The sequence below is a fragment of the Gammaproteobacteria bacterium genome (assembly GCA_029880545.1).
Classification (GTDB): domain Bacteria; phylum Pseudomonadota; class Gammaproteobacteria; order Acidiferrobacterales; family SZUA-150; genus JAOUOD01.
Map to the genome: position 1 here is coordinate 57,672 of JAOUOD010000009.1, position 53,375 is coordinate 111,046.

Annotated in this window: 58 protein-coding genes and 1 pseudogene (1 of these 59 only partly in view); 26 read left to right on the forward strand and 33 right to left on the reverse strand. The window is 54.7% G+C overall.

From position 1 onward, the window contains the following. The 10 genes from OEZ10_11160 to OEZ10_11205 form a co-directional block, all read right to left on the reverse strand. A protein-coding gene (locus OEZ10_11160) for a GNAT family N-acetyltransferase (protein ID MDH5633539.1) crosses the window boundary here: on the reverse strand, positions 1-303 show its 5' portion. 270 nt of this gene lie to the left of the window's left edge; 303 of the gene's 573 nt are visible here — the first part of the coding sequence; its start codon is at positions 301-303; the stop codon falls past the left edge of the window. Positions 304-340: 37 nt separating this feature from the next. After that, positions 341-1,102, reverse strand: a complete 762-nt coding sequence (locus OEZ10_11165; GenBank protein MDH5633540.1) for an ABC transporter permease — start codon at positions 1,100-1,102, stop codon at positions 341-343. After that, positions 1,099-2,025, reverse strand: a complete 927-nt coding sequence (locus tag OEZ10_11170; protein MDH5633541.1) for an ABC transporter ATP-binding protein — start codon at positions 2,023-2,025, stop codon at positions 1,099-1,101. The genes OEZ10_11165 and OEZ10_11170 overlap by 4 nt, the downstream gene beginning before the upstream one ends. 227 nt (positions 2,026-2,252) lie before the next feature. Continuing rightward, on the reverse strand, positions 2,253-2,729 hold the full coding sequence (locus OEZ10_11175) for a C-GCAxxG-C-C family protein (protein MDH5633542.1): 477 nt from the start codon (positions 2,727-2,729) through the stop codon (positions 2,253-2,255). Positions 2,730-2,873: 144 nt separating this feature from the next. Further along, positions 2,874-3,077: a 4-oxalocrotonate tautomerase family protein gene (locus OEZ10_11180; GenBank protein MDH5633543.1), complete on the reverse strand. Its 204-nt coding sequence runs from the start codon at positions 3,075-3,077 to the stop codon at positions 2,874-2,876. 37 nt (positions 3,078-3,114) lie between these two features. Next, a complete protein-coding gene (locus OEZ10_11185) occupies positions 3,115-4,110 on the reverse strand; it encodes an NAD(P)-dependent alcohol dehydrogenase (GenBank protein ID MDH5633544.1) in 996 nt (331 codons plus the stop codon). A 13-nt stretch (positions 4,111-4,123) separates the two neighbouring features. After that, positions 4,124-5,695: an AAA family ATPase gene (locus OEZ10_11190; GenBank protein ID MDH5633545.1), complete on the reverse strand. Its 1,572-nt coding sequence runs from the start codon at positions 5,693-5,695 to the stop codon at positions 4,124-4,126. Positions 5,696-5,824: 129 nt separating this feature from the next. Next, the gene (locus OEZ10_11195) at positions 5,825-9,199 is read right to left on the reverse strand and encodes a UvrD-helicase domain-containing protein (GenBank protein MDH5633546.1); all 3,375 of its coding nucleotides are present in this window, start codon (positions 9,197-9,199) and stop codon (positions 5,825-5,827) included. Next, the gene (locus OEZ10_11200) at positions 9,196-11,943 is read right to left on the reverse strand and encodes a PD-(D/E)XK nuclease family protein (protein ID MDH5633547.1); all 2,748 of its coding nucleotides are present in this window, start codon (positions 11,941-11,943) and stop codon (positions 9,196-9,198) included. The genes OEZ10_11195 and OEZ10_11200 overlap by 4 nt, the downstream gene beginning before the upstream one ends. Positions 11,944-12,042: 99 nt before the next feature. Next, complete coding sequence (locus OEZ10_11205; protein MDH5633548.1) at positions 12,043-12,723, reverse strand: hypothetical protein; 681 nt, start codon at positions 12,721-12,723, stop codon at positions 12,043-12,045. 479 nt (positions 12,724-13,202) lie between these two features. On the opposite strand from OEZ10_11205, the gene OEZ10_11210 reads away from it, so the two are divergent. The 4 genes from OEZ10_11210 (at position 13,203) to folE2 (ending at position 17,230) form a co-directional block, all read left to right on the forward strand. Continuing rightward, entirely contained in the window at positions 13,203-13,442 is a 240-nt protein-coding gene (locus OEZ10_11210) for an exodeoxyribonuclease VII small subunit (GenBank protein MDH5633549.1), read from the forward strand. Between the two features lie 2 nt (positions 13,443-13,444). Then, positions 13,445-14,368 (forward strand): (2E,6E)-farnesyl diphosphate synthase, encoded by a 924-nt coding sequence (gene ispA, locus OEZ10_11215; protein MDH5633550.1) that lies wholly within the window; start codon positions 13,445-13,447, stop codon positions 14,366-14,368. Positions 14,369-14,428: 60 nt separating this feature from the next. Beyond that, positions 14,429-16,318: a 1-deoxy-D-xylulose-5-phosphate synthase gene (dxs, locus tag OEZ10_11220; protein MDH5633551.1), complete on the forward strand. Its 1,890-nt coding sequence runs from the start codon at positions 14,429-14,431 to the stop codon at positions 16,316-16,318. Positions 16,319-16,414: 96 nt separating this feature from the next. Beyond that, positions 16,415-17,230 (forward strand): GTP cyclohydrolase FolE2, encoded by an 816-nt coding sequence (gene folE2 / locus OEZ10_11225; GenBank protein ID MDH5633552.1) that lies wholly within the window; start codon positions 16,415-16,417, stop codon positions 17,228-17,230. 59 nt (positions 17,231-17,289) lie between these two features. On the opposite strand, the gene OEZ10_11230 is transcribed toward folE2, so the two are convergent. Next, on the reverse strand, positions 17,290-17,997 hold the full coding sequence (locus OEZ10_11230; protein ID MDH5633553.1) for a TIGR02281 family clan AA aspartic protease: 708 nt from the start codon (positions 17,995-17,997) through the stop codon (positions 17,290-17,292). Between OEZ10_11230 and OEZ10_11235 the strand changes: the two genes are divergently transcribed. Both OEZ10_11235 and OEZ10_11240 read left to right on the forward strand, forming a co-directional pair. After that, the gene (locus OEZ10_11235) at positions 17,996-18,697 is read left to right on the forward strand and encodes a type 1 glutamine amidotransferase (GenBank protein ID MDH5633554.1); all 702 of its coding nucleotides are present in this window, start codon (positions 17,996-17,998) and stop codon (positions 18,695-18,697) included. The two genes, OEZ10_11230 and OEZ10_11235, sit on opposite strands and share 2 nt — an antisense overlap. Then, complete coding sequence (locus tag OEZ10_11240; protein MDH5633555.1) at positions 18,694-19,599, forward strand: ROK family protein; 906 nt, start codon at positions 18,694-18,696, stop codon at positions 19,597-19,599. The genes OEZ10_11235 and OEZ10_11240 overlap by 4 nt, the downstream gene beginning before the upstream one ends. Here OEZ10_11240 and OEZ10_11245 read toward each other — a convergent pair. Both OEZ10_11245 and OEZ10_11250 read right to left on the reverse strand, forming a co-directional pair. After that, complete coding sequence (locus OEZ10_11245; protein ID MDH5633556.1) at positions 19,596-20,210, reverse strand: hypothetical protein; 615 nt, start codon at positions 20,208-20,210, stop codon at positions 19,596-19,598. The genes OEZ10_11240 and OEZ10_11245 overlap by 4 nt on opposite strands. A gap of 18 nt (positions 20,211-20,228) precedes the next feature. Further along, positions 20,229-20,840, reverse strand: coding sequence for an ankyrin repeat domain-containing protein (locus OEZ10_11250; protein ID MDH5633557.1), 612 nt, complete (start codon positions 20,838-20,840; stop codon positions 20,229-20,231). 198 nt (positions 20,841-21,038) lie between these two features. On the opposite strand from OEZ10_11250, the gene OEZ10_11255 reads away from it, so the two are divergent. From OEZ10_11255 to OEZ10_11265, 3 genes are read left to right on the forward strand one after another with little or no spacing between them, the layout of a single operon-like run. Further along, complete coding sequence (locus OEZ10_11255) at positions 21,039-21,530, forward strand: DUF302 domain-containing protein (protein MDH5633558.1); 492 nt, start codon at positions 21,039-21,041, stop codon at positions 21,528-21,530. A gap of 48 nt (positions 21,531-21,578) precedes the next feature. Then, complete coding sequence (locus tag OEZ10_11260) at positions 21,579-23,306, forward strand: proline--tRNA ligase (GenBank protein ID MDH5633559.1); 1,728 nt, start codon at positions 21,579-21,581, stop codon at positions 23,304-23,306. 20 nt (positions 23,307-23,326) lie between these two features. Next, positions 23,327-23,917 (forward strand): lytic transglycosylase domain-containing protein, encoded by a 591-nt coding sequence (locus OEZ10_11265; GenBank protein ID MDH5633560.1) that lies wholly within the window; start codon positions 23,327-23,329, stop codon positions 23,915-23,917. A 6-nt stretch (positions 23,918-23,923) separates the two neighbouring features. On the opposite strand, the gene OEZ10_11270 is transcribed toward OEZ10_11265, so the two are convergent. The 5 genes from OEZ10_11270 to OEZ10_11290 form a co-directional block, all read right to left on the reverse strand. Continuing rightward, positions 23,924-24,193, reverse strand: a complete 270-nt coding sequence (locus OEZ10_11270) for an acylphosphatase (protein MDH5633561.1) — start codon at positions 24,191-24,193, stop codon at positions 23,924-23,926. After that, positions 24,190-24,939: an efflux RND transporter periplasmic adaptor subunit gene (locus tag OEZ10_11275; GenBank protein ID MDH5633562.1), complete on the reverse strand. Its 750-nt coding sequence runs from the start codon at positions 24,937-24,939 to the stop codon at positions 24,190-24,192. Before OEZ10_11275 ends, OEZ10_11270 begins: the two co-directional genes overlap by 4 nt. Further along, positions 24,936-26,222 carry a TolC family protein gene (locus OEZ10_11280; protein ID MDH5633563.1) on the reverse strand — a complete coding sequence of 429 codons (1,287 nt, stop codon included), beginning with the start codon at positions 26,220-26,222 and terminating at the stop codon, positions 24,936-24,938. The genes OEZ10_11275 and OEZ10_11280 overlap by 4 nt, the downstream gene beginning before the upstream one ends. Before the next feature lie 33 nt (positions 26,223-26,255). Then, on the reverse strand, positions 26,256-26,855 hold the full coding sequence (locus OEZ10_11285) for a thioredoxin family protein (protein MDH5633564.1): 600 nt from the start codon (positions 26,853-26,855) through the stop codon (positions 26,256-26,258). Positions 26,856-26,953: 98 nt separating this feature from the next. After that, complete coding sequence (locus tag OEZ10_11290) at positions 26,954-27,451, reverse strand: peroxiredoxin family protein (protein ID MDH5633565.1); 498 nt, start codon at positions 27,449-27,451, stop codon at positions 26,954-26,956. A 131-nt stretch (positions 27,452-27,582) separates the two neighbouring features. Here OEZ10_11290 and OEZ10_11295 point away from each other — a divergent pair, with 131 nt between their 5' ends. Both OEZ10_11295 and OEZ10_11300 read left to right on the forward strand, forming a co-directional pair. Further along, positions 27,583-28,986: an aspartate ammonia-lyase gene (locus OEZ10_11295; GenBank protein ID MDH5633566.1), complete on the forward strand. Its 1,404-nt coding sequence runs from the start codon at positions 27,583-27,585 to the stop codon at positions 28,984-28,986. A gap of 127 nt (positions 28,987-29,113) precedes the next feature. Further along, positions 29,114-30,811: a hypothetical protein gene (locus OEZ10_11300; protein MDH5633567.1), complete on the forward strand. Its 1,698-nt coding sequence runs from the start codon at positions 29,114-29,116 to the stop codon at positions 30,809-30,811. A gap of 117 nt (positions 30,812-30,928) precedes the next feature. On the opposite strand, the gene OEZ10_11305 is transcribed toward OEZ10_11300, so the two are convergent. Then, the gene (locus OEZ10_11305; GenBank protein MDH5633568.1) at positions 30,929-31,336 is read right to left on the reverse strand and encodes a LysM peptidoglycan-binding domain-containing protein; all 408 of its coding nucleotides are present in this window, start codon (positions 31,334-31,336) and stop codon (positions 30,929-30,931) included. A 155-nt stretch (positions 31,337-31,491) separates the two neighbouring features. Between OEZ10_11305 and arsC the strand changes: the two genes are divergently transcribed. After that, positions 31,492-31,839, forward strand: coding sequence for an arsenate reductase (glutaredoxin) (gene arsC / locus OEZ10_11310; GenBank protein MDH5633569.1), 348 nt, complete (start codon positions 31,492-31,494; stop codon positions 31,837-31,839). Between the two features lie 10 nt (positions 31,840-31,849). Further along, a complete protein-coding gene (gene wrbA, locus OEZ10_11315; GenBank protein MDH5633570.1) occupies positions 31,850-32,446 on the forward strand; it encodes an NAD(P)H:quinone oxidoreductase in 597 nt (198 codons plus the stop codon). A 5-nt stretch (positions 32,447-32,451) separates the two neighbouring features. Here wrbA and hda read toward each other — a convergent pair whose 3' ends face one another. Genes hda through OEZ10_11330 form a run of 3 tightly spaced genes read right to left on the reverse strand, consistent with a single transcriptional unit; the run spans position 32,452 to position 34,818 of the window. Continuing rightward, positions 32,452-33,159 (reverse strand): DnaA regulatory inactivator Hda, encoded by a 708-nt coding sequence (gene hda / locus OEZ10_11320; protein MDH5633571.1) that lies wholly within the window; start codon positions 33,157-33,159, stop codon positions 32,452-32,454. 19 nt (positions 33,160-33,178) lie between these two features. Then, positions 33,179-34,210 carry an AI-2E family transporter gene (locus OEZ10_11325; protein ID MDH5633572.1) on the reverse strand — a complete coding sequence of 344 codons (1,032 nt, stop codon included), beginning with the start codon at positions 34,208-34,210 and terminating at the stop codon, positions 33,179-33,181. A gap of 17 nt (positions 34,211-34,227) precedes the next feature. Continuing rightward, positions 34,228-34,818 carry a CDP-alcohol phosphatidyltransferase family protein gene (locus OEZ10_11330; protein ID MDH5633573.1) on the reverse strand — a complete coding sequence of 197 codons (591 nt, stop codon included), beginning with the start codon at positions 34,816-34,818 and terminating at the stop codon, positions 34,228-34,230. Positions 34,819-34,932: 114 nt separating this feature from the next. On the opposite strand from OEZ10_11330, the gene purM reads away from it, so the two are divergent. The 5 genes from purM to OEZ10_11355 all read left to right on the forward strand — a co-directional run bounded on the left by purM (position 34,933) and on the right by OEZ10_11355 (position 38,632). Continuing rightward, the gene (gene purM / locus OEZ10_11335) at positions 34,933-35,979 is read left to right on the forward strand and encodes a phosphoribosylformylglycinamidine cyclo-ligase (GenBank protein ID MDH5633574.1); all 1,047 of its coding nucleotides are present in this window, start codon (positions 34,933-34,935) and stop codon (positions 35,977-35,979) included. Continuing rightward, positions 35,979-36,644, forward strand: coding sequence for a phosphoribosylglycinamide formyltransferase (gene purN / locus OEZ10_11340; GenBank protein MDH5633575.1), 666 nt, complete (start codon positions 35,979-35,981; stop codon positions 36,642-36,644). Before purM ends, purN begins: the two co-directional genes overlap by 1 nt. Positions 36,645-36,738: 94 nt before the next feature. Continuing rightward, entirely contained in the window at positions 36,739-37,290 is a 552-nt protein-coding gene (locus OEZ10_11345) for a sigma-70 family RNA polymerase sigma factor (GenBank protein MDH5633576.1), read from the forward strand. After that, positions 37,290-38,039 (forward strand): hypothetical protein, encoded by a 750-nt coding sequence (locus OEZ10_11350; GenBank protein ID MDH5633577.1) that lies wholly within the window; start codon positions 37,290-37,292, stop codon positions 38,037-38,039. Before OEZ10_11345 ends, OEZ10_11350 begins: the two co-directional genes overlap by 1 nt. 143 nt (positions 38,040-38,182) lie before the next feature. Continuing rightward, positions 38,183-38,632, forward strand: a complete 450-nt coding sequence (locus OEZ10_11355) for a DsrE family protein (GenBank protein MDH5633578.1) — start codon at positions 38,183-38,185, stop codon at positions 38,630-38,632. A gap of 129 nt (positions 38,633-38,761) precedes the next feature. On the opposite strand, the gene OEZ10_11360 is transcribed toward OEZ10_11355, so the two are convergent. Beyond that, positions 38,762-39,202, reverse strand: coding sequence for an NUDIX hydrolase (locus OEZ10_11360; GenBank protein MDH5633579.1), 441 nt, complete (start codon positions 39,200-39,202; stop codon positions 38,762-38,764). Between the two features lie 127 nt (positions 39,203-39,329). Here OEZ10_11360 and OEZ10_11365 point away from each other — a divergent pair, with 127 nt between their 5' ends. After that, a complete protein-coding gene (locus OEZ10_11365; protein MDH5633580.1) occupies positions 39,330-40,535 on the forward strand; it encodes a fatty acid desaturase in 1,206 nt (401 codons plus the stop codon). On the opposite strand, the gene OEZ10_11370 is transcribed toward OEZ10_11365, so the two are convergent. Further along, the gene (locus tag OEZ10_11370; GenBank protein MDH5633581.1) at positions 40,532-41,086 is read right to left on the reverse strand and encodes an HNH endonuclease; all 555 of its coding nucleotides are present in this window, start codon (positions 41,084-41,086) and stop codon (positions 40,532-40,534) included. The two genes, OEZ10_11365 and OEZ10_11370, sit on opposite strands and share 4 nt — an antisense overlap. A gap of 184 nt (positions 41,087-41,270) precedes the next feature. Between OEZ10_11370 and OEZ10_11375 the strand changes: the two genes are divergently transcribed. Beyond that, positions 41,271-41,837: a class II aldolase/adducin family protein gene (locus OEZ10_11375; protein MDH5633582.1), complete on the forward strand. Its 567-nt coding sequence runs from the start codon at positions 41,271-41,273 to the stop codon at positions 41,835-41,837. Positions 41,838-42,052: 215 nt separating this feature from the next. Further along, a complete protein-coding gene (locus OEZ10_11380; protein MDH5633583.1) occupies positions 42,053-42,238 on the forward strand; it encodes a hypothetical protein in 186 nt (61 codons plus the stop codon). Positions 42,239-43,134: 896 nt separating this feature from the next. Here the strand turns inward: OEZ10_11380 and OEZ10_11385 are convergent. The 5 genes from OEZ10_11385 to OEZ10_11405 all read right to left on the reverse strand — a co-directional run bounded on the left by OEZ10_11385 (position 43,135) and on the right by OEZ10_11405 (position 45,449). Beyond that, complete coding sequence (locus OEZ10_11385) at positions 43,135-43,686, reverse strand: hypothetical protein (GenBank protein MDH5633584.1); 552 nt, start codon at positions 43,684-43,686, stop codon at positions 43,135-43,137. Positions 43,687-43,905: 219 nt separating this feature from the next. Then, a complete protein-coding gene (gene rpmG / locus OEZ10_11390; GenBank protein ID MDH5633585.1) occupies positions 43,906-44,070 on the reverse strand; it encodes a 50S ribosomal protein L33 in 165 nt (54 codons plus the stop codon). Positions 44,071-44,081: 11 nt separating this feature from the next. Beyond that, a complete protein-coding gene (gene rpmB / locus OEZ10_11395) occupies positions 44,082-44,318 on the reverse strand; it encodes a 50S ribosomal protein L28 (protein ID MDH5633586.1) in 237 nt (78 codons plus the stop codon). Between the two features lie 124 nt (positions 44,319-44,442). Further along, a complete protein-coding gene (gene radC / locus OEZ10_11400; protein ID MDH5633587.1) occupies positions 44,443-45,117 on the reverse strand; it encodes a DNA repair protein RadC in 675 nt (224 codons plus the stop codon). Between the two features lie 125 nt (positions 45,118-45,242). Continuing rightward, positions 45,243-45,449 carry a hypothetical protein gene (locus OEZ10_11405; GenBank protein MDH5633588.1) on the reverse strand — a complete coding sequence of 69 codons (207 nt, stop codon included), beginning with the start codon at positions 45,447-45,449 and terminating at the stop codon, positions 45,243-45,245. Positions 45,450-45,583: 134 nt separating this feature from the next. On the opposite strand from OEZ10_11405, the gene coaBC reads away from it, so the two are divergent. The 5 genes from coaBC to OEZ10_11430 are packed head-to-tail and all read left to right on the forward strand — an operon-like array spanning position 45,584 to position 50,351. Further along, positions 45,584-46,816, forward strand: coding sequence for a bifunctional phosphopantothenoylcysteine decarboxylase/phosphopantothenate--cysteine ligase CoaBC (gene coaBC, locus OEZ10_11410; GenBank protein MDH5633589.1), 1,233 nt, complete (start codon positions 45,584-45,586; stop codon positions 46,814-46,816). Beyond that, positions 46,767-47,225 carry a dUTP diphosphatase gene (gene dut, locus OEZ10_11415; protein MDH5633590.1) on the forward strand — a complete coding sequence of 153 codons (459 nt, stop codon included), beginning with the start codon at positions 46,767-46,769 and terminating at the stop codon, positions 47,223-47,225. Before coaBC ends, dut begins: the two co-directional genes overlap by 50 nt. A gap of 52 nt (positions 47,226-47,277) precedes the next feature. Then, positions 47,278-48,657, forward strand: a complete 1,380-nt coding sequence (locus OEZ10_11420; GenBank protein MDH5633591.1) for a phosphomannomutase/phosphoglucomutase — start codon at positions 47,278-47,280, stop codon at positions 48,655-48,657. Positions 48,658-48,684: 27 nt separating this feature from the next. After that, on the forward strand, positions 48,685-49,161 hold the full coding sequence (locus OEZ10_11425) for a CopD family protein (protein ID MDH5633592.1): 477 nt from the start codon (positions 48,685-48,687) through the stop codon (positions 49,159-49,161). Then, complete coding sequence (locus OEZ10_11430) at positions 49,158-50,351, forward strand: class I SAM-dependent rRNA methyltransferase (protein MDH5633593.1); 1,194 nt, start codon at positions 49,158-49,160, stop codon at positions 50,349-50,351. The genes OEZ10_11425 and OEZ10_11430 overlap by 4 nt, the downstream gene beginning before the upstream one ends. Here the strand turns inward: OEZ10_11430 and OEZ10_11435 are convergent. From OEZ10_11435 to OEZ10_11450, 4 genes and pseudogenes are all read right to left on the reverse strand, one after another. Next, positions 50,348-51,082, reverse strand: coding sequence for a DUF2238 domain-containing protein (locus OEZ10_11435; GenBank protein ID MDH5633594.1), 735 nt, complete (start codon positions 51,080-51,082; stop codon positions 50,348-50,350). The two genes, OEZ10_11430 and OEZ10_11435, sit on opposite strands and share 4 nt — an antisense overlap. A gap of 69 nt (positions 51,083-51,151) precedes the next feature. Beyond that, positions 51,152-51,577 carry a hypothetical protein gene (locus tag OEZ10_11440; GenBank protein ID MDH5633595.1) on the reverse strand — a complete coding sequence of 142 codons (426 nt, stop codon included), beginning with the start codon at positions 51,575-51,577 and terminating at the stop codon, positions 51,152-51,154. Positions 51,578-51,723: 146 nt separating this feature from the next. Continuing rightward, positions 51,724-52,716 carry a hypothetical protein gene (locus OEZ10_11445; protein ID MDH5633596.1) on the reverse strand — a complete coding sequence of 331 codons (993 nt, stop codon included), beginning with the start codon at positions 52,714-52,716 and terminating at the stop codon, positions 51,724-51,726. Between the two features lie 462 nt (positions 52,717-53,178). After that, a pseudogene (locus OEZ10_11450) lies at positions 53,179-53,375 on the reverse strand (DDE-type integrase/transposase/recombinase).

Here is a 53,375-nt window from a genome sequence, read left to right on the forward strand (position 1 = left end):
TCGCGCCAGGCGCCAGCCCACACCTACGCAGGGTGCAAATGGCAGATCCGGTGTCGGCTCAAACAATCCCGTTAGCCCGGCAAACTGTCCGGAGGTTTTTTCTTCCAGCGCCCAGAAGCCCCAGCCCCGCTGGTCAATCATGGCGGCGACACTGTCGGCAGTCCGGTTGCTCTCCGGCTCGGTAAATACAACCGGGTCAAATTCTGTTGCCTCGGGATCAGCATTCATCCGGGCAAACGGCTTGTAGTCCGACGGCTTCCATTGCCGCAAAATCAGTCTCTCGGTTTCTATCGAAGCAGTCATGTTTGTCTCCGACTTGCCAATAATTGACATGCGCGATCTACTGACGCAATTTGTAACCGGTCTTGAACACCCACCATACGGCTGCCAGGCACAGCATCATGAAAACCATAACCATGGCCAGGCTGATACCTACTGCAATATCGGCAACACCGTAAAAACTCCAGCGGAAACCACTCATCAGGTAGACCACCGGGTTAAACAAGGTAACCTGTTGCCAGAATGGTGGCAGCATGTTGATAGAATAAAATGCACCACCCAGAAACGTTAGCGGTGTAACCACCATCATCGGTATCAGGCCAAGCTTCTGGAAATCATCGGCCCACAGACCAACAAGGAAACCAAACAGGCTGAAACTTGCCGACATCAGCACCAGGAAACTGATCATCCACAACGGATGCAAAATTTCATAATCAACAAACATCCTGGCCGTAAGCAGGATCAACACACCAAGGATAATGGACTTGGATGTCGCCGCGCCAACATAGCCGATCACCAGCTCAACAAACGATACCGGCGCAGACAGAATTTCATATATGCCCCCTGAAAACTTGGGAAAGTAGATTCCGTAACCCGCATTACCGACACTCTCGCCAAGCAAAGACAGCATCAACAACCCGGGAATGATGAACTGGCCATAGCTGACTCCGCCAATCTCGCCCATACGTGAACCTATTGCCGAACCAAACACGATGAAATACAGCGAAGTCATCAGGATTGGTGACGCCACGCTTTGACCCAGGGTGCGCCACATGCGCGCCATTTCATGAATATAAATTGCCCGTATGGCGTGCACGTTCATTTCTTGTCTCTCAGCAGGCCGACAAAAATATCTTCCAGCGAGCTCTGGCTGGAATGCAAATCCCTGATGTCGATACCGGCCTGCTCCAGCTTGCGCAACAACTGCGGGATGCCCGTGTGATCCTTGTGTACATCAAACGTATAGCTGATCTGGTCGCCGGACTCCGACAATTCCAGCGTATAGTCGTCAAATCCCGGGGGCAAGTCTGACAATGGCTGTTGCAGGGATATGGTGAGCTGTTTCTTGCCCAGCTTGTTCATCAATACACTCTTGTCCTCAACAACGCTGATCTCACCGTTGTTAATGATACCGATCCGGTCCGCCATATCCTCTGCCTCATCAATATAATGAGTGGTCAGGATTATCGTAACGCCACTGTCGCGCAGGCGCCGAACCATCTGCCACATATCATGGCGCAGCTCTACGTCAACACCGGCTGTGGGCTCATCCAGGAACAGCACCTCGGGTTCATGCGACAGCGCCTTGGCGATCATGACCCGGCGGCGCATGCCGCCCGACAAGGACATGATCCTGGAGTCGCGCTTGTCCCACAACGACAGGTCACGCAAAACCTTTTCAATGTATGACTCATCCGGCGCATGGCCGAACAGGCCACGGCTGAAACGAATGGTGGGCAATACGCTTTCGAAGGTGGCAACCGGCAACTCCTGGGGCACCAGGCCAATTCGAAACCTGGCTTCCCGGGAATGAGTTCCGGTATCAAAACCGTCCACTTCCACGGTACCTGATGTCGGCGTGACAATACCGCAAATGGTGCTGATCAAGGTGGTTTTGCCGGCTCCGTTGGGACCCAGCAAGGCAAAAATCTCGCCGCGACGAATATCAAGATTGATATCCTTCAGCGCGTGCAATCCTGACGCATAGGTCTTGTTGAGATTTTTGATGGATATAACGGGTTCCACCCACCCTCCCGAGCATGGATAAATCAATTTAATGGAATTTGCCAGCGCACAACCAGAGGGGCCATGAGTAACATAAAATCGGTTGCGTGGCTACCGGCCACCGAGGCGGTGGTTTACCTGGACCGCCAATGACAAAGACATGGAAACCCAGGCAGCCCGACAAGGCATTAAACAAGAAACCATGCGGGTAAACCCGGCGAGGCCTGCATGGTTTCAGGCAAAAGGCGTCAGGCCATCATCTCTACAACCCAGCGCGTGACCATACCGGTTGCATTGGCGCATTGATTTTTTCTGTCCCGGTCAAACTGCTGGTACTGTTCCGTATCCCACATGTCATAGGTTCTGCCGGTAAACTGCTTTTGCAGCTCCTCGCAGGTGATACCGCCGAACTCCTGCTGGAACTTCTCCACCAGTTTTCTGCCAGCCTGGAAGTTGCCAATAAACCGGCCTTTGTCGAACTTGTCCCGGTCACGTCCACGCTTGCAACTCAGTGCCAGCAAGCCACCGGTCAGTGCGCCACATGCGCCCTGGCCCATCAGGCCGCCGCCGCCAGACAGGCCATGACTGGCCTTGATGGTTTCATCGGTAACGTGGCCGACAGTCTCCTTGATGGTCGTCAACACGCATTGAGGACAGCAACCGAATTGCAATTCGTACTCAAATGCCTTGCGATAAGCCTCTTCACCCAGCTTGCCTTTATCCATGATCAACTCCGGCGGATGTGGACACGGCATCATATTGAGTAAATTCGGCAAAATCGTTATTGACCTGGATCAACGTCGAAATGAATATTTGACACCGTGCAACCTTGGTCCGGTATCCCGGAAAAATACGCGGATCAGTCGCGGTTACAACCCGCGCTTGCGCCTTTCAGTAACTGTTTCACCGGCTATGCCCCAGTTATCGGTTTCCACCTCGTCAATGATAACCACGGTGGTCTCCGGATTTTTCCCCAGCACATCCTGGAGCAGTTGCGTGACCCCATGGATCAGCTGTTGTTTCTTTTCACGGGTAACGGCTTCGTTTGTAATCCTGATATTTACGTAAGGCATACATTTTCCTTTTTGCCTGGTGTCGGTCACCCGGCTGCTATGATTCACTGTCCAGGTTTATCACCACATTTCCCGTCTTGTGCTCCTCCGCCACGTATCGATAGGCTTCAATAATTTCATCAAAACGATATTGTCGATCAATAACCGGTTGCCATGACCCGGCTTCTATCATTCGATTTCTCAACGCCAGGCTGTATGGAATATCTGTCGGGAACGGTGACACGGCATAACGGCCGCCGAGGACAAACCTGATCAATGGGGTGATTATCGGCAAAAAAATGTTTTGTGCCATAAATCCCAGGTCGGAAGAAACGTATATGCCGCCGCGCCTGAGCAAACGATAACATCTGAAGAACGATGCCTTGCCCACCGCGTCGAACACCAGGTCATATCGTTGTGAATCGTGCTCAAAGACTTCATTGGCGAAGTCCTGTTTTGTATAGTCAACCACCTTGTCGGCGCCCAGCGTTCTGAGCAAGCCGGTATGCCGGGTCGAGCATACGGCGGTTACCGCCAACCCGCGAAACTTGAGCAACTGCACTGCCGCAGATCCTATTGCGCCGGAAGCCCCGTACACCAACGCGCTTGTCGATGCCCGGGAATACAGCTTCCTGGTTGAATTCCAGGCGTAATGCAAACCTTCCGAACCGGCGGCAGCCTGGGCAAACGATATACTGTCAGGCATACGCACTGCGTAGTCCGCCTTTACCACCAGGTACTCTGCATGTGCGCCTGCGCCCAAATCCTGGAACCCGTATACCCTGTCGCCAATTTCAAATCCGGATACCGCTTCCCCGGTTGCTTCGACAACCCCGGCGAATTCGCTTCCCGGTATCGGCCAGCGCGGGCGAATCAGCCCGGTAACCAGTCGCGCCAGGAATGGAATGGCCCTGATGGTGGCATTGTCGGTTCGGTTGACGGTTGTGGCATGAACCTTTACAAGCAACTGATCCCTGGCGGGAACCGGCCGCTCCAGCTCCACCACCCTCAATACTTCCGGTCCGCCATATCGCTGATATAAAAGAGCCTTCATAACATGACTCCTGTCATGTCCTGATACGTTGCGCCAACAGGGTCGGATCAACAACTCGTTCCGTGTTCACTTCAATAGCAAAGCACTGCTCGGGTTCCTTGAGCGGCCGCCACATGCCGAGCTGCATCTCCAGTACCGGTAAATCTGCGTCGGATACACCGGGCTCCCTGCTCGCGATTCTCCGGCGCAAGGTTTCTTCGCTGGCGCTGAACTCCAGGATCACGAACCGTACATTGCAGTTGCAGGCCAATCGATGAAACATTTCGCGTTCGTGATAATGCAGGAATACTGCATCAACAATCACTGCGTACCCCGCTTTGAGTGCTACCCCGGCCAGTCGCAGTAACCTTGCGTATGTCTTTTCCGATGCTTCAATGGAATATAACTTTTCAGTACTGACCGACGGCCCGGTTCGCCCGGGATACAACCCAAACATTCGTTTGCGTTCCACGTCGGAACGTATGCGTATTGCACCGAGCTGTTCCAGCAATGGTCTCGTGACCGTGCTCTTGCCTGATGCAGACACGCCGTGAGCTATCACCAGAACAGGCTGTTCCGGACTGGTATAGCGCAATGCAAGGCGTATGTACTCCAGGAAATCCTGCCTGGCCTCAAGTGCCTCGTTTTTGCTGATTCCAGGCTGGTGCCAACGAATGGCGTCTACCTTGGCACGCACCAGCGCCCGGTAGACCAGGTAAAATCTTAACAGCTGGAGACCATCGTAATCCCCGGTCCATTCGAGCCAGGCATTCAGGAATCGTTGCGCCAGCCGTGATTGCTTCCTGTCCTGCAAATCCATAACCAGGAAAGCAATGTCGCTGATAACATCTATCCAGCGAAGATCAGCACTGAATTCGATACAATCAAATACCAGCGGCTCCCCATCCAGCCATGCGATATTGCGAAGATGCATATCGCCGTGACATTCACGTATAAAGCCATCGCGCTTGCGCTGCTCAAGCAGTGGTCGCAGCCTGTCAAACGCTTCCTTGCTCCATTGCTCAAGAACGCGAAGATCAGAAAGTATTTTTTCCCCGGCTACCCGCTCGGTGATTTGCCTGAAGTTTTCCTCTACAGGTTGCCAGACATGATCGGCGTCACCATATGAAGCGCCCGCACCATTCCGTGGCGCATGAAGATGAAACTGCGCCACTACTTTTGCCAGCTCATCAATATGTCCGCCGTTCAATTCGCCCCGGGCCAGCATCCGGTCGAGCTGGTTTTCCTGGGGAAATGCCTTCATCTTCACGGCGTAGTCAACAGCGTTGTCATAATCGCTCTCGCCACCCCAGCGCAGGCCTTCAGAATCCGGAATTACGGGAACTACAGACAGGTATAGCGATGGCGCCATGCGTTTATTCAGGCGCAATTCTTCTTCGCAATAGAAGCGACGCTTATCCAGCGTGGAGAAATCGAGAAATCCCAGGTTGACCGGCTTCTTGATTTTATAGACATAATCACCGGCAAGAATCACCTGCGATATATGGGTTTCAATCAATTGACAATGTGAGACAGGCGGATCATATATGGCCGGGTCCAGCAGTGACTGAACGGATAACCCTTCTTCTGTGACTATTGCGCTCATGAATCCAGGTCCTGTTTCCCGGAGAGGCCGGTTTGATTATAACAAAAACTGCTCTCGAGTCTTTATTGCGATACGGTTACCGGAATGCTTGTCATCGGCAAATCACACGGATATGACAAAATACGCACGTCATTGCCACTCACGCCACGCCTGCAATAACGGAAAATACAGCGCCAGTTTTACTGGTCGATCTTCGAGCTGCTTCATGATTCGGGCATAGTCGTCCAGCTGTTCCCGGTAGCGATCCACCTCGCGATCAAGAAACTCGTCCAGGCCGCCACCACTGTGACTGCTGGCCTTGTAATCAATAATCCAGCGCACGCCATCTTCATCTATAAAGGTTCTGTCAATGATGCGATTGCTGATCCTGCCCTGCTGTATGGTGGTCAGGCGATATTCACACTGCGCCTGTTCATGCGCCTGCAGTAGCCAGCGACCCTTGCTGTCACGCAATGTTTTCACAAGCGCATCAATGACGCGTTCAACGGCCCGATCCAGGTCGCCAGCACCGAGTCCCAGGCGCTCGAGCAAGCATCGGTAACGGCCCTGCGCCTGCCGAATACGCTGTTCACTCCAGCCTTCAGCACCCTCTTCAGCCATGTGCTGCAACACCCTGTGCACCACGGTGCCCACATATCGCGCTGCCTGGCCAGCCCACTCGTATTCAACTGCTTGCTCATCCCTGGCGATATCATCAATACCCTGCCATAACATGGATGCCGGTGCGCCAGGAGCGCTCCAGGACAGTGGCAAGCGATCAACGCCTTGCGCCGAGCGGTAACCCGCATCATCTTGCTGTTCCGGCTGCACGTAATCACCAAAGGCATCGTCATAAATATCCTGCACTACGGGCCAGAGTATGGCTAACAGTGATGTGGATGGCGGCGTGCCAGGCTCCAGGTCTCCATTGCCGTCAGATTTTGGCTTTACATGACCGAGCAGATGCACATGGCTCTTTGCCCGCGTTACCGCGACGTAAAGCAAACGCGTGGCTTCGTTAATATTGCGCCTGGCTTCCAGTTGTTTCAGGTACTGGTATATCGCGTCTTCATTTTCGCCGGTACCATGTACCGGTGCCAGTAACAGGGCGTTGCGGTTATGCGTAACCGGAATTTCTGACCACAACAACAAGGCCTTGTCATCAGCGCGCGATGTCCGACCGAGCCCGGGAATGATTACAGTATCGAACTGTAACCCTTTCGACTTGTGTATAGTCATGAGCTGCAACCGGGCATCGCCATCGCTGTCGGGTGCTGCGTACAGGTCCTGGATTAACGCTTCCAGCCTGAGTGGATCATGCAGTTCACCTGCCTGTTCAAGATGCTCGATACGATCAAGCAGTACCGATACATCATGCAAATCGCTTTGCACGTAGACACAGGCCGGACCAGCCAGTGCCAACCACGTACCTTCAATCAATCGTCGCCAGCTTCGGCGGCCAACATCGGCAAGCGCTGCATCCAGTATTGGCAACACCCGCAGTACTCGCTGACGACCATCCTCGCCCAGCGAAGCAATGGCCTGTTCATCATGCAGGCGCGAGTAAATCAACGCATGGCGATCATCAGCAAGCCTTAACAGGTCAGCATGCTCCAGGCCACACCAGGGCGCACGCAGCACCGATAACCACGCCAGCCTGTCACCACGATGCATTAGCGCGCGCGCCAACGCAACCACATCCTGGATAACCTGACGTTCGGCAAGACTGTCAATATCGACAGCACGATAACCGAGGCCGGCATGACGCAGGGCGGCAACAATATCCACCAGGTGACTGCGACTGCGCACCAGGATTGCGATGCTTGCGTCGGCATTCGCCTGTCTCGTTTGCCTGATCACATCCAGTACCCGTTGCGCCTCGGCCTTGCGGTCCATATCAACAAACGGGTGCACGGTAACGGATGAGTCATCATTCGCCTTGCGGCTTTGCGACGGCGCATAGGTGACCGCGCCGACAGCCTGGTCTTCCTGTTGCGGGAAGATTCGGGCGAAACTGCTGTTCACCCACTCAATTACCGGTATACACGATCGAAAGTTTTGTGTGAGCTGAACGTTTTCCAGAAGAACCTCGCCCACTCCTTCGCGCCGGGCACGCAGGTACAAACCCACCTGCGCTTCGCGGAAGCGGTAGATGGATTGCATGGGATCACCAACCACAAACAGGGTACGCCCGTCACCTGCCTGCCAACCCGCAGTCAACTGGTTTAATAACTGGTATTGGCTGACTGATGTATCCTGGAACTCGTCCACCAGCAAATGACTGATGCGGTAATCCAGCGACAAGGCCAGGTCAGTGGGATTGTCCGCATCACCCAGGGCGCGATTGGCTGCCTGGGCAACCTCGACAAAATCCACTTCGCCGGTTTCGGCAAAAACAAGCTTCAATTGTGCCGCAGCAACAGGCAATACTTCTGTCAACGCTTCAAACACAGCCCATTGTTCATCGGTATACCTGGCGGTGGGCAGTTTGCGCACAAGCGCCAATACTTCAAGCAAGGCATCATCATCGCAAACGGAATCAATTATCGCCATCATGGCCGCCTTGTGCTGCGCCAGTTCAGATTTTTCCGGTTCCTTGCTTGCCGTCGGGAAGCCGCAGTTCTTGTCGAGGCGGCTGCGCCAGCCGTCACTATTGGTCAACAGCAAATTCGCCAACTGCTTCCAGGTATCCAGGTCATCAGGACCTGCCCCGGGTAGCTGCTGAAGATCGCCCAACCGATCAGGCGCCTGCTTGCCTTCCGGCCATAACGCTGCAGCTCTTCGTGCAATAGCAGGAAGATTCTCCAGTCGTCCCGCTATGCATTCGACCAGGTGTTGCAGTTCGCTGCCAACCAGTTGTGCCAGTACTGCTTCCAGTGTTTCGCGCTCGATCTCGGCATTCTGACCAGCACCAAGATGACGCAACCATTGGTCACGCCGGGCCAGCATGGTCGACAGCAGTACCTCGACCCTGTTGAAATTATTGTCCAGGTGCAACAGCAATCGCTCTACCGATGGACTCCAGCTGTCATCGCTGTCGAGCGCCAGCAAGGTGGTGCGGCGGGCCGCCTGCACGTACAGCGATTGCGGATCCGCCGCCATTCCCGGTGATGCGCCGAAACGCGACAGGATCGGCATTTGTCTTGCAAGGGAAGCACACAAGGCGTCAAACGTCAGCACGCGCAATCGACTGGGCTGGTCCAGCAATTGCCATTGCTGTTGCCGGTCCTGTTCCAGGGCGGCACGACCCAGCAACCAGGTCTTGTGCTCATGCGGCTCGCCGGGCTCGGTATCATCGGCGCTGCGACGCAAAGCGTCGGTGATGCGTCGACGCATTTCCGAAGCCGCCTTGCGGGTAAAGGTGATGGCGATAATTTCTTCCGGCTTGCCGACCACGGCAAGTAATGACAAGTAGCGCTGCGTCAGTAACTCGGTTTTACCTGATCCGGCCGGCGCCTGAACAATGAAGGAGCCGGTAACATCCAGTGCGCGATCGCGCTGATCCTGATCAATGGCCAGGCTCATGCATCTTCTCCTGCTGTCCGGCCATTGTGCTCAAGGCGCTTGTCGAGTTCATGGATACGGCACAGTGATTCCATACCGCAATAAGTACAGGCCCCGCTATCGCGCGGATCCACCGCTGCATCACCTTCCATGTAGGATTGCGCCAGGGCGTTAAGCACCTGTTGCCAGTGCTCGCGAATCAGATCAAACGAAGCGTACTGTTCCTCACCCTTGCGAATTGACCGATGCTTGCCAACGGTGGCAGCCCCGGGCGCCTCAACACCTTCAACAACAATGCCATCAAATTGTTTGGCCACGCCCTTTTTCATGCAGCCAAACATGACACCGGCAACACGCCGATCTTTCATCAACTCATCAAACTCAACGTACAGGGGCAATTGCGGTTCTTCCGGTCGCTCGCCCAGCCACTTGCGAATTGACGTATCGCCGGTCTTGTAATCAATAGCAATAACACCTTCCAGTGTTTCATCCAGTCGGTCTATCTGGGTATTCAGCTGCAAGCCGCCAATCATCGCCGTGCTGCGTTGTTCCAGCGCCGCTATGGTAAACGGCGTACGCTGCTTCTCGCCTTCAAGCCAGTCGCTGACAAGTTGCAGCAATCGTGTCTTTTCAAGTTCAACGAATCGAAGCGGCTGCTGCTGTGGCTGCTGCTGCATGAATGCATCGACACATTGATCAACCAGCGGCTTCAGATCGGTCGAGAGATTATTCATGGCGCATAATCGCTCATGGGATTGTATATTGCCCCAGACCGCCTGCATCACCGAGTGGACCAGGCTGCCACGCTGGCGCGGATCCAGTCCAGCGGCCGGCTCTTCCAGCGGCCGGATGTTCAGCCGGTAGGAAGCAAACGCAGAAAACGGACAGGCTGACTGCAGTCTTAACAAGCCGGTACCGCCGCGCACCGGTACATTGGTTGGCAATGGATTGGCGGCGTCAGTCAGTACTTCCATCCCCGGTGACCGCCTGTAAACAAGCTGCGCATACGGGGACAACTCGATTCTTTCATTATTGGTGACAACCTGTTCTGCATCATGGCACTCAACGCCGGCTATGAACGGGCTGGGCGCCAGCTCCTTGTCACCATCCATGGCAGGCCAACTATAAATCACTTCATCAGCACTGCCAGCCAGGCGCTCGTGCATGGTCTTGATGAAAGCATGTTCGCGTTCCGCGGATGAATGGGGCAAGCCAAATTGTCGCTGCAAGCTGACCGGCAACAACGCATTGGGACTGGCTGCAGGCGGCCAGGCCTCATCAGTCAGACCGCAGATCCATAAAGCATCAAAGCGCATACCGGTTGATTCCAGTGCACCCAGCAATTGAATTGGCGCTGGTGGTGCCTTGACCTGAAAAATCTTTTCACGAGCTATACGCTGCAACAAACCAATCGCCTGTGCCAGGCTCAACCTTTCGGTAAACCGGTCGAGTCCGGCCAGTTCGCTGATGACCTCATCCCATTGGCCGTAAGCCTGGTATTCCTCGCTGTTCAGCGAACGTCCCGGCCAACCATAATTATTGAGCACCTCGACAAAGGATTGCGCCCATGCCGAAGCCCCCTGTCGCGCGGGCAGCTTGTCGACGCAAGCAATCATTGCATCCAGCTGGGCAACAAATAATGGGCAGTTCTCGCCATCATTGATCTTCTTCAGGTGAGATCGCAGGCCGAAGATATTGCTGCTGACTATATTATAGTCACGCAACCTGATATCCAGCGCGACACGCCCGCTTCGTTCAGCCTCACCACCGGCGATGTACGGCGTGTGCAAAATGGCACTGACATGGTCGTAAACGAGCGTGCGCTGAATGCTCTGGCACAAAACAAGCGCTGTCCCGATCACGGGCACATCAGCCAGCGAACTCCCCATTGAAATGGTATAAGGGCGACTGGCGATAGCTGTCCCGGGAATTACTGCGGGCGGAACCAGCACATCGTCAAATATGCGTGCCACCTCGTGACGACGCTGACCAAGATCCGGCACAACCACGGCAACATGCTGCACGCCGGCTTCGTGTTGCTGCCTGGCCCATTGCGCGGCGACCTGTAGTTCTTCACGCGCATCAGCCAGGCAAACCTTGCGCTGATTCGATTCAACAGGTTCCTGTTGTACAGGATTGATGGCGATGCCTTGCTGCTCAAGTGCTTCCAGCAATACCTGTTGATCCGGCGTGACTTCATCAAAACCGGCCAGGCGTAGTTCTCGCGGAATTGCGCAAACCAGGTGCTCAAGCTGTCGAGCCAGGTGCTGAACAAGGCTTGCGTTATCGAGCCAGTGGTTTCGCTTGCACAGATCACGAAACTCTCCGGCCCATTGCATGAATCTTTGCGTTCCCGCATCAGCAGAAGATTGCAGCAGCCTGTCCGGCACATGCCATTGTCGCCACAGGTTCCAGGCCTGTTGCGCGGTTTGTGCCAGTGACGAGGTCTGCATCAATTCGGCGCCGAGCGGATCGTTCTGGACAATGCCAAGCCAGCATTGTCGCTCCTGTTGCGCGGTCAACAAACCGGGATTCGGTTGATCAGACACCAGGACCAGCTGCTCCCACAAGCTGTCCAGCCATGCGGACCACGGCATTATGGCCGGGCTTCGCCAGGTATCCAGACCGCGGCGCTGCTGATTCAGGCTGTAATGCAGCTCAAGATACCGGCCAAGCCTCTGGTTGGCTGTAATAACCAGCCCGCCCTGCTCCAGATAGCCGAAAAGCTCAGGGCTTATATACTTGTTATTAATTGACTGCTCCATGGGCATACCATGCCACAGTCGAGCCCTTTACCGAAACAAAAACATAAAAAAACGGGAACCGGACTCCGGCTCCCGTTATCAAGCTACCCTCCCAACCAATCAGGCTTTATCTGAAAACAGCCAGACCGATAATCGACAGCGGTCTCCCAGTGATTCGTCCCTGGCCATTCCGACAAAAACGTTCTCGCGATGGATGACAGCTGATTTCTTCTTGCGGAAACTTGAATGCATAACCACGTTTTCGTTAACCGACAGTCCCGCACGCAGTGTCGACAATATCTCGGTCATTTCGGTGAGGTTGTGTCTTCCCTGGCCGACACTGACAGCAAAAAACGCAGACTTCAGGGTATCACGCTCATAGCCTTGGGCCTGCAGAACCGGGAGCACGCTGTCCTCAAAAAACACGCTAAAGCTTTCGACCGGGCTGGAAACAAAAGTTTCATAGCCGAAATCGAATACAGATTCCGGGAACCGGCTGGAGAGCAGCTCCGGATTGTTATTAAGGTAGAACGGCGCCAGCGGAGCCGGTTCATAGATTACCCGGAGCATATCCAGGTAGGTCTGTAAAAACAGGTCTGGACGGGCAACGCTGCCAACCGGGCGCTGACCCGTGGTGCCGTCAGCCTGCATCGTATCCACCTGGCCAATGGCTACCGCGTTAAAAAGCTTGTCGATGGCGAGCGCCTGGTCCCTGAAACCCTGGGCAAGCTGAACCGGCCAGGTTGCGACTGCCTCTGTTGCAGATGAAACACTGGATGAACTGTTAACTGTTGATTGCATAACTACTTGCTCTGAAAATTACTGCCTGCGCATCACTGATCAAAGTGATGCAACCCTCGCCTACAAGCACGCAGGTAACCCTGACACGACTTGGCGCCACCTTCCTTGCAACTTGCAAATATGCAAAATCCCTGGAATCAGGATTGATAGAAACAACGATTGCCATCTGTAACTGTGCCCGCCATCAGAACGGTAAATGCCTGACTATCGACTTTACCTGGCCTGTGCGCGGGTGAACTACAGATTCGTTACCCCCACCCTCTATCTGCCTTCCTCGAAAATAACTATAGCAGGCAAAAACAAAACTTCCTCCATAAAATAAATCGGGTATTGAATTTACATGGCCCGCAACAAATAACATTATATATGCATGCAATCAGACTACCGGCTGCAATTTAACCCGGAAAAACTCCTGTATTGACCTCGGTATCCGCTATGGTTTATGTTGCATTGCTGACTTATCCTGCGGATTAATCATCGTGGCCAAGAAAAAATCCAGTCTTGCTGACTTCGAATCAGCGCTCAACGAACTCGAATTGCTGGTGGAAAAGCTGGAAGCCGGCGACCAAAGCCTGGAGGAGGCATTGGCCTCCTTTCAGCGCGGCGTCGAACTGACTCGCACCTGCCAACAGGGCCTGAAAGAGGCGCAGCAGCAGGTAGATAAACTGGTCAAATTGACCGAAGACAGCGATACCGAACCGTTTCTGCCGGAAGAATAATCTTGGCTGACCCTACCCCCCAGGCAAATTCCCCGGATGGCGCCCCGGACTTTCTCCATCGCTATGCTGATCATGCGGAAGCGGCACTGGACGCACTCTTGCCACCGGCGAAGACCGAACCGGTTGAGCTGCATACTGCCATGCGCTACAGCACTCTCGGTGGCGGCAAGCGAGTGCGTGCAGCCCTGGTGTATGCCACCGGCCAGACGCTGGGTGCATCACTGGATGCACTGGATGGCCCGGCCTGCGCTGTGGAGCTGATCCATGCATATTCGCTGATTCATGATGATCTGCCTTGCATGGACGATGACGACTTGCGTCGCGGCAAACCGACTTGCCACAAGGCTTTTGATGAAGCCACCGCCTTGCTTGCCGGTGACGGCTTGCAAAGCCTGGCATTTGAATCCGTTGCCAACCACCCCGGGCTTACCGCCAGCGCTGAGCAACGCCTGGAAATGAACCTGTTGCTGGCGCGCGCTGCCGGCTCCCTGGGCATGGCCGGTGGCCAGGCGCTGGATCTCGCGGCTACGGGAAAATCCCTTACCCTCGCGCAAATGGAAACCGTGCACCGACTAAAAACCGGAGCCCTGATCGAAACCTCGGTTCAACTGGGCGCCCTGGCTGCTGGAGAATCGCGCCCGAAAGTACTCGAACATCTCAGATATTACGGTCAGTGTGTCGGATTAGCCTTCCAGATCGTTGACGATATTCTTGATATCGAAGGCGATACCGCTACCCTTGGAAAAACCGCAGGTGCCGACGAGGCCATGAATAAAAGCACCTATCCCAAGCTGCTCGGACTGGAAGGCGCCCGGGACCGGGCCCGGCAACTGCTTGAAGAAGCACTCGCCAGCCTGCAATCTTTGGGCGATAATGCGGAAAATCTCAGAGCGCTGGCACGCTTTATTCTCGATCGCCAGCAATAACCGAAAAGAGACCGGTATTCACCGGCTCGCGGATGTTGTAACCCGGAGCCCATGGACCCAATGGACCAATCAGACTCACGCTTTCCATTGCTGGAACAAGTCAACCTGCCGGAAGATCTGCGCCAGCTGGACGCGACCCAGCTGCCCCAGTTGGCTGACGAACTTCGCCAGTTCCTGATTGAGTCGGTTTCCCGAACCGGTGGCCACCTGTCTGCCGGCCTCGGCACGGTCGAGCTTACCATTGCCCTGCATTACGTCTTCAACACACCCGAGGATCGACTGGTCTGGGATGTGGGTCACCAGAGCTATCCACACAAGATTCTCACCGGTCGACGTGGTCGCATGGGCAGCCTGCGCCAAAAAGATGGCCTGTCCGGTTTTCCCCGCCGCGAAGAAAGTGAATACGACACCTTTGGTGTTGGCCATTCCAGCACCTCCATAGGCGCCGCCCTGGGCATGGCAGTCGGTGCAGCTCGCAATCAGGAAGACCGTCACGTGGTAGCCGTAATCGGCGATGGCGCCCTGTCTGCAGGCATGGCGTACGAGGCACTCAATAACGCCGGTGACATGGACGCCAACCTGCTGGTCATCCTGAATGACAACGACATGTCCATTTCGCCCAATGTTGGTGCCATGTCCAACTACCTGACCCGCATCCTGTCCGGCAAAGTTTATTCACGCATGCGCTCAAGCAGCAAAACCGTGCTCAGCACCGTGCCGCCGTTCTGGGAACTGGCAAAGCGCGCTGAGGAACACGTCAAGGGCATGGTCATGCCTGGCACCCTGTTTGAAGAAATGGGTTTCAACTATTTTGGCCCCATTGACGGCCACGATCTGCATACGTTGACCCGGACACTCGAAAACCTGCGCGACCAGAAAGGTCCGCGCTTCCTGCACGTGGTTACACGCAAAGGCAAGGGCTACGCGCCAGCCGAAGGCAATCCCTGCGCTTTTCACGGCGTCACTCCGTTTGACCCGTCAACCGGCAAAATGGAAAAGAAGTCGAGCAGCAAAACCTACACCCAGGTCTTTGGCGAATGGTTATGTGACATGGCCGAGGCCGATGACAAGCTGGTGGCCATTACCCCGGCCATGCGCGAAGGCTCGGGCATGGTGGCGTTTTCTGAGCGTTTTCCGGATCGCTACTTTGATGTCGGTATTGCCGAGCAACACGCGCTGACATTTGCTGCCGGGCTGGCCTGCGAAAATATCAAGCCGGTCGTGGCGATCTACTCCACGTTCCTGCAGCGCGCCTATGACCAGCTTATTCATGATATCTGCCTGCAGAACCTGCCGGTGATGCTGGCCATTGATCGCGCCGGACTGGTCGGCGCCGATGGCGCCACTCACACCGGCAACCTGGACTTGGGTTTCCTGCGCATGCTGCCTAATATCATGGTTGCCGCGCCGGCTGATGAAAATGAATGCCGACAACTGCTGACCGCCGCCTACCGTTACGACGGCCCGTCCGCGGTGCGCTATCCTCGTGGTAGCGGCCCTGAAGTCGCCATCGAACCCGGGCTCGAGTCCATTGAAATCGGAACCGCGCAGATTCGGCGCCAGGGTCAACGCGTGGCCATTCTCAGTTTTGGTACGCTCCTGGAGCAGTCATTGGCTGCCGGAAACATGCTCAACGCTACGGTTGCCAATATGCGTTTCATCAAACCACTGGATCAAAACCTGATCCAGAAATTGGCCGAATCCCACGAACTGCTGGTCACTGTTGAAGAAAACGCGGTACTGGGAGGTGCTGGCAGCGGTGTTGCCGAATACCTGTCCGAACTCGGCCTGTCACCACAAACCCTGCACTTGGGCCTGCCTGATCGTTTTATCGAACACGGCAGTCACGAGGAACAACTCAAGGAATGCGGTCTGGACGCAGACGGCATTCGCCGGGCGATTTTGCGGGCAGCGCCCGTCAAACTTGCCCGGGTTCTCGAATCCGCTTAAACTTGCGCCAAACGTAATACCCGAGTATTTCAGTCAGGAAAGACTTATCAGTACAATACCCGCCCCGCTGACGGGTCAACCGGAGTAACACACACCATGCAAGCCAAAGGCAACGCTGAAACTTGCACCATCGCCGATGTGCAGGCCAGCCCTGATACGCGCCATATTCCTATCGACAAGGTCGGCATCAAGGATATTCGCCATCCCGTGCGCGTGCGCGATCGCAGCCAGGGCGAGCAACATACTATCGCCCATTTCAACATGTACGTGGAGCTGCCCCATAACTTCAAGGGCACACACATGTCACGGTTCGTGGAAATCCTGAACAACCATGAACCCGAGATTTCGGTGAAATCCTTCAAGGACATGCTCGCCGAAATGCGCGAACGCCTTGAGGCTGAAACCGGTCACATCGAAATGAACTTCCCGTACTTCATCAACAAGTCAGCACCCGTCTCCGGCGTGCAGAGCCTGATGGATTACCAGGTTTCCCTGATTGGCGAGATAAACGGCAACAAGAGCGCCACCACCATCAAGGTTGTTGTGCCGGTAACCAGCCTGTGCCCCTGCTCCAAGAAGATTTCCGACTACGGCGCCCATAACCAGCGATCCCATGTCACGGTCACGGTTCGTACCAACAAGTTTGTCTGGATCGAGGACATGATCGACCTGGTTGAAAAAGAAGCGTCGTGCGAACTGTATGGCCTGCTCAAGCGCCCGGATGAAAAGCACGTTACCGAACGCGCCTATGACAACCCGAAGTTTGTTGAAGACATGGTGCGTGACGTTGCGGCCAGGCTCAATGCCGATGATCGCATTGACGCCTACACCGTTGAATCGGAAAACTTCGAATCCATTCACAACCACTCGGCCTATGCCATGATCAGCAAGGACAAAAAGGCTGCCGAGTAAGAGTCGCCCGCCTAGCCGGATCGCTTTCCTGCCGAAGGCGTCCGGATAACCGGCCCAAGCTACTGCTGACCCCGATAAATCAAATCCATGCGGTTGCCGTCACGGCGCATCTCGACGCCATTCAGAAAAGTCATGCCCAGCAATACATCCGTGGGATGACTTCCCTCTATGACGCCGCCTTTAACGTATTTTTGTTCAATATCACCGATTTTTATTTTCTTGATATCCACTTCATACATAGGCGTATAGCCGCCAGCGGTACTGGCATAGCCGCGCTTTCCGCTTTTGTAATCAATACCGACACGCTCGGCAATCTTGCTGTTCATGGCAATACTGGTTGCGCCGGTATCCACCAGGAACCGAACGGCAACACCGTTTATGGTACCAATAGTATAAAAGTGTCCATCAGGATCGGCCCACAAGGTGGTGGTCTTCTCGCCATTATCTTCGGTTTTGACCGGGGCCAGCGAAATGGAACCAAGGTGCAGGGTCTGCCGGGTTCCGTTTACCAGTATCTCCACCGTTTCGTTTTCAGTGTTGACGGACAACAAGCTGACACCGTCGGGCCCGGGCTTGCCTGCGACAAGCACGTGGCGCTCGCCATCAATAATCGCAATCGCCTTGCCCTGGAACAGTGCATGCAACACGATCTTGTTCACGGCCTGTTCCGCATCCGCAGCAATAGACAGCAGCACTGCCATGAACGCGGCGAGCAATACAATTTTCGGCTGTGCTGAAGAGTTTGCTTGGTTATACTTTGCCGCCATGAAACCCGTGCTCATTTCCCGCCATGTTGAAAATGAAGGCCCTGGCTACCTCGCTGATTTTCTTGATCACCGGGGCATCCGGTGGCAGTTGGTAGGCGTGGACCAGGGAGAATCCCTTCCGACCAGTATAGCCGACTATTCCGGATTTGTGTTTATGGGCGGCACCATGAGTGTTAACGATAACCTGCCATGGATCAATCGCGCCCTTGACCTGATCCGGCAAGCGCATGACGCCGGGTTGCCGGTCCTGGGTCACTGCCTGGGCGGCCAATTAATTGCCAAGGCCATGGGCGCCGAGGTTCGCAAGAACCCGGTACCCGAATTTGGCTGGCACGCCGTACAAACACTGCCTAACCCGGTTACGGCACCCTGGCTCGGAGCCTGCACCGGGGAAATTGATGCGTTTCACTGGCACGGCGAAACCTTTGACCTGCCGGCCGGCAGCCAGTTATTGCTGACCAACAATCATTGTCACAACCAGGGATTTGTCCTGGACACGATGCTGGCGCTTCAGTGTCACATTGAAATGACCCCGGGCTTGATTGAAAGCTGGATTGCATCGTCTGGCAATGAATTACCGCGGCCGTCTGCATCAGTACAAAGCAGTGACGCCATGCGCGAAAACATGGGCCAGCACCTGTCCAACATGCGTCGCCTGGCTGACGCCATGTACACCCACTGGGTCAGCCTGCTGTCATGAGTCTGCGTATCGGCATTGACCTTGGCGGCACCAAGACCGAAGGCATCCTGATGGATGCGCGGGGCAATATTGTTGATCGTGTGCGCTACGCCACCCCACGCGAACAAGGCTACGATGCCATCGTCAGCAACATTATAGATTTGGTTCGCTCACTGGAAAGCAAGGCAAACACTGCCTGTCCTGTTGGCATTGGCACACCTGGAGCATTGTCCAGCGTCAATGGCATGCTCAAGAATTCCAATACCACCTGCATGAATGGCAGGCCGTTAAAACAGGATATCGAAGCCATGCTCGGACGTGAGATACGCATGGAGAATGATGCCAACTGTTTTGCGCTTAGCGAAGCTGTGGATGGCGCCGGCAAACAGCACAATATGGTATTCGGTGTCATTATGGGCACCGGTGTTGGTGGCGGTATCGTCTTTGGCAAGCAGTTGCATTCGGGGCCACAACATATCGCCGGGGAATGGGGACATAACGTTGTCCTGGACAGCGGTCCGGATTGCTATTGCGGCCGCAAGGGTTGTGTCGAAACCCTGATCTCCGGCCCCGGGCTATTGGCAACTTATCGAAGGCTTGGCGGCGACAAGGCCACTGATGCCATCAACGTTTCAGCATTGGCACAAAACGGCGACACAACAGCCGAACAAGCCATGCAGCAATTCCTTGATCACTTCGGCAAATCCATGGCGACCGTCATCAACATTCTCGATCCCGATGCCATTGTTCTTGGTGGCGGGCTATCCAACATTGATCGACTGTACACGGAGGGTCGGGATGGTATCGGTCGCTACATATTCAATGATGAAGTCAAAACGCCAATTCTGAAGAACCGGCACGGTGACAGCGCCGGTGTACGCGGTGCGGCGTGGCTATGGCCGGCTACCGGATGTGAATACTAAAAAATAAAGCTCAGCCCAACCAGCCCGACATATCCTTCCGGCTGCGGAAAGCCGATGTTAGCGCCAAACCACCAGCTTTTACTGACGTCTATCTTGAGGTACTTGATCTCGGCAACCACGCCAATTCCCTCCCAGCGCCATTCAGTGCCGACATTAGCCTGGTACACCGGGGAGGATACCGACTCGGTATCTTCATTGGCACTGCTACCGTACCTGTTTTCAAGATCGGCCCAGCCCAGACCAATACCGACAAAGGGGGCAAACTCCATCGGCAGGCTAAAATATTTCCTTACAACAAAATTAATGGCGGAAACGTCAAGCTCACCCTCAGGATGCTGCTTTGGCATACGCGCCTTCCACTTGCCTGAAAAATGCAATAACTCCCCGCCAAGCGCAATATGACGACGACGACGTTCAAACGCCATCACCACCATACCGGATTGTGGCTCGTATTCTACAACTTCTCCGGCAGTCTCCTGATCGGGGTCTCTCCATGAAAATGCTCCTGCCTTCAAGGTTGCAGCATAGGTCTTGTCCGCACGCGCCGGACTGGCAACAAACAAAAATGTTGCCAACAGCATCAAAACACCAACTCGCCCGCTAACAATCATCCAAACCTCCCTTTTGAATTACTCTTTTCCCGCAGCCGGTTCCTGACACGCGTCATGGTATGCTTGCCCCAGGCGTTTCGCAACCTTTGCCAGCCACTTGCGCTTTCCATATGTCGGGCCTTTGTACTTGACGGTAATGCTGTTATTAACCTTGTCGTAAATAATCTGAACCGGGTAGTCGTATCCCCTCGGTGAAAACACTGCGTCCAGCGTATGGTCATCCACCTTGCTGAAACTGTGCCAACGTTTGCCAAACAAGGTGATCCCGATCAGTTCCGGCATATCAATTTCTCTTGAGCAGGGTTTCAGACGTCTGTTGGCATAAATCGGGTTACGATTCTTTCCTGACCGGTTACGGGATTGCCCGGTAGCCCCCGGTTGCAGCCCCAGGAAACTGGCGACATCATGATGGCCGAAATTCAGCGCTAACCGGTGTGCGTCATAACCGCTCTTGCTTTGCAACGACACGTCTGCGCCGCGGTTGACCAAGAACTTTGCCGCTTCCAGCCGGCCGCGTCTGGCGCACCACATTAATGCACTATATCCGCTTTCATCAACGGAATTAATCCCGACCCCTGAATCGAGAATTCGCTCGAGACCTGCCACATCCCCTTGCTTGGCCGCTGTCATCAACTCAGAGGCCCACACGGGGATTATTGAGGCAAACAGCAGCGTCCCTGTAATAAGCAAGTTCCTGACCATGCAAACATTATCCCTTGCCGGATTAGTAAAATACAAGCAGGGACAAAACAGTCGGCACAACTGCCGGAAAACCGTATAATTCGGTTCTGGTGACCGGATTCCAAGACAAGAAAAGGAAGCATCAAGATGCGATCATTGTTTTATTCGTTTTTAATCCTGACTGTATGGGCAGTCGCACTGCCAGCTAACGCCGCCAAACCTGTTTTTGAAAACAGCTACATGCGGGAATACAAGGCCGACGGCTCCTTCGAGGAAGTGCGTGATGCATTGAAGCTGGCCATTACCGGGCAAGGCCTGGTCATTAACAACGTCTCCCATATTGGCAACATGCTCAGCCGTACCGGCAAAGACATAGGTGCCAAACAGGAAATCTACGAACATGCCGAGGCCATGGAATTTTGCAGCGCATCCATCTCCCGCACCATGATGGAAGCCAATCCACGCCACATTGTCTTCTGCCCCTTCATCATTGCCGTATACACGCTACCGGGCGAACCGGGCAAAACCTATCTTGCCTACCGCAAACCCGAAATTACGGGCAGCCCGGAATCCAAAAAAGCACTGCAGGCGGTGGAAAAATTGGTGGATAATATTGTCCAGGACGCGCTGGGGTGGTAATACTCCGGCTCCCGACAACCTGACTACATACCGGAAATATCAAAAACAATGCGCAGCTCCCAGTTTCTCCTGGCCACGGTAAAGGAAACACCTTCCGACGCCGAAATCGTCTCCCACAAGCTCATGCTCCGCGCCGGCCTGATTCGCAAGCTGGCCGCCGGCCTGTACAGCTGGCTACCCTTGGGTCTGCGCGTTTTGCGCAAGGTTGAAACCATTGTTCGCCAGGAGATGGATCGCGCCGGCGCCCAGGAAGTACTCATGCCCGCCATCCAGCCGGCCGAATTATGGCAGGAGTCAGGACGCTGGGAAGCCTATGGTCCTGAACTGTTGCGCCTGCATGATCGCCATCATCGCGATTTTGTTTTTGGCCCGACCCACGAAGAGATAATCACCGATCTGATGCGCCGCGAAATTCGCAGCTACCGCCAATTGCCGGCAAATTTCTACCAGATCCAGACCAAGTTCCGCGACGAGGTGCGACCACGCTTCGGCGTCATGCGCGCCCGCGAATTTGTCATGAAAGATGCCTACTCGTTCCACCTGGACCAGGATTCGCTGCAGGAAACCTATGACCTGATGCATGCGACCTACAGCCGCATTTTCGAACGCCTGGGCCTGGAATTCCGCCCGGTTGAAGCAGATTCCGGCTCCATCGGCGGCAGCAAGTCACACGAGTTCCACGTGCTTGCCGATTCAGGTGAAGACGCCATTGCCATTTGTGATACCTGCGGTTACGCCGCCAACGTTGAATTGGCACCGGCACTGCCACCGGTTGGCAAGCGCCCCGAACCCGGCGCGACCATGAACGAAGTGGCGACCCCTGGCGCGCACACTATCGAAGAAGTATCCGCATTCCTGAAAATTGATGCTTCCCAAACCGTCAAGACATTGCTGGTCAAAGGTGCTGGCGGCCCGGTCGCCCTGGTGCTTCGTGGTGACCACGAACTGAATGTCATCAAGGCCGAAAAACTGCCCGAACTGTCGAAGCCGCTGGAATTCATCAGCCCGGCCGAAGTGGAAATGGCCGCCGGTTGTGAACCCGGCTCCATCGGCCCGCGCGGACTCGACTTGCGCATAATTGCCGACGAAAGCGCCGCACGGCTGGCAAACTTTGTTTGCGGCGCCAACGAAAACGGCAAACACCTGGTCAATGTGAACTGGGGGCGCGACTTGCCGGAGCCGGATGTTGCCGACCTGCGCTCAGCCGTGGATGCCGATCCGTGTCCGCATCCACAACCTGCCGGCTCAGAATGCAGCGGCAGCCTGAAGATACGTCGCGGTGTAGAGGTGGGTCATATTTTCCAGCTTGGCAAAAAATATTCCGAGGCCATGAATGCCACCTGCCTTGATGAATCAGGCAAGAGCGTCATCATGACCATGGGCTGTTACGGTATTGGCGTATCACGAATCGTGGCTGCCGCCATTGAACAGAATCATGATGACAGCGGCCTCAAGTGGCCCGAAGCCATTGCCCCGTTCAGTGTCGTCATCGTACCCATTGGCATGCAGCGGTCAGAAGAAGTTCGCCAGGCTGCCGAACGCATATACGACGAGTTGCGTGACCTTGGTATTGATGTACTGCTTGATGATCGTAACGAGCGCCCCGGCGTCATGTTTGCCGATATGGATCTTGTCGGTATTCCTCATCGACTGGTCATCGGCGACCGTGGTCTCAAGAGTGGCATGATCGAATACAAGTCACGGCACAAACCCGAAGCGGAAGAATGGCCTATGGCCGAAGTCGTGCATAAACTGGAATCCATGCTGAGTCATTGATCAACACAGGCTGACCAACCATGCTCAAAGCCGGCTTGCGATGGATGTGGCTTGTACAGTTGCTCGTTACGGGCGCTGCTGTTGCTGATGAGCCCGTTACAATAACACCTGACCCTGTCGATACGGAGTTGCGCGACCTGCTGCACAAGGCGGCGCGCGAAGCCGACAGTTTTCCGGATCATTTTGATGCCCAGGTATGGCTGGCGGATATGTCAGGCCGGCTGGCACGCAAAATGAAGGATGAAAGGCAGCGCATAGACTTTCTCAAGACAACTCACTACGAAGCCACGCGAGCCGGGCTGAAGCCGGAACTGGTACTGGCAGTGATCGAGGTGGAAAGCAACTTCAATCCGGGCGCGGTTTCCAGGGCGGGCGCCCGTGGCCTGATGCAGGTCATGCCGTTCTGGCAAAAGGAGATCGGCAAGCCGGGTGACAGCCTGTTTCATGTTCGAACCAACCTGAGATACGGCTGCACCATACTCAAGTACTACCTGGACAAGGAAAAAGGCAACCTGTTTCGTGCACTGGGTCGTTACAACGGCAGTACCGGGCGCTGGAATTACCCGAAGAAGGTTTACGCCGCCTACAACAATCGCTGGTTCAGCCAGTAAGCAGCGCTAGTAACGAACATCAAAGGTTGCATGAACTTCATGTGCGATGGATTCTGCGATAACTGAATCTACTCGTGCGTGACCCGGTCCTTCATGCAGCCACGCCTCCAGCTCGTTTAGCGCCGTTTCATTCCCGCACGCCACCAGCTCCACCCGGCCATCTTGCCGGTTGCGAACCCAGCCCGTAAGGCCGAGCCGTTGCGCCTGTTGTTGCGTTGAAGCACGATAAAATACGCCCTGGACCTTTCCGTCGACCAGGTAATGACGGCAAATCACTTGCTGCTTCCGTCAACAGGATGAATCTCAACACGCGCACCGGGACGCAAGACCTTGTCAGATCCAAACACCAATTCGAACTTGATATCACCATCAACAGGCACAATCGAACGCACCTTGCCATTCACCTTGATACCATCGCCCTTCACCAGCAGTTGCTGGCCTATGGTTATGCCTTGCGAAGCTGACGTGGTTGCCCTGGCAAGATATTGTCCATGACTTGCCAGCAAAACCAGCGGGTGCGCCTGCACGCGGCTGATAATGGTCTGCCCTGCCACCGCCTTCACTTCCAGCACAACTGCATCAAATGGTGCTGACAGCCGACTCTTGGCCATTTCATACTTTGCCATTTCCAGTCTTGCACGCGCATCCTTCACTGTTGCCGATGCGTCCTGCAACGCCATGGCGGCATCTTCCAGCTGTGTATTGGACAGCACCTGGCGTTCATACAGTTCACGCGCCTGGTCATCATCGCGCCTGGCTTTCTTGTATTGCAATCTTGCCCGTACCAGGGCTGCTTCCGCCTGCTGCACTGCCGAGACAAACGGCGCAGTCTCCAGGCTCAACAAAGTATCGCCCTTCTTGACCACCTGGCCGGCACCGACGTTCACCTCGGCAATTACGCCGGATACCGGCAAGGCCATTTCAACCTTGTGTGCCCAATCCACCACGGCGTCCATCGCCCCGGCCGGTGATGCCGGCAGCAGCATCAACAGAACCAGCCAGCCGACACGGTTGCATCTCATTTGCCTTCCTCCTGAAACTGATCGAACTGCCGCCCCCGCAGGGCGTCCAGCTCCGCCCATGCCAATACTAACTCGAATTCTGCCTCGGCTGCCTGCCACTGCGCCTCGGTGACCCCGGCCATGGAGTCGCCGAGCGTTGTCTGTGCTTCCATTTCATACAATGCCCGGTTGCGATCAAGCACCAGGTCACGATAGTCGAGACGAACGCGCGCAGCCCTGACCCTGACCTTGAGCACTTCGACGCGCTGAACCAGGTCAAGCACATGTTGCTCAAGCTGAAGCTCAACGGCACGCAACCGGGCGGATGCCTGCCTGACCCGGGCGTCGGCACTGGCAATCTCGGCCGATGCCAGCCCGCCCTGGTAAATTGGTACGCGCAACTGCAGCTCGACGCTGCCGGAATCCCGATTTCCGATCTCACGCTCATAGCGATTGGCACTGACTGCGGCATCAAGCACGGGATAACGCCGGGCCCTGGCAGCAACATGATCAGCTTCAGCGCCGGCCAATTCGAGCCGGGCTGCGGCAAGCAGCTTGCTGTGCTGCCTGACTTCTTCAAGCGTTTTCTGGTATTCAGGAAGTTCGCGTGCCACGACGGCTTTCATCTCGGGGCGCATCACGTTGGCCGGCAACTCGCCGGACCGTCCCAGTATCGCCGCCAATCGCGCCCGCGTATTGCTTTGGGCTGCCTGGCTCCGGGTACGGATAATCAGGGCGTCCTGGTATACAGTCTCATGCTCGAGCACATCCACTTCAGACAACTGGCCAAGATTTTTTCTTTCGCGCGCCTTGTCAAAACGAACATACTTATGGGCCATGAATTCGTTGTCGTACATGTAACGCAGATCAGCGAGAAGAACATCAAAAAAATATCGCATCACACGCAACTGCGCCAGCTTACCGGTATTCAGCAGCTCGGCTTCATGCGCGAGGCTGCGCGAACGGGCCGCGCTGTACTTTGACGAGTTACGACCAAAATCGTATACGCGCTTGCGAACCGACAGGCTGCCCATGCTGTCATTGATATAACCGGAATCGGAATCATCATTATAAGGGTCGGCATATCGAGGATTCAGATACAATTCCACACGGAAACCATTCTGCGCATCAACCAGGTCGGCTTCCGCCTTTGATGTTTCGTACCTGGCCTCGGCAACAGCAACATCCGGGTGATTTGCCGCGAGAGACAGGGCGTGATCCAGTGTCAAGGGATCCGGCAACGGTTCGGCCACAGCCAGGCCGGGCACCGCCAGAAGTAATGACAGGAAACTCTTCCTGATCATCAAAAAACGCTCCCAAACATTCATGGATCGCGGCTACTGTTGCTGCGCCTTTGTTTTTTCCCGTTTGTACACATTGAAGCGGCCGGACTTGTAATGCCCGTCGACCACAAACTCACCAAGCCAGATGAATTCTTCCGGTGTTTTGGCAGTACCCAGATGCTTGACCAGTTCCTTGCCATTCAGATCAAAGAACTTGAATACCGGTGTCGCCCTGACCCGGTGAACGCGGAATGCAAAATCCTTCTGGCTCATCTCCTTGCCATCAAAATCCACCATGGAGGTGTCGCCCTCGGTATCAATTTCGATTATTCGAAAATGCTTGCGGAAATAATCCTGTACCGGTACCTGGTTGAATATGGTGGCTTTCATCTTTGAGCACCAGGGGCAATCGTCGTTGCCGAACATCAGCATAATGCCAAACCTGCCTTCCTTTTTTGACTGCGCAACTTCATCAGGCAGATCAGCAAAACTCTGGTTGAAAAAATGCTCCATCGGGTCACGAATTCGGGTATCGGCCCGGGCAACAGCCATGCCAAACAGCATGGCCAGCAAGCATGCTGATAAAAGACCCACAACAACCCGGTTCAGATACCCCGGAACCGGGTTAGCCATACCGCATACGCTGGCAAACATCTGCAATTCCTCAACAACAACTGATCAAGCGCATCACTCAAGCGAAAACAATACCTGAACATCCAGCAAGCTGCACGAATATTCTGGCCAATTGCAACTCAGGAAGCCGGCTTTGCCGGTGACCTGGCAGCTTTCTGCGAATCAATAAATTCCCGAATTTCGTCACCGCTGATAGCGCCCACGCTGCGGGCAACCAGTTCGCCATCGGGTGAAAAAATATAGAAGGTTGGCGTACCAACAAACTTGCCACCGCCAAGTTTCATGATTTCTTCCTGGCGCGGTTCGATAATGACATTGGGAAATTCCAGCTCATGTTTCCTGATAAACCCCGCCGCCTTTTCCCTTCCGGCCAGGCCGTCAACCGAGATTCCCAGCACGCGCGCATCCCTGGTCTTGCTGTCCGAATGGAAAAATGTCATTTCATGAATTTCCTCGTTACAGACATGGCAGTCGTGCGCCCAAAGCACTGCCACCGTCCACTGGCCCTTGCCGATATATTCGTTCAGGTTGTGCTTGCCACCATTGGTATCGTGAACGAGCACGTCAGGTGCCGCAGCACCGGCGGTCAACGACAGCACCAACAATATGACTGTCAAAATATTCCGAAATTTTCCGCTTAACACCGGTTTATCCTCATGTAGTGACCAGATTGGGACGCAACAAGGGAAAGATGCATTCCCGTCGATATCTACCCTATAATGCGACCCAGCAATCGTTGGAGTACAAAATGACCGAAAAATTCCGTACCGAGAAAGACAGTCTCGGTGACTACCCGGTTCCGGACTCTGCGTGGTACGGCATCCAGACCGCTCGCGCAATCGACAATTTCCCCATTTCCGGGCGCAAACCGGATCGCGACTTCATCATCGCCCATGTTCGCATTAAATATGCCGCAGCGTCAGCAAACCGTGATTGCGGCTGGCTCGACGGCGGTCACGCCCAAGCCATAATGGATGCGGCGGAAAAAATCATTGCCGGCGAATACCTCGAGCAGTTCGTGGTCGACCGGTTCCAGGCAGGCGCCGGAACCAGCCACAACATGAACAGTAACGAAGTCATCGCCAACCTGGCCAATGTTGCGCTTGGTGGCAACAAGGGTGCTTACAGCCCTGTCAATCCCAACGATCACGTGAACATGGGTCAGAGTACCAATGACACAATCCCCACAGCCATACGGCTGGCGGCACTGGCCAAGTTGCCACGCTTGCTTGATGCCGTGCATGGTATGGCCAACGAATACGCGCGCATTGCCGAACGGGAAAAAGACACCATTAAATCCGGCCGTACGCATCTCCAGGATGCCGTGCCCACCACCGTCGGTCGTGCGTTTGGCGCCTACGCCTGGACCCTGCGACGCTGCGCGGACCGGATTGACGCGACACGGGACCCGCTTTGTGAAATCGGGCTCGGCGGCTCGGCGGCGGGAACGGCACTGAATACCGCGCCCGGCTACATTGAAGCTGTGGCAAAAGAACTGGCCAGGTTGACCGGTGAAGCCATTCGCCCCGCGACCGACCTGGCAGCTCAAATGCAGTCCATGACCGACATCCAGAACCTGTCCAATGCCATTCGCAGCCTGACACTGGAAGTCACGCGCATCAGCAACGACATGCGCCTGCTGGTATCCGGTCCACGCACCGGTATGGCCGAAGTGATTTTGCCTGCTGTTCAACCCGGCTCTTCGATTATGCCGGGAAAGGTGAACCCGGTGATGTGGGAAATGCTCAATCAGACCTGCTACCAGGTGCTGGGACAGGATGCCGCTATCAGCCAGATGGTGTCGGCTGGCCAGCTGGAGCTAAACGTAATGATGCCGGCAATGGGCTCTGCCCTGTTTGATGCCATGGACTGGATCACCAACGCCATTAATGCGGCCACGGAGAAGAATCTCAAGGAACTGCAAATTGATCGCCAACGCTGCCTGGATTACGCCCATTCCAGCGTCGGACTGGCAACACTGCTTAATACCGCAATCGGCTATGCCAAGGCTGCCGAAGTGGCCAAGGAATCCCAGAAAACCGGTCGCCCGGTCAGGGAATTGGTGGCCGAAACCGGCCTGATGACCCAGGAAGCTTTTGATCAACTGGTCGAGCAAGCTGCCCGGGAAGGCATCATCGAGAACCTGGGCTAAGAAGTGCATGTAAAAATCTCTTTTGTTCCCGGGGCCAAGTTTAGATAAGATGCGTTAACGTTATGAAAAATAAGAAAGTCTTGCTTTAGAAACGGCAAGCGAACACACCAACAGGAAAGAGGTCATCATGGAATTGTTTTTGTCGCTCCCCGAACCGGCCCCCAGTGCCGACACCCGCGACATACCGACCAACCCTGCCAAGATCAAAAAATGGCTGGAAAACTTGCCAATGCTCAACGCATCTGATGCCGGGCACGAGGTTCATAAAACCCTGATGATGATTAACCGGGTGGACATCGACCCGGATGACCGCCTGAAAATCATGGAGTTGTTCAGGGAGCCAGTCCGATTGATCACCGATAAGCTGCAGCGCTCCTATGCCGGTCTGCCCTTGCCGCTACCGGAAAAACACAGCCTCACGGCTGAGCAGGTCAGGCATTTTCATATTGAAATGGCGCATGGCTACAAGCATGTGATCCAGGATGCCTACAACAAGGCCAAAAGCAAACTTAGCGGCCGCCAGGCAGCTCGCCTCGCACTGCCAATACAGCGCGCCATTCGCTACCTGACTGCCACCTTAATGCATTCATACCAGTTTTATGCGCCGTACCCGACTGGCACCTGGAAGCAACTGCATTCACTTTATCATTTCTCTGAAGAAACGGGCATTATCGGCATGCCGGTTGATGACGCTTTCAACCAGGCAACATCGCACAGCAGTATTGATCATGTTTACAAGCAGGCATTACTGCTCGACCTTAGCGATCCCTATCACCTGCCGTCACGCATGATCATCAAGATCAATCACTATCTTGATCTGATGGCGCCCATGGCGCGACTAAGTCCGACGCCCGATAGCCAGATCGGCGAAAACTGCCAATTCCTGATCAATCTTGAGTCGGACCTGGCTGGTCTTGTATACATCGACGAAAACCAGAAACTTGATCCAGCTTCCACCCGCCTGTTAATTACGCTGGAACTGGCACGAGGAATCCACGCGCAACTTACCGCGTTGCAAGGAGGCAAACGACCAGCCGACCAGGGGCTGGGCGAGAATTTTTTCGACAACCTGGCCAGAGAAATGCTGGTAAGACTGATCAATTCCTGGGGTGTAAACCCGAAACGTGTGTTCCCGCGCAAGATGACAGCAGGTGCCCAAATTGAAGCAGCATTTGGCCTGGATGCGGCCGTACACTTTGTTAATGATGGCAAGCCCGTACGTACCAGTAGTGAATTCATGGGCCCATTCCAGCAACGCACGCGCATAGGCACACTCTACGCCATGCCTGACCGAACCCTTTCAGAAACAGGCAAGACCACCGACATAGATTCTGGCAAGACCCAGCAGCCCGGACCCTCATTTATCTGCAGCGCCTGGGACATACTGGATGAAAGCGCCGGCGGACTGGCTGCAGAAAAAGCCAGCAAAAGCCTGGCACAGGTTCGGGTTGGTGAATTAATGGTATTCAGGACCGTGGGAGAAAAGAGGCTCTATTCCATAGGAACGATTCGCTGGATGCGCAATACCGGTCCCGACAAGATGGAAGTCGGGATACAGCGATTGGCGCCCAGCGGTACAGCGGTCAAGATCAAGACCCTGGAAGCCCCGCGCGAGGAAAGCGAATTCATGCCCGCGATATTCCTGTCAGAAATACCGGCACTCAAGCAGGCAAAAACCCTGATAGCGCCGCGTGGAATTTTCCGGCCCGACAGGTTTATTTATATTGATGACGGCCAGTCATTTCGGCGGGCGGTTGCACACAAACTTGTAGAAGTAACTGGCTCTTATGAACGATTTACCTTCAGCCTTCCCGGGTTCGACTAGGCGCACTTCAGTTCACCCGGCCCCTGAAAAAACAAAGCCCCGGAATAAACCGGGGCTTTGTTTTTTTCAGGTTTTCCTGGAAACCTGCCCTGTTACACAGGGCAGGAGATCGTTCGATTACCTGCCAAGATAGGCCTTGTCCGAGGCTTCAGTCTGGCCCAGAGTCCAGGCACCGCGGGTCTTGGCATGGTTGACCGCCGCATCGATGTCCGCTGCAGAAGCATTACGATCAATAGTCAATACCTGGCCCGGTTTGATCAGATCCGCATCTTCAATCTGGTCAGCATTGGCCTTGTAAATCAACGGCCACTGGTATGGATTTCCGTAAATTCGACCTTGACCGGAAATACCCCAAAGGTGATCGCCGCTTACCACGGTATAGCTATCATTGGCATTCGCTGCCGGTGCTGCCGGTTCTTCAGCGGGTTTGGCTTGCTCGACTTCCGCAGGCGGCTGCTCCTCGGTTGAAGCACACCCGGCCATCAGAAATACGGCGACTCCCAATCCTAACCATTTTTTATTCATATTCAGTCCTGCCTTCTCAAGTACTTTTGTGGGTCAAATTCGATTTTTATGCTGGTTCCACGCTAACATCCGGGCTTTGGCGCTGTCAAGGTACCGCGGTGATGACGCTGGATTTGTCCGCGCCGCTCGTACAGATAAATTACACCGGAGGTCGAATGTCAATAAAGATCTATCACAACCCGCGTTGCAGCAAATCTCGCAAGGCACTTGAACTGCTCGAACAGCAGGGACTGAATCCGGAAATCGTAAAATATCTGGATACACCGCCCGATGAAAATGAACTCAGGAACATTATCAGGCAACTGGGTGTAGCCGCCCGCGACTTGCTGCGGAAGGGTGAAGAGGAATTCAAACTTGCCGGCCTATCAGACGAAAATCTTGATGATGATACAGTGATCAAGGCTATGCTGGCGTTCCCGAAACTGATTGAGCGACCCATTGTCATTCATGGCAACAAGGCCATTATTGGCCGACCACCCGAAAAAGTACTCGATATAATCTAGGCGCGCCGCAATGGAAATTCTTGTTCTGTACTATAGTCGTCATGGCGCAACCAAGGCCATGGCAAGACAAATCGCTCGCGGCGTGGAATCCATACCAGGGGTGACAACTTGCCTGCGCACGGTTTCCGAAATTCGGTCAAATAACCAGGGTGTGCCGGAAATCCTGGATGACGACATTGCCCTGGTAGAACTGTCGGATCTTGAACGCTGTGGCGGCCTGGTTCTCGGGTCACCGGCACGCTTTGGAAACATGGCGGCGCCACTCAAATTCTTTCTGGAATCCACAACACCGCTATGGTTATCTGCCGCATTGTCCGGAAAACCTGCGGCCGTGTTTACCTCGAGTGGCAGCTTGCACGGTGGCCAGGAAAGCACCTTGTTATCAATGATGATCCCGCTGTTTCATCACGGCATGATCCTGGCCGGGCTGCCCTATTCAGAACCCGGTTTAAATGAAACACAGTCTGGCGGCACTCCCTATGGTGCCAGCCATGTTGCCGGTCTCGAGAATGAAAAGCCATTTACCGAGATAGAAAAAAACCTGTGCCGGGCATTGGGAAAACGCGTGGCGCAACTGGCACTGAAACTGGCAGATAAGGATAAATGAACCCGTTATTCAAGCGTTCGGAGAAACGGGATCGTCACGCGTCGCCGGTGGGTCATTGAGGCAATATCAATGCGCTCAACCAGCTCAAACAGCGCGTGCATATCACGAGGGTAACGGTTCAAAACATATTGCACCACGTCTTCGTCCAGGTGTAATCCACGATTCTCGGCGCGCCGTTGCAGTGCTTCCCGCTTGCCGGCATCGGCCAATGGCTTGAGATGATATCCCAGGAACCAGCCGGCTAATCTTGTTTTCAAATCGGGCAAATCGATTGAGAGTTCATTTGCCGGCTTGTCCGCAGCCATTGCCAGCGCGCAGCCACTGTTCCGGGCGAGCTCACATAATACAAACAACGCCTGCTCCCAATGCGGAACACCCGCAACCGCCTCGATATCATCGATACAGATCACATCCAGCTGCTCGAGCCCGTCAAGCACATTGGTTGCCGAATCAGTGGCACGCATTTCCTCACTATCCAGCGACAGATACATAACCGACAGCCCCATTTCAAGAGCGCGGTGACACAGTGCCTCCAGCAAATGTGATTTGCCGGTCCCGGGGCTTCCGGATAACCAGATCATGCGATGACGGTTACCGGGGTCCGGTAACGATTCCAGCGCAAAACAAGCTTCGCTGTTATCACCAACCACATAATTCAGGAAGCTGGCGCTATCGCGCAGATACAAATCAAGGGGAAGCTGTTGTTTGACCATCGGCAAATACAAAAAGCGATCAGCTCGCACGAACCTCAAAATGGTTTATGAAAACCACCAGTACCGCTGCTACCGGCAAAGCCAGCAATACACCAACAAACCCGAAAAGCTGGCCTCCTGCCATAATGGCAAAGATCACGGCGACGGGATGCAGGCCAACCTGGTCACCAACCAGTTTCGGTGTCAGGACAAAACTTTCCAGTACCTGGCCAACCATGAAAACCGCCAGTACAGCCAGCAGCATGGCCAAAGACTGGAATTCCATCAGCGCCGCCACGCCGGCAGCCAGCATACCTATAATAAAACCCAGGTACGGGACAAAGCTGACTGCGCCGGCCAGCATGGCGACCGGCAAAGCCATGCCCAGCCCGACTATGGACAGTCCCACGGCATAAATAACCGTGAGTGCAGCCATTACCGACAATTGGCCGCGCATAAAGGCTGCCAGCACCGCATCCGCCTCCCGGATAAACAGCAACCATTGGCCGGCCCTGGACTCAGGAATTCTGGATCGAATCGCAGCCATCAATTTATGCCAGTCACGCATCAAGTAGAAGGCAATCAACGGAATTAACACCAGGTTTCCTATCAACTCCACTACCGCCATGCCGGATCGTGACAGTCGTGACGCCATCTTTCCAAGCAAGCCACCGATATCGCGCCAATGACTGATCAGGGCTGCTTTGATTTCGGCGACATTGAATCCGTCAGTGGCTAGACCAAAATTTTGCTGCAGCCAAGGCAGGATCACCGCCTGGAACCAGTCGAGGTAGCGTGGCAGCGCCCGGGCAAACGCCAGTAGTTGCTTCTGCATCGCCGGAATCAGGATCAGGGTCACGACCAGCAACAGCAAGGTCAGCACAACAAATATCAGGCTCACGGCCATGGTACGGGACAGCTTCCATCTGACCAGTCGTTCTACCAGTGGATTACTGACATAAGCAATCACAAAAGCAGCGGCAAACGGGGTCAGCACCGGCGCCAGGAGGTACACCAGCACACCGATCCCGACCACCAATGCCGTTGTCCACAGCGATTTCGAGGAGTTCATTGGCAGTCTTTGTCCTTTTAGGCCTTGTTGTCAGGATCCGGACCCAATGGCGTGATTTCCTTTTTGATCAGCCAGAGCCATATATAATGAATACCACTTGCCAGCGTTGTCAGCAAAACAACAAAAATCAATGGCTCGTTGGCCCAGGCGCCGGGCACGTGGAAAGCCTGCTGAACCAGGATAACCAGCACCAGGAGTATCTGGGTGACAGTATTGAACTTACTGAGCCAGCTCGGTTCCATGCGTACCGGGCCCAGCACCGACGTTACCAGAATATAGCCGCCAACAATCAAAACATCCCGGAATGCTACGGCCATCATCAGCCAGAACGGGATATCCCCCAGGATCGTGAGCATGACATAGGTGCTTACCAGCAACATTTTGTCAGCCAGCGGATCCAGTACCGAGCCCAGATGGCTCACAAGGTTGAACCGCTTGGCGATGTACCCGTCCAGGCCATCAGAGATGCCTGCCAGCAGGAAAATCATCAGCGCAGCCTCGTAGTTGCCTTCCTTGAGCACAACGATCAACACCGGCACAAGGAACAACCGGGAAAGCGTAATGGCGTTGGGCAGATTCCTGAGATTCATGGTTGTCTGTCGTTTCATCCTGAATATAGCCACTCGCCCTGACGCTAGGGAAGGCCGGTCTGGAAGTCAAGTTGCGTCAATACCGCGTTCGACCTAACATCCGGCCTTCACCACCACATGATGGACGCATTCATGAGCCAGTCGGACAACAAGACTTCCCTCACCTATCGCGATGCCGGTGTCGATATTGATGCCGGCGATGCCCTGGTCGAGGCCATCAAACCCATTGCCAAATCCACGCAGCGGCCGGAAGTCCTCGGTGGCCTGGGCGGTTTCGGCGCCCTGTTTGCCATCCCTACCGACCGCTACAAAGAACCGGTGCTGGTTTCAGGCACCGATGGCGTCGGCACCAAGTTAAAACTGGCCATTGAAACCGGAATTCACCACACCATTGGCATCGATCTCGTTGCCATGTGCGCCAATGATATCGTTGTCCAGGGTGCTGAACCCCTGTTTTTCCTGGATTACCTGGCCACGGGCAAGCTGGAACCAGAAACCGCAACAAGGGTCATCGAAGGGATAGGGGAAGGCTGCAGGCAGGCGGGAGCCGCCCTGATTGGCGGTGAAACAGCGGAAATGCCGGGAATGTACACGGGTGATGACTATGATGTTGCCGGGTTCTGCGTCGGCATCGCTGAGCGCAGCCAGGTCATTGACGGGACGAAAGTGGCGGTCGGCGACGTGTTACTAGGTCTTGCCTCCACCGGGCCGCACTCTAATGGATATTCCCTGGTTCGTCGTGTCCTGGAGCATTCAGGCACCAACCTGGGTGACAGCTTCGGCGACTCCAGCTTTGGCGAGGTGCTGCTGACACCGACCCGAATTTACGTCAAGGCGGTTCTTGAGCTGATGAAACAAACAACTATTCACGCTATCGCCCATATCACTGGCGGTGGCCTGCCGGGCAATATTCCCCGGGTGCTGCCGGACAACACACGCGCCGTCATTGACGTCAGCAGCTGGACCCGCCCGGCCATATTCGACTGGCTGCAGGAAACCGGCAATATCGCCGACGAGGAAATGTATCGCACCTTTAATTGTGGCATTGGCATGGTCATCGCCATATCGGCTGATGATGCTGACCAGGCACTGGCAACACTTCGCAAGGCCGGGGAAACGCCGGTCGTGATTGGCCATATCGAAGCCGCCGATGGGTCGCCCGAGGTGCATATCAAATAATGGCGGATGCCGATAACCACTCGGGCAAAACCCGCATTGTCATCCTGATATCCGGCCGCGGATCCAACCTGCAGGCCATTATCGAGCAAATGGGGTCCGGAGATCTGCCGGTCGACGTCGCCCGTGTAATTAGCAATCGTCCTGACGCACCCGGATTGGCACTGGCAACAGCGTCGGGGTTGCCGACAACAACTTTGGCTCACCGGAACTTTCCTGACCGTCCAAGTTTCGAGCAGGCCTTGATCACGGAAATCGACGCACAAAATCCGGATCTCGTCGTACTGGCGGGATTTATGCGCGTGCTATCGCCGGAATTTGTCCGGCACTACAGCAATCGAATGATCAATATACACCCGTCTCTGCTGCCCAGTTTTCCGGGCTTGAATACCCACTCCCGGGCTCTGGAGTCGGGCGCCTCCAGGCACGGTTGTACCGTACATTTTGTCACCCCTGAGGTGGACGCCGGCCCTATTATCATTCAGGCCTCGGTTCCCATTGAACCGGGTGATAACGCGGAAACCCTGGCCGCCCGGGTGTTGAACGAGGAGCACCGCATTTTCCCGTTGGCGATAAAGTGGTTTGCCGAACACCGGCTTGCTATCAAAAATGGCAGGGTTTTCCTTGACGGCTGCCAACATTCCGACCAAGGTTTGATAACTGACTAAAAATTTAACAAATTAGCTTGATTGCCACCCGGGTCAGCGGAATATTTTTCGCCCCGACCACGTCTAAAAACTGACCAAATAGAAGGATAGTAACGTGCTAGATTTCTTTTGCCAGTCGCGCGAATCGCGAAAAAAACTTGAGCGGGATCGCCTGCGCCTTTATCGCATAGCCTACTCCTGGTGTCACAACCCGGCATTAGCTGACGACCTGGTCCAGGAAACGCTTGCCAAGGCAATGCAAAAATCCAGCCAGCTGCGCGACCCCAAGGCCGGAGACGCATGGCTGTTCACTATTATGTCCAATTGCTACAAGGATTATTTCCGCAGGCTCCGGGAAACGGAAGATGTCGACAATCTCGATTTGCTTCATGACGATACCCCGGAACGTGCCAGCACGGAACGGGAAACCATTTCCACGGTAAGGGATGCCATAGCCAGCCTGGCAGAAAGCCAGCGCCAAGTGGTCACCCTGGTGGATCTTGAAGGATTCAGTTACACCGAAGTCGCAACAATACTAGAAATACCTGTCGGTACGGTAATGAGCCGGCTGTGTCGGGCAAGAAAAGCTCTGCGCGAGCACTTGCTGCCCACATTAGGGCGCGAATACAGCAACGAAACCGTTGACCGAATTAGGAGAGTCAAATAATGAGCAACCAGAACAATCATTTTTCAAATGAACTTATTCACGCCTTCATCGATGATCAGTTAACCATCGAAGAGCGCGCCGAGATGTACAAGAGCATTAATAGCGATCAGGATCTGAACCGCCAGGTTTGTGAACTACGCAAGATTCGGGATCTGGTTCAGCTGAGCTATTCCGATATTCCGCCGCCCCCCGGGATGCGGAACACTACTCCGACAAGGAAGACCGGCTGGCGCTTCCCGGTTGGCAGCAGTATCGCAGCCGGTATCGCACTACTGGTTGGCATTGCCATAGGCGGTAATATGCCGGGAAATGAATCGGCCGCCACGAGTACTACGCTTGCATCAAAACAGGTAGCGGCCAACGGAATATCACAACAGGCTTCACAAAAGGTCCTGTTTCATCTGAACAGCGGCAAAAAGGAAGACATGAAGGAGGCGCTCGATGAGGTAGAGCAACTGCTGAAGCACTACGCAGCTACCGGCGTTCAGGCGCAACTAGAATTTGTGACTAACGGTGAAGCCATTACCTTGCTGAATAAAGATACATCGCCTTTTGTCGATCGCGTGAAAAATATGCTGGCCAGCTACGACAATATTCGGTTTGTTGCCTGCCAAAATTCAATCGATCAACATACGAACCCGACGACCATGGCAAAATTACGCCTGATTCCAGGTACTGTCGTCATTGATTCCGGCGTTGCCCAGATCATGCGTCGGCAGCATCAGGGTTGGGCTTATATAAGGGCCTGACCTTTCTTGATTTTCTGCATAAATAAAACCAGAACTACATGAAATAAAAACAGGGCTCACAGCGTCTAAACCAAAGTAAGGGATATACACATATTACTACAGAGCTTTTAACCACTACTACTTTTGAGTATAGGAGCAATGAAATGAAGAAGCTGATTGGCATGATAGTCGCGGCAGCAGTTGTGCTGGGCGCAGGGGTTAGCCAGGCAATCGCCGGTGATAACGGTTATGGCAAGCAGAAAGTTGTCTACCACGTTAACTATGACAACCCGAAGCGCCAACTGGGCGCAATGCGCAACATCAAGAACCATCTGAATGCAGTGGGCGACGAAAATATTGACCTGCGTGTTGTCATGCACGGCAAGGGATTCACCCTGCTGAAGACTGCCAACACCGACATGAAATTCCAGTCCCAGGTTATCGACCTGAAGAGTCGCGGTGTGAAGTTCCAGCTTTGTGCCAACACCATCAAGGGCAAGAAGATCGACGTGAAAAATGACCTGTTCGAAGTTGACCAGAAAGACATCGTTCCAAGTGGCGTTGCTGAAATCGCTCACCTGGAAGCCCAGGGTTTCTCCTACGTCAAACCGTAAGAAACGCGGGAACAGAACACAGAAAGAGTACACCCTCGAAGCACAGGCACACTGTGTTTCCTCCTCAGCCCACGCATATCCATGCGTGGGTTTTTTTATCTGCGGAAAGATTCTTGGACTGAACCGCGCCTAGTCAGCCTGAATCAGCTGCAGTTGTCGGTACCTGTAGTCTCGATATCGCTCAAGCATCAGAGCATGATCAAATGCCAGGGGCTCTGGTGGCGCCTGGCCTGGATCCAGCAGGATGATTTCACCTGCATCATCAGCGGCGGCCGGCTCGCCTGTCGCCGTCGCAACAAAGGTCACCGAGACCGTGTGGCCACGCTGATCACGGGAGGGGTCTGAAAACACGCCAACAATGCCCAGCAAATTTACCGTCAAACTGGTTTCTTCTGCGGCTTCACGAATGGCGGCCTCGGCCACCGTTTCGCCACGGTCCACAAACCCGCCCGGGAACGCCAGCCCTGGTGGCGAATATTTCCGGCGAATCAAAACAATCGGGTGGCCGGGTCGATCGACCAGCTCGATGATAATATCAACTGTCAACAGCGGTGTTTGCCGAGTTGCCATCTGGTTACCCCTGTAAATTCACCAACAATTCACACTTCTCCCCGGCCTGCTCCCGGGAAATGGTTTAAACTCTGTTTGCGAGCAGATTTCCGTTCACCATCAAGAGAACCCGGAGACACTGTAAACCATGGCCCATGGACTTGTTGAATTGCCCTGGTGGGGCTACCTTATCACCTTGCTGGTAATGACTCATATCACCATAGCGGGTGTAACCATCTATCTCCATCGACACCAGGCCCATCGCGCCCTGGGTCTTCATCCGCTGATCAGCCATTTCTTCCGCTTCTGGCTGTGGCTTACCACGGCCATTGTCACAAGGGAATGGGCCGCCATTCATCGCAAACATCACGCAAAATGCGAGACAGTCGATGACCCTCACAGCCCGAAAATACTTGGTATCCGGAAAGTTCTGTGGGACGGCATTTCGCTTTACCGCAGCGAACAAAAGAATGAAGAAACCATCAGGCGCTACGGTCATGGCACCCCGGATGACTGGATTGAGCATCACCTGTATACCCGCTATCGCGATGCCGGCATTGTAATCATGCTGATCATTAATTTATTGATGTTCGGGCCAATCGGGCTGAGCATCTGGGCAATACAAATGGCCTGGATACCGTTTTTTGCCGCGGGCGTCATTAACGGGCTTGGCCATCATGGCGGGTACAGAAACTTCGAATCGCCCGATGCGTCTACCAACCTGTTACCCCTCGGTCTCCTGATCGGCGGTGAAGAGCTGCACAACAATCACCACGCGTTTCCGGCGTCCGCCAAACTCTCCGTCAAGTGGTGGGAATTCGATATCGGCTGGATGTATATCTGCCTGCTGAAACTGGCGGGACTTGCTTCAATCAAACGGACAGTTCCGAAACCGCGATTTGATTTTGCAAAAACAGTCATTGATTCTGAAACCGCCAAGGCCATCATAACCAATCGTTTCCAGATCATGGCCCGCTTCGCCAAAGAGGTTTTGCGGCATGTGCACAAGGAAGAATTGCAAAAGGCTGACCGAAACGATCGCAAGACATGGCTTTCACTGAAGCACGCGCGCAAATTGATGACGCGCGAACAAAGCCTCCTGGACGAACGCAGTCGCGCAATACTGAGGCAAGCCCTCGAGCAATATCATAACCTGCGCACGGTCTATACGATGAAACAAAAACTCCAGCATATCTGGGACCGGTCGGCGACCACGCAGGAACATCTCATGCAGGCGATAGAAGACTGGTGCAAACAGGCGGAAGCTACAAGAATCGCTGTGCTGGGTGAATTTGCCGCCCGACTACGTGCTTGCACCATGGGGCCCGTGCAGAAGCAACCTTCAGCCTGCTAGATCATTTGCCTGATTCGATCATGCAACGGGCTGGTCCGGGGGAAATGTGCCAACAGGAATTCCATCTGATCTGCCAGCACGCGCTTTCCCTGCAAGTAGACATACTCTGCGTGTGTTGGCACAAACGGAACTGCCAATAACTCCATTCCTGCCTGTTCGGGTGTACGACCAGCCTTGTGATTATTGCAGCGTTTGCATGCAGTAATAACATTGCTCCAGCGGTCCACGCCACCCTTGCTCAGCGGAATAATATGGTCTCTCGACAACTCGCGATCCTGAAAACGACTACCGCAATACATGCAAATATACCCGTCCCGGGCAAACAGCGTGGAATTATTCAGAGGGGGCGTGTAGTGATGTCGCGATTTCAACCATGAGTTTTGCTGCCCATTGGTTGCTATAATTGAATTCACCGAGATAACGCTGCGTTTCCCGGTAACGGCATTGTATCCGCCGTGCACCGTATACAGAATCGCGCCGAAGGCGTAAGCCATTTGCCCTGAGTAACAGATTCTCACCGCTTCCTGATAATCAATCCAGCCAAGAGGCATGCCGGCGGCATCAGTCCTTAAAACCTGTTGATTAAGTTCAGGCACAGCTTGATCCTCACCCGTAGCACAGGAGTATACAAGTGCACCATTTATCCCATAAATTCATAATCTTGTACAGGCACAAAAAACTTGCCCCTGAATCCGATATCACCTAGCATGATTGTTTTCACAGCCTGAACCTGCAATGACGTGTCTTGACGAACTCATCCAATTTTATCGCCTGCTCTGCAAGCATCGGCTTAACGACTCTCATAGCGGTAATGCCTCGATTTCCGATGCCCATGGTATGTGGATTACGCCGACAGGCGCCTGCGCTGAAACCGTAACAAAAAGCGACCTGGTTTACTGTCCGCATAACCAGTCCATTCCGGATAATGCTTCCCGGGACTCCATGCTGCATCGCGCCATCTACTCAACGCGGCCAGACGCCAGGGTTGTATTGCATGCTCATCCTTCACATGCTCTCGCGTTGACACTTAACGGCCTGGATTTCACACCTGAAGATTTTGAAGGCAACCTCTATTTCGGCACCGTGCCTGTCGTGAGCATCAACTATGACACCTGGTTTTCGGATTCAGCGGAAAAAATCAGCAAGGCCCTGCTCGACAACAATATTGTGATAGCACGCGGACATGGCGTTTACAGCTGCAGTGATTCCATGGAACAGGCGTTCAAATGGATAAGCTCGCTGGAATCCAGCGCACACATTGCCGCAATCGAACAGGCATTGACAAAAAACCCTGACGGCTGATACGGACCCGGAACCCGATTACCCGTCACGGACGGGGCCCTGCATCATTCTCCAGGATTACCCCACCGGGCTGCCGGGCCGGTACTGCTGCTCGCCAACTCCGGGCGGGAAGGCCTGAATATCAAGAACCTGGCGAAGGACGGCAATACCACCTGCTCAACTATTTCACTAGCGAGACGTTTGAGCACGGATCCGGCAGTGAACAGGACTTTCTGATGAAAGTCACACTCCTTCCCGGCATGACAGCGGCCATGGCGAAATCCATAACAGGAGGTCCAACTGCATCCCGAATGCTGGACGGTTTTGAGCAACACCACAGCTTTACCGGAAACCATGTGCGTAACCGGCCAAGCTATCAGCCACATCCATTGTTTCGGGCACTTCAGCTGGCACAGGTATAGCGAACATTCGCCGGTCCCGAAATCGAAAAACTTTCTCTTCTTGCCACGCGTTTGCTGGTACAGGACAACCAGGCAGAAGAGGCGATCCGGATTTTTACCCGAACCGGGCGATAGGATTTGTTTGTTCCGCTGGTGTGTGCGCATGCCAAAATTTTTGCTAACCCAGGGTCGTAGCCAAATCTTGCTTTCATGGATCAGGCAAGCGCCTGCGGATCTCGTTTTCCGGAATCCGTGACTGCTCTACCGGCAGGCTGCTGCAACATTCCCCTTTAGCCTGATAGGCGCGTTCGCTGCTGATTCAATCTCACGAGTTAATTCGTGAATACGCGAACGCGAATGGTATTTATTTGTCCCGGGGCACCGATATCAGTATCAACACTGTCGGCAATATCTATATGACCCGGGATACCTGCTGCGGACCCCCGGTTATAGCTTATGAAGTAGCAGTAGAAAAATTCAGTCCGGCCGTAACCCTGCTGGTCACTACTCAGCCAATCTTAAACAGCACCAGTCCGCGCCAGACCACAATCATTGCGCCCGCCAACAATATAGATCAATCAAACTGTTTTCGAACCGGGAACAAGAATACGGGCACGACCGCAAATACCATGTTAAGCAACACATGGCCAGCACCCGCGTACACCCGGAGTTCACTGAACAAGCGCCACCATTGTCCGGAGGCCACAGCCGATCGATCAAATTGCAGAACGGACAAGGCATATGGCGAAACAAGCTGAAGCACCAGCATGATTACGACAAGCGCGGCAACAAACTGCAATGACTGGTTGTGTATTGCGAATTTCGTGATCCGGGTATTATCACTGATATGTTTCTGCAGACAAGAAAAAACCGGTCACGATGGGCCGGTTTTATTTCCTCGACAATATAAAATTGTCTCAGGGGCGATACATGATATTCAGCGAAACCGACTCAACATCGTCACGGTCTGTGTAGGTCAAACGTGCACCGATATTCTTGTGGAACCAGTAGCCCACACCGACGCCACCAAAGCGACCGCGTGCGCCCTGATCGCCCTGGCCGTAACCCAGGCGCAGCATCAGGTCCAGGTTCTTGACCGGAGAATAATCGATAACCGCAGCCGCCCAGTTCGACCGGATTTCCAGATCAGGATAAACAGGAATGCCTGCGATAAAGACCGTGTTTTCGAAGGTGCCGCTATTGAAGATACCTGCTTCTACCATCAGCTTGAACTGATCAAAACCCATTCCCAGATCATAACCGGCAAACACTTCGTACCCGAGGGCTTCGTCTTCCCAGATATCAAACGGATTTTCTTTCAAGCGGTTTTGGCTGGGACCGGCGCCAAAATACAGTCGACTGGCGCTAAAAGCATCCGGTTTGACATCGACATTGGACTTGTTTGCGGCCATGGCAGAGCCTGCAGCCAGCAGGCCGCCCATTGCCAGAAACATCATTACCTTCTTCATGTGAGTGCTCCCTAGTAATACATTTATCGGAATAGTACAGAATAGTTACCTTACCGTGTGATTGTGTATATGAAATTAGTTTATAGCCAGCCCGTTTGCAACCTCCCCTCCGGCCGTAAACGACTTTTATCGGCTATAAAACAAGCATAAAACAGGCACGAAAAAACCCGGCAAGTGCCGGGCTTTCAGTACAACCAAAACGATGCCAAAAGGTTCGTCTTATTTGATCTTGGCTTCCTTGTACATCACGTGCTTGCGTACCCGGGGATCGAATTTCTTCACTTCCATCTTTTCAGGGTGCTGACGCTTGTTCTTGGTGGTGGTGTAAAAGTGACCGGTACCGGCACTGGAAACCAACTTGATCTTTTCGCGAATCGCTGCCATGTCAGTTCTCCTTAAACCTTCTCGCCACGGGCGCGCATGTCTTTCAACACGACGTCAATACCGACCTTGTCAATGGTACGCAGGCCCTGCTGCGATACACGCAGACGCACCCAGCGCTTTTCGCTTTCCACCCACAGGCGACGGTAATGCAGGTTCGGCAGGAACCGGCGACGGGTTTTATTGTTGGCATGGGAAACGTTATTGCCGCTCATGGGGCTTTTCCCTGTTACCTGGCAAACCTTGGACATGATTGTCTCCAAAATCCAGCGGAATTAGTTCAAAAGTGGGCGGCTTTATACCAGAATCCCCGGGCGCTGGCTAGCCCCGGTGACGCCATTTTTACCGATTCCGCCCGAAACCGCCCGGCCCGGGTCAAATCAGGCCGCGCTCAGCAAAGGAAACGATCTCGCCATCGCCGATGACAAAGTGGTCCAGTACCCGCACATCCACATGGCTCAGTACGTCAGCCAGTCGGCGCGTCAGGCTCTCATCGGCCCGGCTGGGCTCAGCTACCCCCGACGGGTGGTTGTGCACCAGGATCACGGCACCGGCGTTGTGGGCCAGGGCCCGCCGCAGCACCTCGCGCGGGTATACCGACGCCCCGTTCAGCGTCCCCTGGAACAGTTCCTCGAATGCCAACACCCGGTTTCGGTTATCCAGGAACAATACGCAGAATACTTCCTGGAGCCGATCCCGGAGATGGGCCAAAAGCCACTCCCGGGTCTGCTCAGGCGAGGTCAGGGTCTCGCCACGCATCACCCGCTCACCCAGGTGGCGCCGGCTCATTTCCAGCGATGCCTGCAGCTGGGCGAACTTGGCGTTGCCCATACCCGGAAAGGCGCAGAATTCGGACTGGTTTGCTGCCAGCAAGCCACGCAGGCCACCGTACTCGACCAGCAACTCCCGCGCCAGGTCCAGCGCGGTTTTGCCAGGCAACCCGGTTCTCAGGAATATCGCCAGTAACTCGGCATCAGACAGGGCCGCAGGCCCCTTGGATAACAATTTTTCGCGCGGCCGCTCTTCGGCCGGCCAATCGGTAATTGCCATAACACCTCCCTGTTCCCGGCACGCATGGCGACGTGCTCATTTCTGACAGCAGGACATCCTTGCCCCGGCCCTTATACTACATCAACAAAAACCCGCAGCGACACACCGCCGCTGCCGGAATCCGCTCAGAGTTTTTTCCAGTTGCGAATGAAATAACCCACGAGCAGGCATAGCGCGCCCACGGTCGCCCACGCCTGGTTCACATCCGCGTAATAGATAACACCGCTGCCCGCCTTGAAGGCCAACAGGTTGTAGCTCGCCAAACCGGCGCCAATCGTGGTGAAGAAAACGTAGGCCAGCTTGCCGCCAACCTTGTTCAGATCAATATTCATTAGGTTCCTCGTTACAGTGGGTGCAAATAGCGAGATTATAGATTCAAAAACCGGGCTGTCTATCGCGCGCCTACCCTGGATCAAACCACCCGAAAAAGGTGCCGCGCCAAGCCACATAACGTACACTTCCGGCCATGAATCGATTGCTTGGTAAACAAATCCTGGTGGGCGTAACCGGCGGCATCGCCGCCTACAAGGCCGCCGAACTGGTGCGCAACCTGAAGAAGGCCGGCGCCGAGGTGCGCGTCATCATGACCCGTGGCGCGCAGGAGTTTGTCACCGATCTCACTTTCCAGGCCCTGTCCGGCCATCCCGTGTATCGTGACCTGCTGAATACCGAGGCCGAAGCCGGCATGGGTCATATTGAGCTGGCACGTTGGGCCGATGCCTTGCTGGTCGCACCGGCCACGGCTGATTTTATTGCCCGCCTCCACGCCGGTCGTGCCGATGACCTGCTGACAACCGTGGCGCTGGCCACCGAGGCGCCGGTCGCGGTGGCCCCGGCCATGAACCGGGTTATGTGGTCCAACCCGGCCACCCGGGACAATATCGCCGCACTCAAACAAAAAGGCATACATGTCTGGGGACCGGCGGCAGGCGAACAGGCCTGCGGCGAAGTGGGCGAAGGTCGCATGCTTGAACCGGCCGAACTGGCTGACCACCTTGACCGCCTGTTTGCCACCGGCAGTCTCTCCGGCCGCCATGTGGTCATTACAGCAGGTCCCACCTGGGAGGCGCTCGACCCGGTTCGTGGACTGAGCAATCGCAGCTCCGGCAAAATGGGTTATGCCATTGCCCAGGCAGCGCTGGAAGCCGGGGCGTCAGTGACCTTGATCTCCGGACCGGTCGCACTCAAGGCGCCGGGCCGCGCCCGGCTGGTCGAGGTTGAAAGTGCCCGCGATATGCACCAGGCAGTCATGACCCATATTAATGATGCAGACATTTTCATCGGTGTCGCCGCGGTGGCGGACTACCGCCCGGAGACCGTGGCGGACAACAAGATCAAGAAGCATGCCGACGAATTTACGATCAAGCTGGTCAAAAACCCCGATATTCTTGCCGATGTAGCCGCGCTGGCAGATCGGCCTTACACCGTGGGTTTTGCAGCCGAGACCACAAACGTGGAAAATCACGCCCGCGAAAAGCTCGAGCGTAAACACATAGACCTCATCGCCGCCAACCGTGTCGGCAACGGCGAGGGATTTGGGACAGATGATAACCGGTTGACGTTGATTGATCGTGACGGCATCGTCGAGCTGCCGCAGCAATCCAAGGCACAACTGGCACGACAACTTATAAACCACATCACTGTTAAATATCATGCACAAAGTACAACTGAAGATTCTCGACAAACGCATCGGCAATGAATTTCCCATGCCCAGCTATGCCACCGATGGCTCCGCCGGCATCGACCTGCGCGCCTGCGTGGATGAGCATGTTCATGTCGACCCGGGTGATACCCACCTGATCCCGACCGGCATTGCCATTCACATGGCCGACCCCGGCATGGCAGCAGTACTGTTGCCACGCTCCGGCCTCGGCCACAAGCACGGCATCGTCCTGGGCAACCTGGTCGGCCTCATTGATTCCGATTACCAGGGCCAGGTGTTTGTCTCGGTATGGAATCGCGGCAGTGAACATTTCAGCATTGAACCCGGTGATCGTATTTGCCAAATGGTGTTCGTGCCGGTCATCCAGGCCGAATTCCATGTTGTTGATGAATTCGATGAAAGCGATCGCGGTGACGGCGGCTTTGGCCACACCGGGAAAAAATAATTCCAGTCAAACATTGCCGTGATACGGCGATCACTCCAGGCAGCAAGGCAGTATGAACAAGCAGGTACCGGCCGAAATTTTCAAGGCCTATGATATTCGCGGCATAGTCGGCAAGACACTCGACAAGGACATTGCCTACCAGATCGGTCGCGCCTTCGGCAGCGAAGCCATTGAAGCGGGCATGAAGGTGGTGGTTATCGGTCGTGATGGCCGCATCTCCGGGCCTGACATGGCCGAAGCACTGACCGGCGGACTCATGGACAGCGGTTGCCGGGTCATGGACATTGGCATGGTGCCAACACCGGTGTTGTATTTCGCCACGCACCACCTGGGCACACAAACCGGCATCAGCATTACCGGCAGCCACAACCCTACCGACTACAACGGCTTCAAGATGGTCATTGCCGGTGAAACCCTGGCGCAGGAACGCATCCAGCTGCTGCGTCAACGCATCGAGAACCAGGATTTCACCAGCGGCAAGGGCATGTTACTGCAGGCCGACGTTCGCGATGCCTACCTGGATCGCATACTGGGTGACATCAAGCTGGCACGGCCGCTGTCCATAGCGGTGGACTGTGGCAATGGCGTTGCCGGTGAATGGGCGCCGATCCTGTTTGAAAAACTGGGTTGCGACATTACCCGGCTGTACTGCGATGTCGATGGCACCTTTCCCAATCATCATCCCGATCCAAGCCAGGCCAGGAACCTTGAAGATGTTATCTCTATCGTCAAGCAGGCCAACCTGGATCTCGGCCTGGCATTTGACGGCGACGGTGATCGTGTCGGCGTCGTCACCAGGAACGGTGACATCATCTGGCCCGACCGTATCATGCAACTGTTTGCCCAGGACGTACTGTCCCGCAATCCCGGTGGCGAAATCATTTACGATGTTAAATGTTCACGCAAGTTGCACGAGGCCATCGAAAAATCCGGCGGCAAGGCAACCATGTGGAAGACCGGTCATTCACTGATCAAGGCCAAGCTCAAGGAAACCGGCGCCCTGCTCGCCGGTGAAATGAGCGGTCATATCTTCTTCAAGGAACGCTGGTACGGCTTCGATGACGCCATGTACGCAGCGGCACGACTCCTGGAAATCCTGTCGCAACAGGATCGGCCACCTGCCGAGGTATTCGCGGCACTGCCGGATACCGTTAACACACCCGAACTGCAAATCGCTTTTGAAGAAGGTGAACATCACAAGGCCATTGAAGAACTGGTGGCGGCTGCAGATTTCAGTGACGCGCGTGTCAGCACTATCGATGGCTTGCGCGTGGATTTTGAAGACGGCTTTGGTCTCGTGCGCGCATCCAATACCACGCCGGTATGGGTGCTGCGATTCGAGGCTGACAACGATGCAGCACTGGCGCGCATACAGGAACGCTTCAGCAGGCTGATCAAGCAAATCCGGCCGGAAGCCAGGTTGCCGTACTAGGTTTATCTTTTACACAGGGGAAGCGTCATGTCCTTTCTGCTCATGCTCCATGTACTCGCCGCCGTCATCTGGGTAGGCGGAATGTTTTTCGCGCACCAGGTTACGCGCCCGGCAGCGCTGGTACTGGAACCGCCACTGCGGCTGACCTTGTGGGCCAACCAGTTCTCGCGGTTCTTTCCCATTGTCTGGGCCTGCGTGATTATCCTGCCGGCGACCGGCTACGTGGTCATCTTCAATAACTTCGGCGGCTTTGCCAATGCCACGCTGTACATTCACTTCATGCACATTGTCGGCTGGCTGATGATCGCGGTTTTCCTGCATGTCTTCTTTGCGCCGTACAAGCGCCTGCGCCAGGCGGTGGCAAACCAGGACTGGCCGGAAGGCGGCAAGCAACTGGCGACCATTCGCAAGCTCATTGGCCTTAATATCATTCTCGGCCTGGCCGTCATCGCCGTGGCATCTGCCGGCACCTCGGGCGCCATGTGGCTGAACCGGGTCCTGTGAGTAACGCCACCCTCAAGCTGAAGAAGCGTGAAGACCGGCGATTGCGCGCCGGTCACGGCTGGATATTCAGCAACGAAATTGATACCAAGGTCACGCCGCTCAAGGGCCTGGTAGCCGGTGAATCCGTCAACATCGTCAGCGACAGCGGCCAGTTGCTCGGCAGCGCCTACGTCAACCCGGCGTCATTGATATGCGCACGCATGATCAGTCGCCACGCCAACAAGACACTGGATCGCGCCCTGCTTCAGGAACGCATCCAGCGTGCCCACGGTTTGCGTGATCAGCTGTATGCCACCGGTCACTACCGGCTGGTTTATGGCGACAGCGATTTCCTGCCGGGACTCGTGATCGATCGCTTTGATGACGTACTGGTTGTGCAGAGCTCTACTGCCGGTATCGATGTTGTCATGGATGACGTCAAGGATGTTTTGACAGAACTGTTCGACCCGGAAGCGATTATCCTGCGCAACGACAGTGGCGCCCGCGACCTGGAAAACCTTGAACGTTACACCCGTGTCATACACGGCGACATGCCGGACAAGCTCAGGATAGAAGAAAACGGCCTGCGCTTTGAAGTCCCGACCACCGACAGCCAGAAGACCGGCTGGTTTTATGATCAACAGGACAACCGTCGTCGGCTGAATCGATACGTTGCCGGCAAGAGCGTGCTCGATGTCTTCAGCTACGCCGGTGGCTGGGGCATACATGCCGCCCACTATGGCGCCCGGGATGTTGCCTGTGTTGATGCGTCCGAAGCCGCGCTGGAATCGGTCAAGCGCAACGCCGAGCTCAACAGCCTCGACAGTTTTGTTCGAACCATCAAAGGTGATGCCTTTGAAGTGCTCAAGCATCTGAAAGAAAGCGGCGAGATGTTTGATGTGGTCATTCTTGATCCGCCCGCCTTCATCAAGCGCAAGAAGGACATGGACTCCGGCAGTATTGCCTACGAACGTCTGAACAAGGCCGGCCTGCAACTGGTCAACGATGGCGGCGTGCTGATCTCGTGCTCGTGCTCGCATCACATGAGCGCTGACAACCTGCAACGCGCCATTCTGAAAGCGGCGCAAAAGAGCCGGCATCAGCTGCAGATACTGGAAACCGGTGAACAAGGCCCCGATCACCCGGTACACCCCGCCATCGCTGAAACCCGCTACCTGAAGGCGTTTTATTGCCGGGTGCTGAATACCTAGTCTTTATCCGACTGCGATTCACGGATGAGTCGCTTGATCTCCACTTCACCCAGCGGCTGCTTCCATTTTACCTTCAGGCTTTCGCACCACTCGGTGGCAAAGTCAGGCTGTATTTTGATATTGATGCCCAGGGTAATGAGCATGACTATTAACGCACCACAGCTGGCGAGCAACATGTCCTTGTGCGCATCCCAGATGTCGCCTTGCGTGCCCAGGTAAGCTACACCCAGGTCACCACCAAACAGCTCTGCCGCGCCCCATTCAAACAGTTCAAACATCATCGATGACGCCATGACAAGATCCAGCGGAAAGAAATACGCCCAGAAACCCCTGGCGTCGGCAATACGGCAATACACCTCGCGTACCGGGTAGGCCAGCAACAAGCCGTAGAGAAAATGCACCAGCCGGTCGAAGTGATTGCGCTGCCAACCCATGGCTTCATTGAGACTGAAGCCAAACGCAGACTGAAGAAAGGCGTCATACGGCACCATGGCATAGGTGTAATGCGCGCCCACTTCGTGCAAACACAGGAACAGGAATATCAGCGTGTAGGAAATGCGCGACAAGGGAAAACCTTTTCTTGTCGCAACCAGTGCCACAACGAATATCAGCACCAGCAGGTTTTCCAGCGCCCAGTCCTTGCGATCATAAGGACCGAATGCCAGCAATATAAACTCAAGCGCAAACAGGCTGGTGAGTATTTTAAGGTAATGCCTGCGCCACAAAATCATGGGCTTCTCCCGATACCATGGTTTGCGTTGCCAAGCACCCCGTGCCCGGAGGCCAATTGGCCAAACCTGTCAGACCCAAGACAACCAGGCGCCAAGCCCGGTAATCACAACGGAAACCGGCAGCAGTAAAGCCAACAGCTTGAGCAACCGCATTTGTGCGCTTGCCAGATTTGTACCCGGAACCGATTCCGATTCTGCTTCAAGTGCGCGACGAGCCGGCGGAATCAACGCTACCAGCAGGTTACCGATGAGCATGGCGAGCGGCACCGCACCGATTATTGGCCCCATGGTGGCCATAACGACACCCGCCCCGATGCCATTTTTTAATGTCTGCCCCGGGTGTTGCGCCATGTGCAACGATTCCGCCGCAAACATACCGCTGATCCAGATTGCGCCCAGCAGGAAAACAATGACCGGGATCAGTAACAGGTTCCAGGCATTTTTTCGGCGCTTTGCCCGCGCCCTTGCCTCTTTAATCAACTTCATCACATTCATGACGCATTCACCTTAAACGACACACATCATTCCGCCCTGGACAAGGCAACTATCGCTGCGCCTCAACAAAACCGGGCTAAATCGTGTGCTGCTATCCTGCATTCGGGCACGATTTGACTCGTCGATTCAGTCCTCAAATCAACTCACTAAACGCCCGGCACCTTGCCCTGCACATAGGCCGGGAGCCATTGATACACAACACGGCGTGCCTGGCCCCAGAAGCCGGAAAGCATCAGCAACGACGAACCAATAATAACGCCGACATAGGCAAAGCTGTCCCCGGCCAGGCCGTACATCTCGAACAGCTGGGTTAATGCATACAGAACATAGATCAGCGATGACACCATAAAGGCGCGCCTGTCTATCACCAACGAGACGACAGAAAGCAGAACATACAGCACGACAACGATAACAATCGCCGACACGCCCTGGTTGCCCTTGAGGATACCGAGGTTGGTGAAAATCGGGTGAACGATTAACGGCGCAGCGGCGAGGTGTAACCAGAACGCGACGTCGGATTTGCGGGTAACGCGTTCAACGTCAGCAGAATCCCAGTACATCGCCACGTAAAACACGCCCAGGCCGGCCAGGAATGTGAGCAGGTTGATATGCACCTTGAGCGCCGGAAACACTGACAACATCGCCGCCACCAGGAACACAATCGCCGCCGCCGTCCCGGCCGCGACAGTTATCGGCACCTTGAACCGCTTCCAGTGCAGCCACGTTGCCACCGACGACACCAGCCCGGCAAGCATGATTGCAGGCTCGGACGGTATAACGAATAACGACAACACCAGGGAAAATGTTCCGCCGGCATAGGACACCAGCAAAACGATAGCCGGTAACGCCATGTTCCGCCTGAGCACAAAAAACTCCGCCAGGCCCCACGACAAGGCAACAACCAGCAGCATCGATATCGTCTGGCTCAGACCGTGCGTGACCCAGGCCGTTGAAAAGATCAATAATGCACACGCCACCACGACAAAGATGTCGCTAAAGCTGTTAACAAGCCGGATGTTCTCTTCATCCGCTGGCCGCACATCCGCCTTCGATGCCATAAATGACCGGAACTGTGTTACCGAATCTTGTGTAAAGATTCCCTCTTTTACCGCACCTTCCAGATCTTCGTCCGTGTACATGTTTCCTCTCAGTTTGAGTAGTGCCGGGATTTCCCGGCCAGATCGCAATGCTTGGCAACCCCGGTACACACTTTACCCGGCCCCGGAAGTTTCGAATTGCGCCATTATCCGGTTTGCCGGGTATATCACAACCCTGGCAAGACGCGCACACCTTCGTGGCGCTTGGAATCGCATTAACGACTGAATCGAAACGCCTTATTCGCCATGATGGCAAACAGCTTCCAGGTTGTGGCCATTAATATCGATGACAAACGCACCATAATAATTGGCGTGATACTGCGCCCTGATCCCGGGCTCGCCATTATCGGTCGCCCCCGCCGCAATCGCCGCAGCTTTAGCGCCATGCCGCCTAGAGATACTGTTTTGCCCGGGAAATGGGCCCTCTAAGTTAGAAAATGAGCCTGAATAAACTAAATTGTTTTTCTTTATCAATGCATTAGACAGGTCCGACCCTGGTTGCCTCCTGTTATATCGTTCTACATAGGCATTCTGTTGCGGGTTACCTGGCTGTATAAACTCGAGTTCAATACCCTTCCTGTCTGACCAGTGTTTCAGTGCGTGACTGATGAACTCCGGGCCGTTATCGCAACGTAACCGGTTCGGCTTCCCTCGCCACTCAATGATGTGGTCCAGTACCCGTATTACGCGGGGTGCGGGCA

What these genes read in the sequence shown, in the direction of transcription:
- OEZ10_11275 (MDH5633562.1), bottom strand. Translation starts at nt 24,939, where the DNA reads ATGAGATGCAACCGTGTCGGCTGGCTGGTTCTGTTGATGCTGCTGCCG.
- OEZ10_11360 (MDH5633579.1), bottom strand. Translation starts at nt 39,202, where the DNA reads ATGGCAACTCGGCAAACACCGCTGTTGACAGTTGATATTATCATCGAG.
- OEZ10_11165 (MDH5633540.1), bottom strand. Translation starts at nt 1,102, where the DNA reads ATGAACGTGCACGCCATACGGGCAATTTATATTCATGAAATGGCGCGC.
- OEZ10_11295 (MDH5633566.1), top strand. Translation starts at nt 27,583, where the DNA reads ATGACCGAAAAATTCCGTACCGAGAAAGACAGTCTCGGTGACTACCCG.
- radC (MDH5633587.1), bottom strand. Translation starts at nt 45,117, where the DNA reads ATGGCAATTACCGATTGGCCGGCCGAAGAGCGGCCGCGCGAAAAATTG.
- OEZ10_11355 (MDH5633578.1), top strand. Translation starts at nt 38,183, where the DNA reads ATGAAGAAGCTGATTGGCATGATAGTCGCGGCAGCAGTTGTGCTGGGC.
- OEZ10_11365 (MDH5633580.1), top strand. Translation starts at nt 39,330, where the DNA reads ATGGCCCATGGACTTGTTGAATTGCCCTGGTGGGGCTACCTTATCACC.
- OEZ10_11305 (MDH5633568.1), bottom strand. Translation starts at nt 31,336, where the DNA reads ATGAATAAAAAATGGTTAGGATTGGGAGTCGCCGTATTTCTGATGGCC.
- OEZ10_11175 (MDH5633542.1), bottom strand. Translation starts at nt 2,729, where the DNA reads ATGGATAAAGGCAAGCTGGGTGAAGAGGCTTATCGCAAGGCATTTGAG.
- OEZ10_11425 (MDH5633592.1), top strand. Translation starts at nt 48,685, where the DNA reads ATGTCCTTTCTGCTCATGCTCCATGTACTCGCCGCCGTCATCTGGGTA.
- OEZ10_11380 (MDH5633583.1), top strand. Translation starts at nt 42,053, where the DNA reads ATGAAAGTCACACTCCTTCCCGGCATGACAGCGGCCATGGCGAAATCC.
- OEZ10_11375 (MDH5633582.1), top strand. Translation starts at nt 41,271, where the DNA reads ATGACGTGTCTTGACGAACTCATCCAATTTTATCGCCTGCTCTGCAAG.
- OEZ10_11255 (MDH5633558.1), top strand. Translation starts at nt 21,039, where the DNA reads ATGCGATCATTGTTTTATTCGTTTTTAATCCTGACTGTATGGGCAGTC.
- OEZ10_11300 (MDH5633567.1), top strand. Translation starts at nt 29,114, where the DNA reads ATGGAATTGTTTTTGTCGCTCCCCGAACCGGCCCCCAGTGCCGACACC.
- purM (MDH5633574.1), top strand. Translation starts at nt 34,933, where the DNA reads ATGAGCCAGTCGGACAACAAGACTTCCCTCACCTATCGCGATGCCGGT.
- OEZ10_11445 (MDH5633596.1), bottom strand. Translation starts at nt 52,716, where the DNA reads ATGTACACGGACGAAGATCTGGAAGGTGCGGTAAAAGAGGGAATCTTT.
- OEZ10_11200 (MDH5633547.1), bottom strand. Translation starts at nt 11,943, where the DNA reads ATGGAGCAGTCAATTAATAACAAGTATATAAGCCCTGAGCTTTTCGGC.
- rpmB (MDH5633586.1), bottom strand. Translation starts at nt 44,318, where the DNA reads ATGTCCAAGGTTTGCCAGGTAACAGGGAAAAGCCCCATGAGCGGCAAT.
- wrbA (MDH5633570.1), top strand. Translation starts at nt 31,850, where the DNA reads ATGGAAATTCTTGTTCTGTACTATAGTCGTCATGGCGCAACCAAGGCC.
- OEZ10_11385 (MDH5633584.1), bottom strand. Translation starts at nt 43,686, where the DNA reads ATGAAGAAGGTAATGATGTTTCTGGCAATGGGCGGCCTGCTGGCTGCA.
- OEZ10_11205 (MDH5633548.1), bottom strand. Translation starts at nt 12,723, where the DNA reads ATGCAATCAACAGTTAACAGTTCATCCAGTGTTTCATCTGCAACAGAG.
- OEZ10_11435 (MDH5633594.1), bottom strand. Translation starts at nt 51,082, where the DNA reads ATGATTTTGTGGCGCAGGCATTACCTTAAAATACTCACCAGCCTGTTT.
- OEZ10_11440 (MDH5633595.1), bottom strand. Translation starts at nt 51,577, where the DNA reads ATGAATGTGATGAAGTTGATTAAAGAGGCAAGGGCGCGGGCAAAGCGC.
- OEZ10_11235 (MDH5633554.1), top strand. Translation starts at nt 17,996, where the DNA reads ATGAAACCCGTGCTCATTTCCCGCCATGTTGAAAATGAAGGCCCTGGC.
- coaBC (MDH5633589.1), top strand. Translation starts at nt 45,584, where the DNA reads ATGAATCGATTGCTTGGTAAACAAATCCTGGTGGGCGTAACCGGCGGC.
- dxs (MDH5633551.1), top strand. Translation starts at nt 14,429, where the DNA reads ATGGACCAATCAGACTCACGCTTTCCATTGCTGGAACAAGTCAACCTG.
- OEZ10_11250 (MDH5633557.1), bottom strand. Translation starts at nt 20,840, where the DNA reads ATGACAGCGGCCAAGCAAGGGGATGTGGCAGGTCTCGAGCGAATTCTC.
- OEZ10_11285 (MDH5633564.1), bottom strand. Translation starts at nt 26,855, where the DNA reads ATGTTTGCCAGCGTATGCGGTATGGCTAACCCGGTTCCGGGGTATCTG.
- OEZ10_11370 (MDH5633581.1), bottom strand. Translation starts at nt 41,086, where the DNA reads ATGCCTCTTGGCTGGATTGATTATCAGGAAGCGGTGAGAATCTGTTAC.
- OEZ10_11265 (MDH5633560.1), top strand. Translation starts at nt 23,327, where the DNA reads ATGCTCAAAGCCGGCTTGCGATGGATGTGGCTTGTACAGTTGCTCGTT.
- OEZ10_11195 (MDH5633546.1), bottom strand. Translation starts at nt 9,199, where the DNA reads ATGAGCCTGGCCATTGATCAGGATCAGCGCGATCGCGCACTGGATGTT.
- rpmG (MDH5633585.1), bottom strand. Translation starts at nt 44,070, where the DNA reads ATGGCAGCGATTCGCGAAAAGATCAAGTTGGTTTCCAGTGCCGGTACC.
- OEZ10_11240 (MDH5633555.1), top strand. Translation starts at nt 18,694, where the DNA reads ATGAGTCTGCGTATCGGCATTGACCTTGGCGGCACCAAGACCGAAGGC.
- OEZ10_11420 (MDH5633591.1), top strand. Translation starts at nt 47,278, where the DNA reads ATGAACAAGCAGGTACCGGCCGAAATTTTCAAGGCCTATGATATTCGC.
- arsC (MDH5633569.1), top strand. Translation starts at nt 31,492, where the DNA reads ATGTCAATAAAGATCTATCACAACCCGCGTTGCAGCAAATCTCGCAAG.
- folE2 (MDH5633552.1), top strand. Translation starts at nt 16,415, where the DNA reads ATGCAAGCCAAAGGCAACGCTGAAACTTGCACCATCGCCGATGTGCAG.
- OEZ10_11230 (MDH5633553.1), bottom strand. Translation starts at nt 17,997, where the DNA reads ATGGCGGCAAAGTATAACCAAGCAAACTCTTCAGCACAGCCGAAAATT.
- OEZ10_11405 (MDH5633588.1), bottom strand. Translation starts at nt 45,449, where the DNA reads ATGAATATTGATCTGAACAAGGTTGGCGGCAAGCTGGCCTACGTTTTC.
- OEZ10_11280 (MDH5633563.1), bottom strand. Translation starts at nt 26,222, where the DNA reads ATGATCAGGAAGAGTTTCCTGTCATTACTTCTGGCGGTGCCCGGCCTG.
- OEZ10_11350 (MDH5633577.1), top strand. Translation starts at nt 37,290, where the DNA reads ATGAGCAACCAGAACAATCATTTTTCAAATGAACTTATTCACGCCTTC.
- OEZ10_11190 (MDH5633545.1), bottom strand. Translation starts at nt 5,695, where the DNA reads ATGAGCGCAATAGTCACAGAAGAAGGGTTATCCGTTCAGTCACTGCTG.
- OEZ10_11325 (MDH5633572.1), bottom strand. Translation starts at nt 34,210, where the DNA reads ATGAACTCCTCGAAATCGCTGTGGACAACGGCATTGGTGGTCGGGATC.
- OEZ10_11180 (MDH5633543.1), bottom strand. Translation starts at nt 3,077, where the DNA reads ATGCCTTACGTAAATATCAGGATTACAAACGAAGCCGTTACCCGTGAA.
- OEZ10_11245 (MDH5633556.1), bottom strand. Translation starts at nt 20,210, where the DNA reads ATGATTGTTAGCGGGCGAGTTGGTGTTTTGATGCTGTTGGCAACATTT.
- purN (MDH5633575.1), top strand. Translation starts at nt 35,979, where the DNA reads ATGGCGGATGCCGATAACCACTCGGGCAAAACCCGCATTGTCATCCTG.
- OEZ10_11260 (MDH5633559.1), top strand. Translation starts at nt 21,579, where the DNA reads ATGCGCAGCTCCCAGTTTCTCCTGGCCACGGTAAAGGAAACACCTTCC.
- OEZ10_11185 (MDH5633544.1), bottom strand. Translation starts at nt 4,110, where the DNA reads ATGAAGGCTCTTTTATATCAGCGATATGGCGGACCGGAAGTATTGAGG.
- hda (MDH5633571.1), bottom strand. Translation starts at nt 33,159, where the DNA reads ATGGTCAAACAACAGCTTCCCCTTGATTTGTATCTGCGCGATAGCGCC.
- OEZ10_11330 (MDH5633573.1), bottom strand. Translation starts at nt 34,818, where the DNA reads ATGAAACGACAGACAACCATGAATCTCAGGAATCTGCCCAACGCCATT.